General features: G+C 66.4%; 43 protein-coding genes, 1 tRNA gene and 3 pseudogenes. 22 read left to right on the top strand and 25 right to left on the bottom strand.

The window, feature by feature from the left end:
• The 4 genes and pseudogenes from cysN to CD928_RS03755 all read right to left on the bottom strand — a co-directional run.
• Positions 1-1919: sulfate adenylyltransferase subunit CysN (gene cysN / locus CD928_RS03770; protein ID WP_095385004.1), on the bottom strand; the 1919-nt coding region annotated here is incomplete at its 3' end.
• Positions 1919-2476, bottom strand: a pseudogene (cysD, locus tag CD928_RS03765) (sulfate adenylyltransferase subunit CysD); the annotation flags it as partial. The gene cysN and the pseudogene cysD (CD928_RS03765), both read right to left, overlap by 1 nt.
• Positions 2477-2478: 2 nt before the next feature.
• Positions 2479-2988, bottom strand: a pseudogene (cysD, locus tag CD928_RS03760) (sulfate adenylyltransferase subunit CysD); the annotation flags it as partial.
• Positions 2989-3070: 82 nt separating this feature from the next.
• The gene (locus tag CD928_RS03755) at positions 3071-3973 is read right to left on the bottom strand and encodes a LysR family transcriptional regulator (RefSeq protein WP_095385002.1); all 903 of its coding nucleotides are present in this window, start codon (positions 3971-3973) and stop codon (positions 3071-3073) included.
• A 100-nt stretch (positions 3974-4073) separates the two neighbouring features.
• On the opposite strand from CD928_RS03755, the gene CD928_RS03750 reads away from it, so the two are divergent.
• Genes CD928_RS03750 through CD928_RS03740 form a run of 3 tightly spaced genes read left to right on the top strand, consistent with a single transcriptional unit; the run spans position 4074 to position 5865 of the window.
• The gene (locus CD928_RS03750; RefSeq protein ID WP_095384999.1) at positions 4074-5243 is read left to right on the top strand and encodes an isovaleryl-CoA dehydrogenase; all 1170 of its coding nucleotides are present in this window, start codon (positions 4074-4076) and stop codon (positions 5241-5243) included.
• Positions 5240-5590 carry a hypothetical protein gene (locus tag CD928_RS03745; protein ID WP_095384996.1) on the top strand — a complete coding sequence of 117 codons (351 nt, stop codon included), beginning with the start codon at positions 5240-5242 and terminating at the stop codon, positions 5588-5590. The genes CD928_RS03750 and CD928_RS03745 overlap by 4 nt, the downstream gene beginning before the upstream one ends.
• On the top strand, positions 5587-5865 hold the full coding sequence (locus CD928_RS03740; RefSeq protein WP_095384993.1) for a hypothetical protein: 279 nt from the start codon (positions 5587-5589) through the stop codon (positions 5863-5865). Before CD928_RS03745 ends, CD928_RS03740 begins: the two co-directional genes overlap by 4 nt.
• Positions 5866-5886: 21 nt before the next feature.
• Here CD928_RS03740 and CD928_RS03735 read toward each other — a convergent pair whose 3' ends face one another.
• The gene (locus CD928_RS03735) at positions 5887-7974 is read right to left on the bottom strand and encodes a M13 family metallopeptidase (protein WP_095384990.1); all 2088 of its coding nucleotides are present in this window, start codon (positions 7972-7974) and stop codon (positions 5887-5889) included.
• Between the two features lie 148 nt (positions 7975-8122).
• Between CD928_RS03735 and CD928_RS03730 the strand changes: the two genes are divergently transcribed.
• The 7 genes from CD928_RS03730 to CD928_RS03700 are packed head-to-tail and all read left to right on the top strand — an operon-like array spanning position 8123 to position 14110.
• A complete protein-coding gene (locus CD928_RS03730) occupies positions 8123-9721 on the top strand; it encodes a carboxyl transferase domain-containing protein (protein WP_095384987.1) in 1599 nt (532 codons plus the stop codon).
• An 11-nt stretch (positions 9722-9732) separates the two neighbouring features.
• A complete protein-coding gene (locus CD928_RS03725; RefSeq protein WP_095384985.1) occupies positions 9733-10209 on the top strand; it encodes a hypothetical protein in 477 nt (158 codons plus the stop codon).
• Positions 10206-10511 (top strand): antibiotic biosynthesis monooxygenase, encoded by a 306-nt coding sequence (locus CD928_RS03720; RefSeq protein ID WP_095384982.1) that lies wholly within the window; start codon positions 10206-10208, stop codon positions 10509-10511. Before CD928_RS03725 ends, CD928_RS03720 begins: the two co-directional genes overlap by 4 nt.
• Positions 10508-12349: a biotin carboxylase N-terminal domain-containing protein gene (locus tag CD928_RS03715; protein WP_095384979.1), complete on the top strand. Its 1842-nt coding sequence runs from the start codon at positions 10508-10510 to the stop codon at positions 12347-12349. Before CD928_RS03720 ends, CD928_RS03715 begins: the two co-directional genes overlap by 4 nt.
• Complete coding sequence (locus CD928_RS03710) at positions 12346-12804, top strand: GNAT family N-acetyltransferase (protein WP_095384976.1); 459 nt, start codon at positions 12346-12348, stop codon at positions 12802-12804. The genes CD928_RS03715 and CD928_RS03710 overlap by 4 nt, the downstream gene beginning before the upstream one ends.
• 2 nt (positions 12805-12806) lie before the next feature.
• Positions 12807-13259, top strand: a complete 453-nt coding sequence (locus CD928_RS03705; protein ID WP_095384974.1) for a MaoC family dehydratase — start codon at positions 12807-12809, stop codon at positions 13257-13259.
• Positions 13259-14110: a CoA ester lyase gene (locus CD928_RS03700; RefSeq protein WP_095384971.1), complete on the top strand. Its 852-nt coding sequence runs from the start codon at positions 13259-13261 to the stop codon at positions 14108-14110. Before CD928_RS03705 ends, CD928_RS03700 begins: the two co-directional genes overlap by 1 nt.
• A gap of 95 nt (positions 14111-14205) precedes the next feature.
• Here CD928_RS03700 and CD928_RS03695 read toward each other — a convergent pair whose 3' ends face one another.
• The 5 genes from CD928_RS03695 to hisI form a co-directional block, all read right to left on the bottom strand.
• The gene (locus tag CD928_RS03695) at positions 14206-15693 is read right to left on the bottom strand and encodes a phospholipase D-like domain-containing protein (protein WP_095384969.1); all 1488 of its coding nucleotides are present in this window, start codon (positions 15691-15693) and stop codon (positions 14206-14208) included.
• Positions 15694-15739: 46 nt separating this feature from the next.
• Positions 15740-17539: an acyl-CoA dehydrogenase C-terminal domain-containing protein gene (locus CD928_RS03690; RefSeq protein ID WP_095384966.1), complete on the bottom strand. Its 1800-nt coding sequence runs from the start codon at positions 17537-17539 to the stop codon at positions 15740-15742.
• A gap of 55 nt (positions 17540-17594) precedes the next feature.
• Positions 17595-18026, bottom strand: a complete 432-nt coding sequence (locus tag CD928_RS03685; protein ID WP_095384963.1) for a MerR family DNA-binding transcriptional regulator — start codon at positions 18024-18026, stop codon at positions 17595-17597.
• 66 nt (positions 18027-18092) lie between these two features.
• Positions 18093-18632: a hypothetical protein gene (locus tag CD928_RS03680; protein ID WP_095384960.1), complete on the bottom strand. Its 540-nt coding sequence runs from the start codon at positions 18630-18632 to the stop codon at positions 18093-18095.
• Positions 18619-18999: a phosphoribosyl-AMP cyclohydrolase gene (gene hisI / locus CD928_RS03675; protein ID WP_095384957.1), complete on the bottom strand. Its 381-nt coding sequence runs from the start codon at positions 18997-18999 to the stop codon at positions 18619-18621. Before hisI ends, CD928_RS03680 begins: the two co-directional genes overlap by 14 nt.
• A 133-nt stretch (positions 19000-19132) precedes the next feature.
• Here hisI and purF point away from each other — a divergent pair, with 133 nt between their 5' ends.
• The 3 genes from purF (at position 19133) to CD928_RS03660 (ending at position 21780) form a co-directional block, all read left to right on the top strand.
• The gene (gene purF, locus CD928_RS03670) at positions 19133-20590 is read left to right on the top strand and encodes an amidophosphoribosyltransferase (RefSeq protein WP_095384954.1); all 1458 of its coding nucleotides are present in this window, start codon (positions 19133-19135) and stop codon (positions 20588-20590) included.
• Between the two features lie 4 nt (positions 20591-20594).
• Positions 20595-21329 (top strand): SDR family NAD(P)-dependent oxidoreductase, encoded by a 735-nt coding sequence (locus tag CD928_RS03665; protein ID WP_095384951.1) that lies wholly within the window; start codon positions 20595-20597, stop codon positions 21327-21329.
• 64 nt (positions 21330-21393) lie between these two features.
• Entirely contained in the window at positions 21394-21780 is a 387-nt protein-coding gene (locus CD928_RS03660; RefSeq protein ID WP_095384949.1) for a hypothetical protein, read from the top strand.
• 36 nt (positions 21781-21816) lie between these two features.
• On the opposite strand, the gene CD928_RS03655 is transcribed toward CD928_RS03660, so the two are convergent.
• From CD928_RS03655 to CD928_RS03635, 5 genes are all read right to left on the bottom strand, one after another.
• Positions 21817-22989 carry a serine hydrolase gene (locus tag CD928_RS03655; RefSeq protein ID WP_095384946.1) on the bottom strand — a complete coding sequence of 391 codons (1173 nt, stop codon included), beginning with the start codon at positions 22987-22989 and terminating at the stop codon, positions 21817-21819.
• Between the two features lie 18 nt (positions 22990-23007).
• Positions 23008-24288 carry a cyclopropane-fatty-acyl-phospholipid synthase family protein gene (locus tag CD928_RS03650; protein WP_095384943.1) on the bottom strand — a complete coding sequence of 427 codons (1281 nt, stop codon included), beginning with the start codon at positions 24286-24288 and terminating at the stop codon, positions 23008-23010.
• Positions 24289-24358: 70 nt separating this feature from the next.
• Positions 24359-25309 (bottom strand): metal-dependent hydrolase, encoded by a 951-nt coding sequence (locus CD928_RS03645; RefSeq protein ID WP_095384941.1) that lies wholly within the window; start codon positions 25307-25309, stop codon positions 24359-24361.
• 41 nt (positions 25310-25350) lie between these two features.
• Entirely contained in the window at positions 25351-26388 is a 1038-nt protein-coding gene (locus CD928_RS03640; RefSeq protein ID WP_095384938.1) for a 2-oxoacid:ferredoxin oxidoreductase subunit beta, read from the bottom strand.
• The gene (locus tag CD928_RS03635; RefSeq protein WP_095384935.1) at positions 26385-28247 is read right to left on the bottom strand and encodes a 2-oxoacid:acceptor oxidoreductase subunit alpha; all 1863 of its coding nucleotides are present in this window, start codon (positions 28245-28247) and stop codon (positions 26385-26387) included. Before CD928_RS03635 ends, CD928_RS03640 begins: the two co-directional genes overlap by 4 nt.
• 199 nt (positions 28248-28446) lie before the next feature.
• On the opposite strand from CD928_RS03635, the gene CD928_RS03630 reads away from it, so the two are divergent.
• Positions 28447-29388 (top strand): alpha/beta hydrolase, encoded by a 942-nt coding sequence (locus CD928_RS03630; protein WP_095384932.1) that lies wholly within the window; start codon positions 28447-28449, stop codon positions 29386-29388.
• A complete protein-coding gene (locus CD928_RS03625) occupies positions 29385-29861 on the top strand; it encodes an RNA pyrophosphohydrolase (protein WP_095384929.1) in 477 nt (158 codons plus the stop codon). The genes CD928_RS03630 and CD928_RS03625 overlap by 4 nt, the downstream gene beginning before the upstream one ends.
• Here the strand turns inward: CD928_RS03625 and CD928_RS03620 are convergent.
• Positions 29822-30511: a uracil-DNA glycosylase gene (locus tag CD928_RS03620; protein ID WP_095384926.1), complete on the bottom strand. Its 690-nt coding sequence runs from the start codon at positions 30509-30511 to the stop codon at positions 29822-29824. The genes CD928_RS03625 and CD928_RS03620 overlap by 40 nt on opposite strands.
• A gap of 23 nt (positions 30512-30534) precedes the next feature.
• On the opposite strand from CD928_RS03620, the gene folK reads away from it, so the two are divergent.
• Complete coding sequence (folK, locus tag CD928_RS03615) at positions 30535-31071, top strand: 2-amino-4-hydroxy-6-hydroxymethyldihydropteridine diphosphokinase (RefSeq protein ID WP_095384923.1); 537 nt, start codon at positions 30535-30537, stop codon at positions 31069-31071.
• 13 nt (positions 31072-31084) lie between these two features.
• Here folK and CD928_RS03610 read toward each other — a convergent pair whose 3' ends face one another.
• Both CD928_RS03610 and CD928_RS03605 read right to left on the bottom strand, forming a co-directional pair.
• Complete coding sequence (locus CD928_RS03610) at positions 31085-32500, bottom strand: amidase family protein (protein WP_095384920.1); 1416 nt, start codon at positions 32498-32500, stop codon at positions 31085-31087.
• Positions 32497-33834, bottom strand: coding sequence for an MFS transporter (locus tag CD928_RS03605; RefSeq protein WP_176473428.1), 1338 nt, complete (start codon positions 33832-33834; stop codon positions 32497-32499). Before CD928_RS03605 ends, CD928_RS03610 begins: the two co-directional genes overlap by 4 nt.
• Before the next feature lie 183 nt (positions 33835-34017).
• Here CD928_RS03605 and CD928_RS03600 point away from each other — a divergent pair, with 183 nt between their 5' ends.
• From CD928_RS03600 to CD928_RS03590, 3 genes are read left to right on the top strand one after another with little or no spacing between them, the layout of a single operon-like run.
• A complete protein-coding gene (locus CD928_RS03600; protein ID WP_176473427.1) occupies positions 34018-34890 on the top strand; it encodes an alpha/beta hydrolase in 873 nt (290 codons plus the stop codon).
• Between the two features lie 33 nt (positions 34891-34923).
• The gene (locus CD928_RS03595) at positions 34924-37152 is read left to right on the top strand and encodes a TonB-dependent receptor (protein WP_095384912.1); all 2229 of its coding nucleotides are present in this window, start codon (positions 34924-34926) and stop codon (positions 37150-37152) included.
• Between the two features lie 48 nt (positions 37153-37200).
• On the top strand, positions 37201-37821 hold the full coding sequence (locus CD928_RS03590; RefSeq protein ID WP_095384909.1) for a TetR/AcrR family transcriptional regulator: 621 nt from the start codon (positions 37201-37203) through the stop codon (positions 37819-37821).
• A gap of 23 nt (positions 37822-37844) precedes the next feature.
• Here the strand turns inward: CD928_RS03590 and CD928_RS03585 are convergent, their stop codons facing one another.
• The 7 genes from CD928_RS03585 to CD928_RS03555 all read right to left on the bottom strand — a co-directional run bounded on the left by CD928_RS03585 (position 37845) and on the right by CD928_RS03555 (position 48220).
• Entirely contained in the window at positions 37845-39023 is a 1179-nt protein-coding gene (locus tag CD928_RS03585; RefSeq protein WP_095384907.1) for a dipeptidase, read from the bottom strand.
• A complete protein-coding gene (locus CD928_RS03580; RefSeq protein WP_095384904.1) occupies positions 39020-40597 on the bottom strand; it encodes a serine hydrolase in 1578 nt (525 codons plus the stop codon). Before CD928_RS03580 ends, CD928_RS03585 begins: the two co-directional genes overlap by 4 nt.
• Positions 40594-41727 (bottom strand): hypothetical protein, encoded by a 1134-nt coding sequence (locus CD928_RS03575; RefSeq protein ID WP_095384902.1) that lies wholly within the window; start codon positions 41725-41727, stop codon positions 40594-40596. Before CD928_RS03575 ends, CD928_RS03580 begins: the two co-directional genes overlap by 4 nt.
• Positions 41724-42779, bottom strand: coding sequence for a DUF1611 domain-containing protein (locus CD928_RS03570; RefSeq protein WP_095384899.1), 1056 nt, complete (start codon positions 42777-42779; stop codon positions 41724-41726). The genes CD928_RS03575 and CD928_RS03570 overlap by 4 nt, the downstream gene beginning before the upstream one ends.
• A gap of 23 nt (positions 42780-42802) precedes the next feature.
• Entirely contained in the window at positions 42803-45004 is a 2202-nt protein-coding gene (locus CD928_RS03565) for a TonB-dependent receptor (RefSeq protein ID WP_095384896.1), read from the bottom strand.
• Positions 45005-45239: 235 nt separating this feature from the next.
• Positions 45240-46244: a dipeptide epimerase gene (locus CD928_RS03560; RefSeq protein WP_095384893.1), complete on the bottom strand. Its 1005-nt coding sequence runs from the start codon at positions 46242-46244 to the stop codon at positions 45240-45242.
• Positions 46244-48220 carry a serine hydrolase gene (locus tag CD928_RS03555; RefSeq protein WP_095384890.1) on the bottom strand — a complete coding sequence of 659 codons (1977 nt, stop codon included), beginning with the start codon at positions 48218-48220 and terminating at the stop codon, positions 46244-46246. The genes CD928_RS03560 and CD928_RS03555 overlap by 1 nt, the downstream gene beginning before the upstream one ends.
• Positions 48221-48362: 142 nt before the next feature.
• Between CD928_RS03555 and CD928_RS03550 the strand changes: the two genes are divergently transcribed.
• The 3 genes and pseudogenes from CD928_RS03550 to CD928_RS03540 form a co-directional block, all read left to right on the top strand.
• Entirely contained in the window at positions 48363-48986 is a 624-nt protein-coding gene (locus tag CD928_RS03550) for a helix-turn-helix domain-containing protein (RefSeq protein ID WP_095385255.1), read from the top strand.
• Between the two features lie 188 nt (positions 48987-49174).
• Positions 49175-49250: transfer RNA gene (locus CD928_RS03545), tRNA-Lys, on the top strand.
• Between the two features lie 205 nt (positions 49251-49455).
• A pseudogene (locus CD928_RS03540) lies at positions 49456-49604 on the top strand (ATP-binding protein); the annotation flags it as partial.

Here is a 49604-nt window from a genome sequence, read left to right as displayed (position 1 = left end):
AGCCGATTGACGATGAGGTCGGCAGCCTGTTGGGGTGTCATGTTGGTGGTATGGATGTGGATTTCGGGTTTTTGGGGTGTTTCGTAGGGACTATCGATGCCGGTGAAGTTTTTGAGCTGGCCGGCGCGGGCCTTTTTGTAGAGCCCCTTGACGTCGCGGCGCTCGGCTTCTTCGAGCGGGGTGTCGATGAAGATCTCGACGAACTCGCCCTCGGGGAGCATCGCGCGCACCATGTCGCGCTCGGCGCGGAACGGCGAGATGAACGCGGTGATGACGATGAGCCCGGCGTCGGTCATCAGCTTCGCCACCTCGCCGACGCGGCGGATATTCTCGATCCGGTCGGCCTCGGTGAACCCGAGGTCGCGGTTGAGCCCGTGGCGGACATTGTCGCCGTCGAGGAGGAAGCTGTGGCGGTTCATCCGGTGCAGCTTCTTCTCGACGAGGTTGGCGATCGTCGACTTGCCCGAGCCCGAGAGGCCGGTGAACCAGAGCAGGGCGGGCCGCTGGTTCTTGAGGTTCGCGCGCATGTCGCGGTCGATGTCGGTCGCCTGCCAGTGGACGTTCTGCGCGCGGCGGAGGCTGAAGTGCAGCATCCCCGCGGCGACCGTCGCGTTGGTGAGCTTGTCGATGAGGATGAACCCGCCCAACACCTTGTTTGGGCTTGTGCGGTTGCCCGCATAGGCCTCGAAGGTGATCGGCTTGTCGGTGCTGAGCTCGACCACCCCGATGCCGTTGAGCTCGAGCGTCTTCGCCGCGAGATGGTCGAGCGTGTTGACGTTGATCTCGTACTTGGGCGCCTGCACGCTCGCCGACACCGTCTGCGTCGCGAGCTTCAGCCAATAGCCGCGCCCCGGGATCATCGCCTCGTCGGCCATCCACACGAGCGTCGCCTCGAACTGGTCGGCGGTCTCGGGCGGATTGTCCGCCGCCGCGATCACGTCGCCGCGCGAGCAGTCGATCTCGTCGGCGAGGGTCAGCGTCACCGACTGGCCGGCGACGGCTTCGGGCATGTCTCCGTCGAGGGTCACGATGCGGTCGATCGTCGTCGTCTTGCCGCCGGGCAGGATGCGCACCGCGTCGCCGGGCTTGACCGTTCCGCTCGCGATCTGGCCCGCGAAGCCCCTGAAGTCGAGGTTGGGGCGGTTGACCCATTGCACCGGCATCCGGAACGGCTTCGCCTCGTCGGCGGCGCTGCCGACCTCGACGCTCTCGAGATGCTCGATCAGCGCGGGCCCCTTGTACCAGGGGGTGTTCGCGCTCGGCGCGGTGATATTGTCGCCCTTGAACCCCGAGATCGGGATCGGCGTGAAGCTCGTGATGCCGATCTCGCTCGCGAAGGCGCGGTACGCCAGCGTGATGCGGTCGAACACCGCCTTGTCGTAGCCGACGAGGTCCATCTTGTTCACCGCGAGCACGATGTGCTTGATGCCGAGCAGATGCGCGAGGAAGCTGTGGCGGCGCGTCTGGGTGAGCACGCCCTTCCTCGCGTCGATCAGGATCACCGCGAGGTCGGCGGTCGAAGCGCCGGTGACCATGTTGCGCGTATATTGCTCGTGCCCCGGGGTGTCGGCGACGATGAACTTCCTCTTCGCGGTGGTGAAGAAGCGGTAGGCGACGTCGATCGTGATCCCCTGCTCGCGCTCGGCGGCGAGGCCGTCGACGAGCAGCGCGAAGTCGATCTCCTGCCCTTGCGTGCCCACCCGCTTCGAGTCCGCCTCGAGCGCGGCGAGCTGGTCCTCGAAGATCATCTTCGAGTCGTAGAGCAGCCGCCCGATCAGCGTCGACTTGCCGTCGTCGACGCTGCCGCAGGTGATGAAGCGCAGGAGCGACTTCGCCTCATGGCTCGCGAGATAGGCGTCGATGTCCTCGGCGATCAGCGCGTCGGTGACATAGACAGGGGGGCCGGAAGTGTCGGGCATCAGAAGTAGCCCTCCTGCTTCTTCTTCTCCATCGACGCGTCGCCGCCGTCCTTGTCGATCGCCCGCCCCTGCCGYTCCGACGTCGTCGTCAGCAGCATCTCCTGGATGACTTCGGACAAGGTCGTCGCCTCGCTCTCSACCGCCCCCGTCAGCGGGTAGCAGCCCAGGGTGCGGAAGCGGATCGAGCGCTCCACCGGCACCTCGCCCGCGCGCAGCGGGAAGCGMTCGTCGTCGACCATCAGCAGCAGCCCGTCGCGCTCCACCGTCGGGCGCGGCGCGGCGAAGTAGAGCGGCACGATCGGGATCTCTTCGCGCGCGATATATTGCCAGATGTCGAGCTCGGTCCAGTTCGAGATCGGGAAGACCCGGATGCTCTCGCCCCCCCTTTCGGTCCTGGGCGCCTTGCGCGCATTGTAGAGGTTCCACAGCTCGGGACGCTGCTGCTTCGGGTCCCAGCCATGGCTCGCCGTGCGGAACGAGAAGATCCGCTCCTTCGCCCGGCTCTTCTCCTCGTCGCGCCGCGCGCCGCCGAAGGCGACGTCGAAGCCGTGAAGATCNCATTGTAGAGGTTCCACAGCTCGGGACGCTGCTGCTTCGGGTCCCAGCCATGGCTCGCCGTGCGGAACGAGAAGATCCGCTCCTTCGCCCGGCTCTTCTCCTCGTCGCGCCGCGCGCCGCCGAAGGCGACGTCGAAGCCGTGAAGATCGAGCGCCTGCTTCAGCCCTTCCGTCTTCCACATGTCGGTGTGCAAGGGGCCATGGTCGAACGGGTTGATCCCCCGCTCTTCCGCCTCSGGGTTCCGGTAGACGATCAGCTCCATGCCGCTCTCCGCCGCCATCCGGTCGCGAAGCGCGTACATCGCCCGGAACTTCCACGTCGTGTCCACATGCAGCAAAGGAAACGGCGGCGGCGACGGATAAAAGGCCTTCCGCGCCARATGCAGCATCACCGCACTGTCCTTCCCCACCGAATACAGCATCACCGGACGCACCGCGTCCGCCAGCACCTCCCGCAAAATATGAATGCTCTCGGCCTCCAGCCGATCAAGATGCGTCAGCGTATCGATCATGCCCCCGCCCTTGCCGTTCCCAGCGACGGCACGCAAACTGTATGGCCTTTTGGCCATGCAAGCCAGACTTGCCGGGCGATCCTCACGCCGCCGCGTCGACCTTGGCCGCGCGCCATTCGGCGGCGGTGGCACGGATCGCGTCTATCGCCTCCGCCAATTGCGGGGCGACCTCGGCCAGGCCGCCCCACGCCGGATCGACGAGCAACCCCAATTCGCGCCGGAAATCATAGCCGGCGACCTTGAGTGGCACGATTCCGTCGATCGCCAGCGACACCGGCGCGGTGGTGATCCCGATCCCCGCGGCGACCATGCGAAGGCACCGCTGGTCGCTTTCGCTGCGCAGCGCAAACCGCGGGCGCACGCCGTAGCGCGTGAAGAAGCGGCTGGTCGCATCGAGGAATTCGCACGACCGGCGCGCGATCATGGTCTCGGCCGCCAATTCCTCGGGCGCCACCTCGATACGGCCCGCCAGTGGGTGATCCGCGGCGACGAACATGCTGAGCGGCTCTTCGTAGAGCGGGGTCGCATGCGGCCCGCGTTCGCCGCTGCGCAGCGGCAGCAGCGCCATATGGAGCCGTCCGCTGCCCAGCGCCGCGCGCAGTTCGGAATCGCCGCTTTCGATCAGTTCGATCGCAAAACCGGGTCGCAGGATCGTTACGATCGCCTGGAGCAATTCTCCGGGCACCGAGCGGATGATGCCGAGCTTGAGTTCGGTCGAATGCGTCGGCGCATCGTCACCGAATCCGTCGGCCGCCCGGAAGCCGCGTTCTAGGTCGCGCGCGATCGGCAGGAAGCGCCCACCCGCCTGCGTCAACCGAATCTGCCGCCGGTTGCGAATGAACAGCGACGTTCCGACGAGCTTTTCGAGTTCGGCTATGCCGGTCGAGAGCGCGGGTTGGGTCACGCGAATGCGTAGCGCCGCCTGCGTGAAGCTCCCGGCATCGACGACGGCAAGGAATTGCCGGATATGCGCGCGTTTGATCATAAATTTTCTTTATGCCAAACCTTACGCCGTTTCAATTTCCATATGTTGCGCTTTTGATGCAGTATCGCGGCCTGTTCCGCCCCTGACCGAAGGGACCTCCATGCGCGCCACCCCCGATTTCGACTTCGCGCTCGGCGAGACCGCCGAGATGATCCGCGAGACCACCGCCCGCTTCGCCGACGAGAAGATCGCGCCGCTTGCCGACAAGGCCGACCGCGAGGACTGGTTCCCGCGCGACGAGCTGTGGACCGCGATGGGCGAGCTCGGCCTCCACGGCATCACGGTCGAGGAGCAATGGGGCGGGCTCGGGCTCGGCTATCTCGAGCATGTGATCGCGGTCGAGGAAGTGTCGCGGGCTTCGGGGGCGATCGGCCTGTCCTATGGCGCGCATTCGAACCTCTGCGTCAACCAGATCCGCCGCTGGGGCAATGACGAGCAGAAGGCGAGATATCTGCCCAAGCTGATCTCGGGCGAGCATGTCGGCAGCCTCGCCATGTCGGAGGCCGGCGCGGGCAGCGACGTCGTGTCGATGAAGCTGAAGGCCGAGAAGGTTCAGGGCGGCTATGTCCTCAACGGCACCAAATTCTGGATCACCAACGCGAGCCATGCCGACACTTTGGTCGTCTATGCCAAGACCAGCCCCGAGGCGGGATCGCGCGGCATCACCGCCTTCCTGATCGAAAAGGACATGCCGGGGTTCAGCATCGGGCAAAAGATCGACAAGGTCGGGATGCGCGGTTCGCCCACCGCCGAACTCGTCTTCGCCGATTGCGAAGTGAGCGAAGAGCAGATCATGGGGCCCGAGAACGGCGGCGTCGGCGTGCTGATGTCGGGGCTCGATTATGAGCGCGTCGTGCTCGCGGGACTCCAGCTCGGCATCATGCAGGCGTGCCTCGACACGGTCATTCCCTACGTTCGCGAGCGCAAGCAGTTCGGCAAGCCGATCGGCTCGTTCCAGCTGATGCAGGCGAAGGTCGCCGACATGTATGTCGCGCTGCAATCGGCGCGCTCCTATGTCTATAACGTCGCCAAGGCATGCGATGCGGGGCAGACGACGCGCTTCGACGCCGCGGGCGCGATCCTGCTCGCGAGCGAGAGCGCGGTGAAGGTCGCGGGCGAAGCGATCCAGGCTTTAGGCGGCGCGGGCTATACGAAGGACTGGCCGGTCGAACGCTATTGGCGCGACGCCAAGCTGCTCGACATCGGCGCGGGCACGAACGAGATCCGCCGGATGCTGATCGGGCGCGAACTGATCGGCGCCGGCGCGTGATCTGGCTCTGGCTGTCAGCCGCCTTCATGGTGGCGGCAGCGCTGGTGCATTCGCTGCTCGGCTATCGGCGCCTGATCGTGCCGCTGCTGCGGAGCGGCGAAGGCTTGCTGGCCGACGCGCTCGTCCGCCGGATCGTCCGCTTCGCCTGGCACGCGACAGCGGTGTTGATGCTCGTTTCGGCGGCGGCGGTGAGCTGGCCCGGGACGCCAAAGGGGCTGCTGGCCGTCATCGGCGCGGCCTGGCTGGCGACCGGCCTGTTCAACGCCGCCTATACGCGGGGGCGCCACATCGCCTGGCCGGTGCTGAGCGCGGCGGGACTCTTCGCGCTGATCGGGGCGCTCGCATGAGCGAGACGATGCTCGACGCGTTGCAATATTATGGCGCGGGCGCCGCGACGCTCGCGGCGCTGCTTGTCTCGCTCAACCTCGGCGAGCGATGGAACGGCTGGGCGTTCGTGATCTTCGTGACGAGCAGCCTCGCGCTGATCGGCTGGGGCTTTCTGCAGCCCGACAGCGAAGGGATCGGCTGGCAGAACGTCGCGCTGCTCTGCATCAACTGCGTCGGCGTCTACAGCCATTTGATCCGCAAGAAACCGGCGAAGAGCGAAGGCGGGGCAGATTAATTGCCCCGCCTTCCCCTCACATCAGCCCCAGATGCGCACCCGCTTGTCGGGCGCGAGGTAGAGTTTGTCGCCTTCCTTGACGTCGAACGCCTTGTACCACGCATCGAGATTGCGCACCGTCAGCGCGCGGTAGTTGCCCGGCGCATGGCCATCCGTCGCGATGCGCGCGCGAAGCGCTTCGTCGCGCATCTTGGTCGCCCAGGTCTGCGCATAGGCGATGAAGAAGCGCTGGTCGCCGGTAAAGCCGTCGATCACCGGCGCTTCCTTGCCCTTCAGCGAGGCGCGATAGGCGTCGTAGGCGGCCTGGAGCCCCGCGACGTCGGCGATATTCTCGCCCAGCGTCAGCTTGCCGTTCACCGCAAGTTCGGGGAACGGCTTATAGGTGTCGTATTGCGCCGCGAGCGCCGAACCCGCTTCCTCGAACTTCTTGAGATCGGCCGCCGTCCACCAGTTGCGCAGCGCGCCGGTCGAATCGAACGCCGCGCCATTATTGTCGAAGCTGTGGCTGATCTCGTGCCCGATGACGGCGCCGATCGCGCCGTAATTGTAGGCGGGGTCGGCCTGCGGGTTGAAAAAGGGCGGCTGGAGGATCGCGGCGGGGAAGTTCAGCGCGTTCTGGACCGGCAGGTTGACCGCGTTGACCGTCTGCGGGACCATCCACCATTCGCCCTTGTCCATCGGCTTGCCGATCTTGGCGAGCTGGTGCGCATATTCGGCCTGCTCGCCCGCGACCTCGTTGGCATAGGCGGTGTTCGCGCCGACCGAATAGCTGCCATAGTCGCGCCACGTCTCGGGATAGCCGACGCCGACCGCGATCGTCTCGACCTTCTTCAGCGCTTCCTTCTTGGTTTCGGGTGCCATCCAGTCGATCGCCTTCACCCGCGTGGCGAAGGCGGCCTTGATGCCGTCGACCATGTCGCTGACCTCGGCCTTGGCCGAGGCGGGGAAATATTTCTCGGCATAGACGCGGCCGACCGCGTCGCCGAGATAGGTGTCGAGCGCCGCGAGCGCGCGCTTGTCGCGGCTGCGCTGCTGCGGCGTTCCCGACAGCGTCGTGCCGTAGAAGGCGAAATGCGCATTATCGATCGTGCTCGGCAGCACGTCGGCGTGGCTGTTGATCTGGTGGAACGTCAGCCAGTCCTTCCACGCGTCGAGCGGCTGCGAGGCGACCAGCGCCGACAGGCCGGTGATCGCGCCGGGATGATAGGCGGCAACCTTCGTCGCGCCGTCGAGCTTCGCCGCGGCGAAGAAGGCCGGCCAGTCGATGCCCGGTGCCTTCTTCGCGAACTCGTCCCTGTTCCAGACCGTCGCCGACTTGGTGAAGTCCTCGCTCTCCGCGCGCGTCGCGTGCGCCTTCGCGATCTTGAGCTCGAGGTCATAGACGCGCTTCGCCTTCGCATCGGCGTCGGCGATCCCGGCGGCGGTCAAGAGCTTGGCGATATAGGCCTGATAGGCGGTGCGGATGCCCGCCATCTTGGGATCGGACGACAGGTAATATTCGCGCTCGGGCATGCCGAGCCCACCCTGCAGCATATAGGGCAGCACCTCGCCCGGGGTCGCGAGGCCCTGGGTCACGAAGATGCCGAAGAGATTTTCGGTGTTGAAGTCGGTCGCGTTGAGCGGATCGACGTCGGCGCGGATCTGTTCGCCCAGCACCTTCGAGAGCCCCGCCGTGTCGGTGATCGCGGCGAAGCGCGCGAGGTCGGCCTGGACCGGCTTCGTGCCTGCGGCGTCGATCGCCTGCGTATCGATATAGGCCTTGTAGAAATTGGCGATGCGCGCTTCGTCGCTGCCTTCCTCGTGCGTGCCCTTGACGATGGCGTCGACCAGTTCGCGGTTGCGTTTCTCCGTCTCGAGGAAGGCGGTGTAGAAAGCGCCGGTCGACGAACGGTCGGCAGGGATTTCGGTCGTTTTCTGCCAATTGCCGTTCGCATAGGCATAGAAATCGTCGCCCGGCTTCACGCCGGTGTCCATCGCGGCCTTGCTGATGCCGAGTTCGGTGCCGATCGTGTAGGCGGCCGAGCTGTCGTCCTTGCCGCTGGTGCAGGCGACGGGCCCCGCGACGATCGCGGCGGTGGACAGCAAAATGGCGAAAACGGTCTTTTTCATGGGCTGATAACCTCGAGCTTCGGGAAATATGCGAGGGGGATACGCCTGTGACGATCTGGTTTCAATGCCAACCAATTTCGGCCTGCGGCGCTTTTCAATCGACGAGCGACCCATTACCCCCGCAGCCGGCGACAGGAGAGACGAGACAGTGAGCGCACCGGTCCTGCAAACGATGGTCCAGACGGACAGCGAGGCGTTTCGCGCCAACGCCGCGCACAATCGCGCGCTGAGGGACGAGCTGTGGTCGCGCGTCGCCGCGGCGGCGCTGGGCGGCAACGAAAAATCGCGCGAGCGGCACACGAGCCGCGGCAAGCTGCTCCCCCGCGAGCGCGTCGAGCGGCTGCTCGACGCGGGCTCGCCGTTTCTGGAGATCGGCCAGCTTGCGGCGTGCGACATGTATGGCGGCGAGATTCCCGGCGCGGGGATGATCGCCGGGATCGGGCGCGTGTCGGGGCGGCAGGCGATGATCGTCTGCAACGACGCGACGGTGAAGGGCGGCACCTACTACCCGATGACGGTGAAGAAGCATCTCCGTGCGCAGGAGATCGCCGAGGCGAACCGCCTGCCTTGCATCTATCTGGTCGATTCGGGCGGCGCGAACCTGCCGCACCAGGCCGAGGTGTTCCCCGACCGCGATCATTTCGGGCGCATCTTCTTCAATCAGGCGAATATGAGCGCCAAACGCATCCCGCAGATCGCCTGCGTGATGGGAAGCTGCACTGCGGGCGGCGCCTATGTTCCCGCGATGAGCGACGAGACGGTGATCGTCCGCAATCAGGGCACCATCTTCCTCGCCGGCCCGCCGTTGGTGAAGGCGGCGACCGGCGAGGAGATCAGCGCCGAAGATCTTGGCGGCGGCGACCTGCATGCGAAGAAATCGGGCGTCGTCGATCATCTCGCCGAAAATGACGAACATGCGCTGACGATCGTGCGCGATATCGTTTCGACCTTCGGCGTCGAGGACGGCTTCGACGTCGCGATGAAGGACCCGCGCCCGCCCAAATATGACGCCGAGGAGCTTTACGGCATCATTCCGCAGGACGTGCGCGCGCCGTACGATGTGCACGAGGTGATCGCGCGCATCGTCGACGGCAGCGAGTTCCACGAGTTCAAGGCCGCCTATGGCGCGACGCTCGTCTGCGGCTTCGCGCATATCTGGGGCATTCCGGTCGCGATCCTCGCCAACAACGGCGTGCTGTTCAGTGAGAGCGCGGTCAAGGGCGCGCATTTCATCGAGCTGGCACAGCAGCGGCGCATCCCCCTGCTCTTCCTCCAGAATATCAGCGGCTTCATGGTCGGCGGCAAATATGAAGCCGAGGGGATCGCGAAACATGGCGCGAAGCTGGTGACCGCTGTCGCGACCGCGACGGTGCCGAAGATCACCATGCTGATCGGCGGCAGCTTCGGCGCGGGCAATTACGGCATGTGCGGACGCGCTTACTCCCCGCGCTTCCTCTTCACCTGGCCCAATGCGCGGATCAGCGTGATGGGCGGCGAACAGGCGGCGAGCGTGCTCGCGACCGTCCACCGCGACGCTGACAAATGGACTCCGCAAGAGGCCGAAGCCTTCAAGGCGCCGATCCGCCAGAAATATGAGGATGAGGGCAACCCCTATCACGCGACCGCGCGACTGTGGGACGATGGCATCATCGATCCGGCGCAGACGCGCGACGTGCTTGGGCTGGCCTTTGCGGCAACGCTGAACGCGCCGGTCGAGGATCGCGGGTTCGGCGTGTTCAGGATGTGAGGAGACGGACGATGTATCTTAAAATGGCTTTCGCGCTCGCCCTCTGCACCGCCGCGCCCGCGCTTGCGCAGCACGAGGAGCATGGTGCCGACAGCGAATCCCGGGCCGTGCTCGCCACCATCGATCGCATGTTCGACGCCCTCGCCGCGAAGGATCCTGCGGCTATGGCAACGGTCACGATCGCCGAGGGACGCGCGACCGCCGCAACCGTCGGCGCGGACGGCAAGGAAAAACTGCATTTCAGCACCTGGGGCGAATTCGCCCAGCGCCTTCCGGGCATTCCGGGCGCACCGGTCGAAAAGCTCGTCGATCCGCATGTTCATGTCGACGGGCCCATCGCCATGGTCTGGTCGCCTTATATCTTCACGCTCGACGGGAAGCCGTCGCATTGCGGCATCAACCATGTCGACCTGGTCAAGCAGGATGGCGCGTGGCGCGTCCTCAACATCACCTGGACGCAGCGCAAGACCGGATGTCCGGGGCAATGATCGCGCGGCGCTGGCATGGCATCGTTCCGAAGGCGAAGGCCGATCCCTATCGAAAACTGATGCTCGACATCGCCATTCCCGACTATCGATCGGTGCCCGGCAATCGCGGCGCCTGGTGCCTGCACCGCGAAGAGGGCGAGGTCATGCATTTCGAGATGCTGACCTTCTGGGACGATCTTGCCGTCATCGAGGCCTTCGCCGGAACGCCGGTCGACAAGGCGAAATATTATGATTTCGACGCGGATTTCCTGATCGAGATGGAACCGCATGTTCTTCATTTCGAGGTCAGCGAGACGCCATGATCACCTCCCTTCTCATCGCCAATCGCGGCGAGATCGCCTGTCGCATCATCCGCACCGCGCGCGAGATGGGCATTCGTACCGTCGCGGTCTATTCGGATGCCGACGCGCAGGCGCTGCATGTGCGGCAGGCCGACGAGGCGGTGCATATCGGGCCGTCGGCGGCGCGCGAATCCTATCTGGTGGCCGAGAAGATCATCGCCGCCGCCAAGGCGACCGGCGCCGAGGCGATCCATCCGGGTTATGGCTTCCTCTCCGAAAATGCCGAGTTCGCGCAGGCCGTGACCGATGCCGGGCTCGTGTGGGTCGGACCCAAGCCTTCGTCGATTACCGCGATGGGGCTGAAGGACGCCGCGAAGAAGCTGATGGCCGATGCCGGGGTGCCGGTGACGCCGGGCTATATGGGCGCCAATCAGGACCCCGCCTTTCTCGCCGAACAAGCGGCCGAGATCGGCTATCCGGTGCTCATCAAGGCAGTCGCGGGCGGCGGCGGCAAGGGGATGCGCAAGGTCGACGCGGCAGCCGATTTCGCCGACGCGCTCGCCTCGTGTCAGCGCGAGGCGGCGGCCTCGTTCGGCAACGATCATGTGCTGATCGAGAAATATATCCTGACCCCGCGCCATATCGAGGTGCAGGTGTTCGGCGACACGCACGGCAACGTCGTTCACCTCTTCGAGCGCGACTGCTCGCTCCAGCGCCGCCACCAGAAGGTGATCGAGGAAGCCCCCGCCCCCGGCATGGACGAAGCGACGCGCGCCGAACTTTGCGCCGCCGCGGTGCGCGCGGCGAAGGCGGTCGATTATGTCGGCGCGGGGACGATCGAGTTCATCGCCGACGCCAGCGAGGGCCTGCGCGCCGACCGCATCTGGTTCATGGAAATGAACACGCGGTTGCAGGTCGAGCATCCGGTGACCGAGGAAATCACCGGGGTCGATCTGGTCGAATGGCAGTTGCGGGTGGCGTCGGGCGAACCGCTGCCGCTGCGCCAAGACGAATTGACGATCGACGGCTGGGCGATGGAAGCGCGGCTTTATGCCGAAGACCCGGCGAAAGGTTTCCTGCCTTCGATCGGTACGCTGGAACTCTTCCAACTCGCCGAGCATGACGGAGGCCGCATCGACACCGGCGTCACCGAAGGCGCCAAGGTCTCGCCCTTCTATGACCCGATGATCGCCAAGGTCATCGCCTACGGCGAGGATCGCGAGGAAGCGCGGCTGGCCCTGTCCGACATGCTGGAGGATAGCGCCGTCTGGCCGGTGAAGACCAACTCGGCATTTCTGATCCAGGCGCTCGACCATCCCGATTTCGTCGCCGGGACGGTCGACACCGGATTGATCGGCCGCGACGGCGAAGCGATGACCGCCGAGCCCGTGCCGTCGGCACAGGCGCTGACCAATGCCGCGATGGCGATGGTGCCGCGCGCGTTGCAAGCAGGCTTTCGCCTCAACGCCCCCGATGCCCGTTCGGCGCCCTTCCTGCTCGACGGGAAGCGCGTCGATGTCGCGCTCCACGGCCCCGGGACCGAAGAACCGGCCCCTGCCATGCTCGTCGCGGAAGCCGGCTCGGTCTGGCAATTGTCGCCTTGGCGCGCCGCAGGCGGCCCGGGGGGCGTGGCGGGCGACGGCGCGATCCTCTCGCCGATGCCCGGCAAGATCATTGCCGTCGATGTCGCGGCGGGCGACGCGGTGACCAAGGGGCAGAAATTGCTGACGCTCGAGGCGATGAAGATGGAGCACAGCCTGACTGCGCCGTTCGATGGCGTGGTCGCCGAACTCAACGCGACCGCGGGCGCGCAGGTGCAGGTCGAAGCGCTGCTCGCAAAGATCGAGGCGGCGGAATGAGCGATCTGATCCTTCGCGATGCAACGATTGCGGACCTGCCCGCGATCCTCGCGATGCTTGCCGAGGAGACCATTCCGCCGGGGCGCGAGGCGGGTCCCGACGATCCGCGCTATATGGCAGCCTATGAGGCGATCGAGATCGACCCCAACCAGCGCCTGATCGCGGCCGAACTGAACGGCCGCGTCGTCGGAACGATGCAGCTCAGCTTCCTTCCGGGCCTCTCCTTCAAGGGCAGCTGGCGCGGGCTGATCGAGGCGGTGCGTATCGTCCGCGACCTGCGCGGCCAGCGGCTCGGCGAGCGGATGATCCTGTGGGCGGTCGAGCAGTGCCGCGTGCGCGACTGCAAGCTGGTCCAGCTCACATCGTCGGCGAGCCGCACCGACGCGCACCGCTTTTACGCCCGGCTCGGCTTCGTCCAGAGTCATGTCGGCATGAAACTGCATCTGAGGGACTGACCATGGCAGGCAAATTTTTCGACGAATGGCAGGTCGGGGACAGCATCGTCCACGACATCCGGCGCACGGTGACCGAGACCGACAATCTGCTGTTCACGACGATGACGCACAATCCGCAGCCGCTGCATCTCGACATCGAGGCGGCGAAGGCGTCGGAGTTCGGTCAGATCCTCGTCAACGGCACCTTCACCTTCAGCCTGATGGTCGGGCTGTCGGTCGGCGACACGACGCTCGGCACGCTTGTCGCGAACCTCGGCTACGACAAGCTGGTGATGCCGAAGCCGGTGTTTCTCGGCGACACGTTGCGCGCGACCAGCGAGGTCATCGGCCTCAAGGAATCGAAATCACGGCCGAATGCGGGTATCGTGACCTTCCTGCACCGCTGCATCAACCAGCGCGACGAGATCGTCTGCCAATGCGAACGATCGGCGCTGATCAAGAAGAAAGACGCCTGATGCGCCTCCGCTCCCTCCTTTTCGTCCCAGGCGACCGGCCCGAACGCTTTGCCAAGGCGGCGGCATCGGGGGCCGACGCGATCATCCTCGACCTCGAGGATTCGGTGTCGCCCGCGAACAAGGAGGCGGCGCGCACGGCGGTCGCCGACTATCTCGCGGGCACGCGCGAGGTGGTGACGCTGGTGCGCGTCAATCCGCTCGACGGGCATATGACGGCCGCCGATATCGCCGCGATCGCCGCCGCTCGTCCCGATGCGATCATGCTGCCCAAGGCCGAGGGCGCGCCGAGCATCGCGCAGATCGACACGATATTGCGCAGCGAATCGGCGCCCGACGCCTCGCTGCCCGCGATCCTGCCGATCGCCACGGAAACGCCGTCGGCGATCTTCACGCTCGGCAGCTATCGCGAAGCGAGGGACCGGCTTGTCGGGCTGACCTGGGGCGCCGAGGACCTGCCCGCCGCGATCGGCGCCGCGACGAGCCGCGAGGCCGACGGCGGCTATACCGAACCCTATCGGGTCGCGCGCGCGCTGACGCTGTTCGCGGCCCACGCCGCGGGCGTCGCCGCGATCGACACGGTGTTTCCGGCGATCAAGGACGAGGCGGGCCTTGCCACCTATGCCGCGCGTGCGCGGCGCGACGGTTTCACCGGCATGATGGCGATCCATCCGTCACAGGTTGCGCCGATCAACGCCGCCTTCACCCCCTCGGCGGACGAGGTGTCGCGCGCGCAGGCGATCGTTGACGCCTTCGCCGCCCATCCGGGCGCCGGGGTGTTGCAGGTCGACGGCAAGATGGTCGACGCGCCGCACCTCAAGCAGGCACGGCATTTGCTGTCGCTGGCGGATTAGGCAGCGCCCGTTTCCGTCATTGCGAGCGAAGCGAAGCAATCCAGAGCGGCTTGTCACATTCTGGATTGCTTCGCTTCGCTCGCAATGACGGGTAGCTATTTGAACGGCCGCCGTCGCTTCATCCACGCCTTGCCGCGGTGCCAGCTTTTCTTCAGGCCGCGCTCGGTCAGGCTTTCGAACATCGCGTCGGGGCTCGTCGGGTCGAGCAGTTCATTCTCGGCGATAAAGTCGTCGAAGGGACCCGGCGCGACGAGATCGAGCAGTTCGAGTGATCGCCCGTCGCCGCGGAGCGCTTCGATCGTTTCGATCAGCGACTCCGTGCGCTCGAAGAGGCGCGCGACCTCGGCGGGTTCCACCCCCAGATGCTCGGCGATCAGCGATTCGCGCAGCCGGGTGATCGTCGGCTCGATCCCGCGGTTCGCCGATAGCGCCGCGTCGATCGTCACGTCGCATTCGCTGTCGAGGCCCATCGAGCGATTGTTCATGTTCGACGACCCGACGCGGATCAGCCGGTCATCGACGATCGCGGTCTTGGCGTGGACATAGATGGGGTCGCCCCCCGCCGTGCGGGGGTAATAGACCTTCAGCCGGTCGCCATGCTTCGCCTTGGCGATCTCGCGCACCAGCTTCACCCGCGCGGCATCCATCGCCATCTGTTCGAGCCATCCATCGGCGGTCTTCGGCATCACCATGACGAATTCGGGCGGATCGTCTTCGCTCAGCCGCTCGGCGATGGCGGCGGCGATCTTGCCGCAAGTGAAATATTGATTCTCGAAATAGACGAAGCGCCTGGCACCCATAATGAGGTCGAGATAGAGTTGCTCGATCTCGCGGATTTCGGGATAGCCGTCATATTCGGCGCGAGTGCGCGAGATCGCGACGTCGACGTCGCGAAAATCGGGGTCGAGGTCGTCGGGCCAGCTCTCGCCCACCCCGCTCAGATCGCGGAGCGGCTTGCTCGTCGCGCGCTGCCAGCGCTCGTTGCCGAGGTCGGCGAGCGCCTCGCCGACGGGTCCCGCGAGGATCATCGTCGAATCGTGCCACGGCATATAGGGTTTGCCGCCCGGCGTTCGGCGGTGCGGATCGTCGTCCTGATGCTCGCGCGTGTCCCAGCGGCTCGAACCGACGTCGATCCCGCCGCACACCGCGAGATGATCGTCGAAGACCGCGACTTTCTGATGATGGCTGCATCCCGCCGGATGCGCGCTGTCGAGCCGGAAGCTGATCGAGCGCGTGACCTTCCACCGCGCGACCATCGCGACGATGCTCGGCATCGCGAACTGCTTCAGTCCGCCGAAATTCCAGCGCAATATGTCGATGTCGCGCTCGGGGCAGTTCTTCGCGAGGCGCAGCATATAATGGCCGAGCGCCTCGCCGCTGCCGTCGGCGTCGGGGGTCAGCGCGATGCGCGGGTCGAAATCCCACCCGATCAGCAGGATGCGCTCCTTCGCATCGGCCATCAGCCGTGCGAGCAGGGCGTAATAGTCGGCGGCGTCGACGATCATCCGCGCCTTATTCGCGCGCTCGATCCGCCAGCAATTGCGCCCCGCCTCGACGATGGGGGTAAGGTCGGCCTCGCTCATTGCCGACGCCACGCATGGCGACGGCGAAGGTTGCGCGGCCGGCCTATCAGGCCGCGAAAAATTGTTCCGGGGTCAGCGCCATCATCGCTTCGCTGCCCGCTTCGATCTTCCGCCGCAGCGCGCCCGCGTCGGGCATGAAGCGTTCGCCGAAATGGCGCGCGGTGACCAGTTTCGCTTCGAGGAAGCCCTTGTCGCCGCGGCCTTCGCCCAGCGCCTTCTGCGCCGCCTCGGCCATGCGCAGCCACATCAGGCCCAGCGCGACAATGCCCATGATGTGCATGTAATGATGCGCGCCGGCGCCGACATTGTTCGGATTGGTCATGCCGTTCGCCATGAACCACATTGTCGCGGCCTTGAGTTCGCCGTTCGCCTTTTCGAGCCGGCCTGCGAAATCGGCGAGCGGACCGTCCTTCGCCGCGGCGCATTCGGCGTCGACGACCGCGAAGAAGGCCTGCACCGCGCGGCCGCCGTTCTGCGCGAGCTTGCGGCCGACGAGATCCATCGCCTGGACGCCGTTCGCGCCCTCGTAGATCATCGTGATGCGGGCATCGCGGACATATTGGCTCATGCCCTGTTCCTCGATGTAGCCGTGACCACCGAACACCTGCTGCGCGTTGGTCGCGACCTCATAGCCCTTGTCGGTGCCATAGCCCTTGATCACCGGAGTGAGCAGGCTGACGAGGTCGTCGGCCTGCTGCCGCTCCTCCTCGCTCTCCGCCGCGTGCGACAGATCGACCTGCAGCGCCCCCCACAGGCAGAGCGCGCGCAGCCCCTCGACCACCGCCTTGCCGTCCATCAGCATGCGGCGCACGTCAGGGTGGACGAACAGCGGGTCGGCCTTTTCCTGCGGATCCTGCGGGCCGGTGAGCGCGCGCCCCTGGCGGCGGTCCTGCGCGTACTGGACCGCGTTCTGGAACGCGATGTCGGCCTGGCCGAGCCCCTGGATGCCGACCCCGAGCCGCGCGGCGTTCATCATCACGAACATCGCCGCGAGCCCCTTGTTCTCCTCGCCGACCATCCAGCCCTTCGCGCCGTCGTAATTCATCACGCAGGTCGCGTTGGCATGGATGCCCATCTTGTGCTCGATCGAGCCGCACGAGAGGCTGTTGCGTTCACCCAGCGAGCCGTCCTCGTTCACGAGGAACTTGGGCACGATGAACAGCGAGATGCCCTTGACGCTGTCGGGTGCGTCGGGGGTCTTCGCCAGCACGAGGTGGATGATGTTGTCGGTGAGGTCATGCTCGCCCGACGAGATGAAGATCTTGGTGCCCGTGACGTCATAGCTGCCGTCGCCGTTCGGCACCGCGCGGGTACGGATCAGGCCGAGGTCGGTGCCGCAATGCGGCTCGGTCAGGTTCATCGTGCCGCCCCATTCGCCCGAGATCATCCTGGGCGCATAGGTGGCCTTCTGCTCGTCCGATCCCTTGACCAGAATCGCGGCGACCGCCGCCTGGGTCAGCCCGGGGTACATGGAAAAGGCCTGGTTGGCGGCCATGCGATATTCCTCGACCGGGAAGCCGACGACGTGCGGCAGCCCCTGCCCGCCGAACGCCTCGGGCTGGGTCAGCAGCGTCCAGCCGGCGTCGCAATAGGCCTTATAGGCTTCCTTGAATCCTTTCGGCGTCGTCACCGAGCCGTCGTCGTGCCGCGTGCAGCCTTCCTGGTCGCCCGAATAGTTGATCGGGAAAAGCACCTCCTCGCAGAATTTCCCCGCCTCGCTCAGTACCGCCTCGACCATGTCGGGCGTGGCGTTGGCGAACCCTGGCAGGTTGGCGTAGCGTTCGATGCCGAGCATGTCGTTGATCAGGAACAGCGTATCCTGCACGGGAGCGCGATAGACGGGCATGGGGTATCCTTCTGAGAATCGGGTGTCAGCAATCGGTCCTTGCCTGGGGAGCGGCTCAGCCGGCCTTCTGGCCGGCGTCGACCTTCTTCACCGTATCGATGAACCGTGACAGCTCATCTACAGCGCTGTCAATATCGTCGCGCTGGCGGCGCAGGAGCGCGATGCGTTCCTGGCATTTCTCTATCGTCACCTGGCGCTGCAGCTTGCGGCCGTCGCCGACGTCGTAGAGGTCGATCATCTCGCGAATGTCGGCGAGGCTGAAGCCGGTGCGCTTGGCACGCAATATCCAGGCGAGCCGAGCGCGATCGCGCTTCGAATAGATGCGCGACAGCCCCTTGCGCGACGGGCTGATCAGCCCCTCGTCCTCATAGAAGCGCAGCGCACGCGCGGTCACGCCGAATTCGGTCGACAAATCGGTGATGCTGAACTGTTCGCGCCCCAGATGATCGGGCGTGTCGATATGGGCGTGGCCGTATTCTTCGGTCATGATGACAGGATTAGTTTCCGTTGACGTGAACGTCAAGGCTCGCGGAATCGAGGGGAGGCCCGCGGTTCAATCGGCGCAGGGCCGGGTGTTATTGCCCTCTTCGTCGCGCATCTGCAAGCGTTTCGCGTCGGCGACCGACCAACTCGCGCGCGGCAGCCGCAGCCCCGCGAGCGAGGCGCGGCCCGGACACAGGCTGTCGCACTGTGACGGCAGGCTTCCCGGCAGCCGCAGCTCATCTTCTTCCTCGCGCAAGACGACGCTGCAATCCTCGACGCCGGCGAAAGTGAAGCGCCAGCCGTCGCCTTCGCGCGCGACCGAGCCACTTGCTCGACATGAAAAGCCCGTGCCGAACGCCGCGCTGACGGCAAAGCGCCACCGCCCCGCACCGTCGGGCACCACGCACAACGCATCGCGCCCCAGCTCGTGCGCGCGCTCGAACACGCCGGTCGGCTCGGCCGCATCGGGTCGCACGACGCCGCGTTCGCGCGCCGCGAGTTCGAGCGGATTGTCCGCGTCGATCGACCGGGCTTCCTGTTCCGGCGGCGGCCGGTCGCAACCCGTTAGGAGCAGCGCGCCCGCCAGGAGCGGCAGGCTAGCCCTGCGCATCGTTTTCGAGGAAGGTCAGGCTCCCGTCGCGCTCGACCCGGCGATAGAAGCAGGAACGGCGCCCGGTGTGGCACGCCGGCCCCGCGGGCCGCACAACCAGCAGCAGCGCATCCTGGTCGCAATCGACGCGCATCTCGACCAGCGACAGCCCGTTCCCGGACGTTTCGCCCTTGCGCCACAGCGCGCTGCGCGATCGCGACCAGAAATGCGCCTGTCCCGTTTCCTGCGTCAGCCGGATCGCCTCGGCGTTCATATGCGCGACCATCAGCAGCGCGCGCGTGTCGACGTCGACGACGATCGCGGTCACCAGCCCGGCGGCATCGAAGCGGGGAAGGAAACGGTCGGTGGTGTCGCGCGGGTCGGCCATGACACGGCCTTTAGGACAGGCCGGCGGCGCCTGAAAAGGCCCCTTTCCGAAAAGAGTCCAAACAAGGGGGCGACATTTGCCTTCGGCGCTCCTATATGCGCGCCAGTTGCCGCCCCCAACGCCCCGGATCATCATGCTGACGACCCATCCTTTCGACGACGACAAGCTCCGCGAGGAGTGCGGCGTCTTTGGCATCCATGGCGCCGACAGCGCCGCCGCGGTCGTCGCGCTCGGCCTCCACGCGCTGCAGCATCGCGGACAGGAAGCCGCGGGCATCACCGGCTTCGACGGCAAGGAATTCCACACCCACCGCGCGATGGGCCATGTCGCGGGCAATTTCGACCGCGACGACATCATGCGCCAGCTCGCCGGCGCCTCGGCGATCGGCCATGTCCGCTATTCGACGACGGGCGAAACCGCGCTGCGCAACGTCCAGCCGCTGTTCGCCGACCTTGCCACCGGCGGTTTCGCGGTTGCGCACAACGGCAATATCTCGAACGCCGTGGCGCTGCGGAAGATCCTTGTCCGCCGCGGCTCGATCTTCCAGTCGACCAGCGATACCGAGGTGATCATCCACCTCGTCGCGACGTCGAGTTATCGTACCCTGCTCGATCGTTTCATCGATGCGCTGAAGCAGGTCGAAGGCGCCTATTCGCTGATCGTGCTGACCGCGGAAGGCATGATCGGCTGCCGCGATCCGCTCGGCATTCGTCCGCTCGTCATCGGCAAGCTCAACGACGCCTTCATCCTCGCGTCCGAAACGGTGGCGCTCGACGTCGTCGGCGCCGAATTCGTGCGGTCGGTCGAGCCGGGCGAGCTGGTCATCATCCGCGACGGCGAACTGACGTCGCACCATCCCTTTGCCGAGCGTTCCGCGCGCCCGTGCATCTTCGAATATGTCTATTTCTCGCGTCCCGATTCGATCGTCGACGGCACCAGCGTCTATTCGGTGCGCAAGGCGATCGGCGCCGAGCTGGCACGCGAAAATCCCGTCGATGCCGATCTCGTCATCCCCGTCCCCGATTCGGGCACGCCCGCGGCGATCGGCTATGCGCAGGAATCGGGCATTCCCTTCGAACTCGGGATCATCCGCTCGCACTATGTCGGGCGCACCTTCATCCAGCCCGGCGACAAGGTCCGCCACCTGGGCGTCAAGCTGAAGCACAACGCCAACCGCGCGCTGATCGCGGGCAAGCGGATCGTGCTGATCGACGATTCGATCGTGCGCGGCACGACCAGCCTGAAGATCGTGCAGATGATGCGCGACGCGGGCGCGGCCGAGGTGCATATGCGTATCGCGAGCCCGCCGACCCAGCACAGCTGCTTCTATGGCGTCGACACGCCCGAGCGCGCCAAGCTGCTCGCGGCGCAGATGACGATCGGTCAGATGGCGAATTTCATCAACGCCGACAGCCTCGCCTTTCTGACCATCGACGGCCTCTACCGCGCGCTCGGCGAAGCGAAGCGCAACGACGATATTCCGCAATATTGCGACGCCTGCTTCACGGGCGCCTATCCGACCACGCTGACCGATTTCGACGAGCATGCGCTGGAAGACCAATTTTCGCTGCTTGCCGAACGGGTTGTCTGACACAATGAGCAAAGTGACTGAAGAGCTGGCGGGCCAGGTCGCGCTCGTTACCGGCGCGAGCCGCGGGATCGGCGAAGCGATCGCCGAGGCGCTGGCGGCGCGCGGCGCGCATGTCGTGATCACCGCGCGCACCGCGGGCGGACTCGAAGAGCTCGAAGACCGTATCCACGCCGCCGGCGGCAGCGCGACGATCGCTCCGCTCGACCTGACCGACGGCGACAGCATCGCCCGGCTGGCGAGCGCGATGGCCGAACGCTGGCAGCATCTCGACATGCTCGTCCTCAATGCGGCGATGCTCGGCACGCTGACTCCGGTCGGGGCGATCGACGGCAAGGAATTCAACAAGCTGCTGACGCTGAACCTCGTCGCGCAGCAGGCACTGATCGCCAATTTCGACCCGCTGCTTCGGCGCGCCGCGCACGGTCGCCTGCTCGCGCTGTCGACCGGCGTTGCGCGCGAACCCCGCGCCTATTGGGGTGCCTATGCGGCGTCGAAGGCGGCGCTCGAGGTGCTGGTGACCAGCTATGGCGCCGAGATGCGCAATATCTCCAACGTCCGCACCGCGATCCTCGACCCCGGCGGCACCCGCACCCAGATGCGCGCCCGCGCCTATCCGGGCGAGGATCCGCAGAGCATTAAGGAGCCCGCAGCGGTCGGCGAATTCGTCGCGAAGCTGATGGTCGACGGCTTCGACAGCACCGATTTCCATGCGCTGCCGAAAGTTATGGTCGAGGCTTAACGCGATCTTTGCTTTCCCATGTGTAGAAGAGCGGCCGGTTTCGCATTCTGCAAAAGGCACTCGCATGGCCAGCACCTTTATCCGCTCGCTCGTCGCAACCGTGGTCGGGATCGTCGTCGCCTTCGCGCTGATCCTGCTCGCGCAATATGCGGGCGGCGAATTGTCGCCCGAAGCCTATGACCCCGTGACCGGCGAGATACTGATCCCCGCGGGCGCGACGGTCGCGCTGATCGTCGGCTGGTTCGCGGGCGCCTTCGCCGGCGGATGGGTCGCGATGCGCGTCTCGGGCCGCGCCGGACCCGGCTGGGTCGTCGCGGGCGCGGTGATCGGCGCCGGCCTCTATCGCGCGGTGACCTTGGCCGACGCCTGGTGGGTGATGGCGCTCGGCGTCCTCGTCCCGCTCGCCGCCGCCTGGGCGGCGCAGCGCACCACGAGCCTCGCCGCGAACTGAGAGCGTCGCCCCTGCGAAGGCAAAGGCGACGTTTCCCTATTTAGCCTCGCGGTCCACCGCCGCCTGCACCGCCTTGTAAAAAGCCTCGCGCGCCGCGCCGACGCCCTCGGGGTCGGTCGCGGTCGGCCAGTTGCCGTTCGACGCGATCACCAGCTTGCGCGCCGGGTCGATGAAGATGCCCTGGCCGAAGATGCCCTGCGCGGCGAAGCTGCCGTCGTCGTTGGTCCACCATTGATAGCCATAGCCGCGGCCCGGAATGTCGATGCCGGCCTGCTTGGTCGTCGCGGCGGGAAGCCAGTCGTCGGGCAGCATCTTCTGGCCGCCCGCGACGCCGCCGCCGAGGATGAACTCGCCGAAGCGGGCATAGTCGCGCAGGCTGGCGGACATGCAGCAGCCGCTGATCTCGTGCCCCGTCGGCCCGAGCATCCACACCGCGTCCTGCTCCATGCCGAAGGGTTTCCAGACCTTCTCCGACAGATAGTCGGATAGCGTCTTGCCCGTCGCGCTCGACACCAGCACGCCGATCAGATTGGTTTCGCCGGTCTTGTAAACCCACTTCGAGCCCGCGGGCGCTTCGCGCGGCAAGGTCTTCATATAACTGACGGTTATATCTTCCCCCGCGACGGGCTTTTGCAGGTTGAACTGCGCGACGTCGGACTTGGGATCGGTATAATCCTCGTTCCATTTGACGCCCGAGGTCATCGTCAGCAACTGGCGGACGCTGACGTCATCATAAGCCGACCCTTTGAGCCCCGGAATATAGACAGTCACCTTGTCGTCGAGGCTCTTGATATAACCGTCCTTCACCGCCGCGCCGACGAGGGTCGAGGTGAAGCTCTTCGCGACCGAAAAGCTGGTCCAGCGACCCGCGGCGCCATAGCCGAGCGCATATTTCTCGAGCCGGATCTTGCCGTCCTGGACGATGATCAGCCCCGCGTTGCGCTGCTTTGCCATATAGGCGTCGACATCGACGCCGACGTCGAGCGGTTTGCCGGCAGGCAGTGGATGCACCACCCCGCCGGCCTTGATCGTGTGGACGACGACCTTGGGCACCGTTTCCATCGTGCGGAAGGCAGCGTCGCGTTGATCCTGGCTCCAGAACAGCACATTCAGATCCTTTGGCAAATTGTCGGCGGTCTGGGTCGAGGCGGGCGCCCCGCACCCCGCGGTCGCGGCGCACAGCAGCGCCGCCGCCCATAATCTTCGCATGATCTTCCCCTCCCCTGTTCAGGCCGTCTTTTCGAGCGTCACCTGCGCGACGTCGATGCCGCCGCCGCGAAAGCCGCCTTCGCAATATTGCAGATAATAGCGCCACAGCCGCACGAACCGCTCGTCGAACCCCGCGGGCAGATGGCCCGCCGTGACGACCGCGTCGAACCGCTCGCGCCATTGGCGCAGCGTTTCGGCATAGTCGCCGCCAAAGCGCCGCACGTCGCGCCACGCCAGCCCGCGTTCCTCGGCCAGCGCGCGAAAGCGGCTTTCGGAGATCAGGCATCCGCCGGGGAAGATATAGGCCTGGATGAAATCGCTGCCCGCCGCATAGGCATCGAACAGGGCGTCGCTGATCAGGATATACTGGATCGCCGCCTTGCCGCCGGGGCGTAGCAGCCGGGCGATCGCGTCGAGATAGGCGGGCCAATAGGCCTGCCCGACCGCCTCGACCATCTCGACGCTTGCGATGGCGTCGAAGGGACCCTGCGCGTCGCGATAATCGCAGAGCTCGACCTTCGAGCGACCGATGAGGTCAACCGCCGCGACGCGCGCCGCAGCGACCGCCGCCTGCGCGGGCGACAGGGTGATGCCCGTGTAGAGCGCGTCGTGCCGCTCGACCGCCCGCTCGGCGAGCGCGCCCCAGCCGCAGCCGATCTCGAGCAGCCGGCTGCCCGAATGCAGGTCGAGCCGGTCGAGAATCGCGTCGATCTTGGCATTCTGGGCCTGATCGAGCGTCATACCGGGGCTGGTGAACAGCGCGCTCGAATAATTCATCTTCGAATCGAGCCACAAGCGATAGAAATCATTGCCCAAATCATAATGGGCGTGGATGTTCCGCTTGGCGCCGCGGCGGCTGTTGCGGTTGAAGGCATGGACCGCTTTATTGACCCAGCGCCACGGCCCGCGCGCGCGGCCGACATTGCCGAGCGCCTCGCCGTTGCGCATGAACAGGTCGAACAGCGGAACCGGGTCGGGCGACGACCATTCGCCATGCTCCCAGGCGCGATACCAGCCGACCGACCCCGACAGCGCGAGTCGTACGAGCGCGGCCCAGCTGTGCAGGTGGACGATCGCGGTCGGCCCCTTGCCGCGCCCGCCCAGGATCCGCACGCTGCCGTCGGGCAGATACCCCTCCAGCGTGCCATGATCGAGGCCCCGATCGATGCGGTCGAGCATGCGGTGGAACAGGCCCGACGGCGCGCGCGCCATCAGCCACGCCAGCCCGCCGCCCGAGCGAAACACCCGGTCGGCGCGCAGCAATTCCTTGCCGCGCCGGGGACTGACATGCGTGTTCATGGCATCTTTGTGCCGCAAATGCAGCGGCCTGACAATCGCCTGTCGCGTGGCGTCATGACGCCGTTTCCGCCTATTCGGCGTGGCTGGCGGTGTCGGGCGCCCTGACGCGAACCATGAAGCGGTCGCGCGCCAAAGGCTGCATGAAGCGCTGGTCGCGCAACACGATCGCGTCGCCGTCGCGTGTCGCCACCGGCATGCGCGCCCAGAAGAGGAAGGCGCGCGCCGCCGGATCGGCCTTCGCCCACAGGCGGAGGCGCAGGTCGTCCATGCCGGTCGGCACGCCCGGCTCGACGGTGCTGCCCGAACCGAGCGCATAGGCGCCGCTGCCATAGCGTCCGCCTTCGCGCCAGAAGACGTCGCGCCGCCAGAAGGCGAGCGGCGGCGGGCTGGCGACGACGAGCGCATCGCCCTGCCCCTGCCGGCGCAGCAAATCGGCGACCTGCGCCTCGGCGCGGCCGGTGATCAGCCCATTGGCAAAAATATAGGCGCAAACGGCGATGAAGCCGATCCACGCGGGCCGCGTCCATCGCGGCGCCCCCGTGCGCTCGCGGCGCAGCGACAGCCAGGCCGACAGGCCGAGCACGATCCATATCCACGGATCGATGATGAACAGCGTGTCGCCGTAGAACCAGCGATGGCTGAAAGGCTCGAGCAGGCGGATGCCGTAATTGTTGAGCCAGTCGAACACAGGATGGCTGAGGCAGCCGAGATAGGCGAGCGCGAGCAGCCAACCCTTGTGAAGCGCCGGACGCGTCACGGGCCGCGTGCCCCGCCGCGCCTGCCAGCGGTCGAAGGCGATCATCGCCGCCCAGAGGATCAGCGGCAGGAGCAGCAACGCGATCGGCCCGTGAGTGATGCCGCGCCGCATCGCGAGCGACTCGATGCCATAGACGGCGCAGCCCGCGTCGATATCGGGCAGGTTCGCGGCGATGATCAGCGTCGGCATCGCCAACGCGGTCTTCCGCTTGAGCCCCATTTGCCCAAGCACCGCGCCGACCAGGCTGTGCGTCAGATTGTCCATTGCCGCCTATAGAGCCGACGCGAACCGCCGCCGCAAGCGGGTCAGAGCTCGGGCCCGCCTTCCTTGACCGTCCAGGTCTGCCCCTTCTTGAGCAGCCCCTGCAGATCGGCGGTCTTGCCCTCGCGTGCCGCAGCATTCTGGCGGACGACGTCGGCTTCGAAAGTCGGGCGCGGGTCGTCGTAGAGGACGCCGAGCGCCATCGGGAATTCGCCGAAGCGCATCTCGACGAGCATGTGTGCGACGCTGCGGTTGGTGACGTCATGGACGATCACGCCCGCGGCCTTCCAGTCGCCATCGACGACATCGACGACCTTCAGCGTCAGCGCCTCATTGTCGAGCGCGATGCCCTTCGTTCCCTTCGCGAACAGCATCGGTTCGCCGTTCGCCAGCCAGAGCTGGCGATCCTCGGCGCCCTTGGGCGCGGCGAAATCCTGGAACACGTCCTTGTTGTAGACGATGCAGTTCTGGAAGATCTCGATGAACGCCGCACCCTTGTGCGCGTGCGCCGCCTTCAGCACGTTCGGCAGTTCCTTCGACACGTCGAAGCCGCGCGCGACAAAGCGCGCGCCGGCGCCGAGCGCGAAGGCGCAGGGCTGCGCCGGGCGGTCGACCGAGCCATAGGGGGTCGAGGGGCTGTTGGTGCCGACGCGGCTGGTCGGCGAATATTGCCCCTTGGTCAGGCCGTAGATCTCGTTGTTGAACAGCATGATCTGGCAATCGAGATTGCGGCGGATCAGGTGCATCGTGTGGTTACCGCCGATCGACAGCCCGTCGCCGTCGCCGGTGACGATCCAGATGTCGAGATCCGGATTGGCGAGCTTCAGCCCCGTCGCGAAGGCCGGCGCGCGGCCGTGGATCGTGTGGAAGCCATAGGTTTCCATATAATAGGGAAAACGCGAAGAGCAGCCGATGCCGCTGATGAACACGGTCTTTTCGGGCGGCGTCCCCGTTTCGGGCATGGTGCGCTGCACCGCCTTCAGGATCGCATAGTCGCCGCAGCCGGGGCACCAGCGCACTTCCTGGTCGCTTTCCCAGTCCTTGAGCGTGGTCGTCTTCGCGATGGTGGTCATCTCGTTCACTGCAGCGCCTCCTCGATGGCGGCCTCGATTTCGGCGATACGGAAGGGCTGGCCCGATACCTTGTTGAGCGGCCGCGCATCGACCAGATACTGGTCGCGCAGCACCGTCTTCAACTGCCCCGTGTTCATTTCGGGCACGATCACCTTGTCATAGCTTTTGAGCAGTTCGCCGAGGTTGGCGGGCAGCGGCCAGACGTGACGGATGTGGATATGGCTGACGTCATGGCCCTCGGCGCGCTTGCGGCGCACCGCCTGGTGGATCGGGCCGAAGGTCGAGCCCCAGCCGACCACCGCGAGCTTGCCGCCCTCGGCGCCGAGTTCGACGATCTGATCGGGGATACGGATGCCGTCGACCTTCGCCTTGCGGATGTCGGTCATCGCCTGGTGGTTTTCGGGATTATAGTTGAGGTGGCCGGTATCGACCTCCTTCTCGATCCCGCCGATGCGATGCAGCAGGCCGGGCGTGCCGGGTTTGACCCACGGCCGCTTGAGCTTCTCGTCGCGGCTGTAGGGTTTGAAGCCGCCCTCTGGAACCTCGGTCAGGAACTCGACCGGAAAAGCCTCGTAAGCCGTGAGGTCGGGCACCGCCCACGGCTCGGCCGCGTTGGCGATATAACCGTCGGTGAGCAGCATCACCGGCGTCATATATTGCACCGCGATGCGGCACGCCTCGATCGCGCATTCGAACGCGTCGCCCGGTGAACGCGCCGCGATCACCGGCATCGGCGCGTCGCCGTTGCGGCCGTAGACCGCCTGATAGAGGTCCGACTGCTCGGTCTTGGTCGGCAGGCCCGTCGAGGGACCGCCGCGCTGCGAATTGACGATGACGAGCGGCAGCTCGGTCATGATCGCGAGGCCCATCGCCTCGCCCTTCAGCGCGATGCCGGGCCCCGACGAGCTGGTCACGCCGAGCGAGCCGCCATAGCTCGCCCCGATCGCGGCGCAGATCGCGGCGATCTCGTCCTCGGCCTGGAAGGTCGTGACGTCATATTCCTTGAGCCGCGACAGATGGTGGAGGATCGCCGACGCCGGCGTGATCGGATAGCCGCCGAAGAACATCGGCAGCTTTGCAAGCTGCGCGCCCGCGACGAGGCCGAGCGCGACCGCCTCGGCGCCGGTCAGCGTGCGATAGAGGCCCGGCGCGACCGGCGCGGGAGCGACGTGGTGCTGCTTGAGCGGGCCCGACAGCTCGGCGGTCTCGCCATAGGCGTGGCCCGCGTTGAGCGCGGCGATATTGGCGTCGGCAAGCTCGGGCGCTTTCGCGAACTTCGCCTTGAGCCAGTCGATCAGCGGCGCGCGGTCGCGGTCGAACATCCAGAGCGCGAGCCCCAGCGTCCACATGTTCTTGCAGCGCAGCGCTTCCTTGTTGCCGAGGCCGAAGGGCTTCACCGCGTCCATCGTCAGCTGGCTGATGTTGAGCTTCAGAAGCTGCCACTTCGCGAGGCTGCCGTCCTCGAGCGGGTTCGACTCATATTTCGCCTTGGCGAGGTTGCGGTCATTGAACTCGCCCTCGTCGGCGATGATCAGCCCGCCGGGCTTCAGCGACGGGACATTGGTCTTCAGCGCCGCGGGGTTCATCGCGACGAGCACGTCGGGCGCGTCGCCCGCGGTCGTGATCTCGCTCGACCCAAAATTGATCTGGAAGGCCGAAACGCCGAACAGCGTCCCCTGCGGCGCCCGGATTTCGGCAGGAAAGTCCGGGAAGGTCGCGAGGTCGTTGCCCGCGAGCGCGGTCGAAAGGGTGAACTGGCCGCCCGTCAACTGCATCCCGTCGCCGGAGTCGCCGGCAAACCGCACCACCACTGCATCGGAAAGGGGGGACTGGCGTTCGTTCGCCCGGTCCTCAACCGCTGTCGCCATTATGTCTTCTGCCTTCACCAAATTTGCGAACCTGCGACATGGGCCTAGGCCCCTCGACCGCAAGCCGCAATTCAGAAAAAATTGTGCGCCGCAAAGTCCGAACTCCCGGTGAGTTTCATTTCGCGATTGAAGTTTGACCGGCGATGCCGAATAGCTGGCATCCGAAAATGACGCTCGAAAAAGAGAGGGACCCGACAGGATGACCGACGGCACCACCCATTATACGCGCCCCGACGTGGCGGGTTTTCTCGCCTTCCTCAACGCACAGGACGGGCCGAAAATGGAAGAGCTCCCGCCCGAGGCGGCGCGGGCGATGATGCGCGCGATGGGCGAGCTTGCCGACGTGCCGCGCGGCGACATCGCGAAGGTCGAGGACCGCACGATCCCGGGCCCAGCGGGCGACATTCCGATCCGCATCTACGACAGCCATCCGGGGCGTCAGGCGGGGCCGGTGATGGTTTTCTATCACGGCGGCGGTTGGGTGATCGGCGATCTCGAAACGCACGATCCCTATTGCGCCGAAGCCGCGCGCCAGCTCGACATGCCGGTGGTCGCGGTCGATTATCGCCTGGCGCCCGAGCACCCCTTCCCTGCCGCGCCCGAGGATTGCGAGGCGGCGACGCGCTGGATCGCCGACAATATCCCCTGTACCGGCCTCGTCCTCTCGGGCGACAGCGCCGGCGGCAACCTGACCATCGCGACCGCGCTGACGCTGCGCGACAAGCCGGCGTCGAAGCCCGTGATCGCGATCCACCCCATCTATCCCGCGGTGACCACGCATCACGACTGGCAGAGCTATCGCGACTTCAAGGACGGGCATCTGCTGACCGAAGGTGGGATGAAATGGTTCGGCGACCAATATGCCGCGGCCCCCGACGATTATCGCGCCGCGCCGATCGATTTCCCCGCCGAAGGGCTGCCGCCCACCCTGCTCGTCACCGCCGGCCTCGACCCGCTGCGCGACCAGGGCCGCGCCTATGCCGCGAAACTGATCGAGGCGGGAGTGCCGACCACCTATCGCGAGGCGAAGGGCAATATCCACGGCTATATCTGCCTCGCCAAGGCGATCCCCAGCGCGGCCGAGGACATCAGGGGCAATCTGGCCGTGCTCAAGGCGATCGTCGCCGAAGCGACCGCATGACCGATCATAGCCACCTCCCCTACCGCCCCTGTGCCGGGGTGATGCTCGCCAACCGCGACGGACGCATCTTCGTCGGTCAGCGGCTCGATACGACGAGCGAGGCGTGGCAGATGCCGCAGGGCGGCATTGATCCCGGCGAGGAAGCCGAAGAAGCGGCGATCCGCGAGCTCGGCGAGGAAACCGGCGTCCACGGCGGGCTGGTCGAGATCATCGCGCGCAGCCGGCAGGAATATTTCTACGACCTGCCCGACCATCTCGTCGGCAAGATGTGGGGCGGGCGATATCGCGGCCAGCGCCAGCACTGGTTTCTGATGCGTTTCATGGGCGAGGATGGCGACGTCAATATCCATACCGAGCACCAGGAATTTCGCGCCTGGCGCTGGGCGGAGCTGGACGAGATCGAAAAGCTGATCGTCCCCTTCAAGCGCGCGCTCTATCGCGCGCTGGTCGAGGAATTCGGCCCGCTCGTCTGATCCTTGAGCGCGAGCGCGGTGCGGAACACGTCGGCGAACATGTCGGACGTCAGCCGCCCGGTGTTCGTGTTGTAACGCGAGCAATGATAGCTATCGATGAGATGGCGCCCATCGGGAAGGCGATGCACCGCGCCGTGCGCGAAGCGAAAGGCCGCAAGGCGCGCGCCAACCGCGCGCAGCGCCGCATCGTGCGCGATCCGCCCCAGCGCGATGATCACCCGCACCTTCGGCAGCGCCGCGAGCTGCGCCTCGAAAAAGGGCCTGCAGGCGGCGATCTCGTTCGGGAGCGGTTTGTTCTGCGGGGGCAGGCATTTGACGCTGTTTACGATGATCGCGCCGTCGAGCGTCAGCCCGTCGTCGGTCCGCGCGTCGTACCGCCCCCTGCTCAGCCCGAAGGCGGCGAGCGTCGCGAACAGCAGGTCGCCCGCATAATCGCCCGTGAACGGCCGCCCCGTCCGGTTGGCGCCATGCTTGCCCGGCGCGAGCCCGGCGAAGGCGAGCCACGCGTCGGGATCGCCGAAGGCGGGAACCGGCGCGTTCCACCAGCCCGGATGCTCGGCGCGGCAAGCCTCACGCAGTGCGACGAGCCGCGGGCAGCGCGGGCACTCGCGCGGCGGCTCGGTGCCGGGAAGCGGGCTGGCAATCTCCATGCCGCTGCGATAGGCGCAACGCCATGACCGGCGCAACGCCCCCCGACCGCGACCCGCTCGCCCTCTATGCCATCGGGCTCGGATCGAACCGCCGCCACGCGCGCTTCGGCGATCCGCGCCAGGTGCTGATGGCGGCACTCGCGGCGCTCGAGGCCGACGATATCGAGCCGGTCGACGCCAGCCCGATCGTCGCGACCGCACCGCTCGGCCCGTCGCGGCGGCGCTTTGCCAATGCCGCGGTGCTGGTCGCCTCTTCGCTCAGCCCGCCCGAGATGCTCGCGCGCCTGAAGGCCATCGAGGCCGCGTTCGGCCGCCGCACCGGCCAGCGGTGGAGCGCCCGCACGCTCGACCTCGACATTTTGCTCTGGTCGGGCGGCGCATGGAGCGACGGCGATCTGACGATCCCGCACCCGGCGATGACGGCGCGTGCCTTCGTCCTCGACCCGCTTGCGACGGTCGCCCCCGGCTGGCGCCACCCGATCGCGGCGCGCAGCATCCGCCAACTCGCCGCGCGGCTTCGCCGGCCAAGGCCGGCGAATAGCGCCGACGCACTATATTAGCGCGGCCCGCTCATCACTCTCCGACCCAGATCGGCGGGATATGGTGCTGCCATTCGATCGCGGCTTCGAGCTGACAGGCGAGCGCCAGCAGCAAGGCCTCCCCACCCGGACGCGTTGCGAATTGCATGCCGACGGGAAGCCCGTTGTCGCTGAATCCCATCGGCAGGCTGATCGCGGGCGTGCCGGCGAAATTGTCGATCCAGCAATAGCCCGCATAATCGATCAGCGGGTCCTTTTGATCGGCCCATGAAATATCGGGTCCGAACACGCCGATGCGCGGAATTTCGGTGCTGAGCGTGGGCGTCATCCAGATATCGATCTCTTCCAGCCGGCCGAGATAGGCGGCGACCACTCCCTCCATCGCCGTCCACGCCGCCGCGAACTCCGCGTCGCCGACCGCCTCGCCCGCCGCGACCAGCGTCGCCGATCGGTGCTCGAGGTCTTCGGTCTTGATCTCGATCCCGATCGCCTGCGACAGCATGCCGAGGCGGCGGCTGAACATGCCCTCGGTGATCGTGCCGAGCAGTTCCATCGCGGCCGGCCCCTCGAACGGAAGCTCGGCATCCGCGACCGTGTGGCCGAGGCGGTCGAGCAGCGCGATCGCTTCGCCGAAGACGCGCCGGACGCTGGCATCGGGCAGCGCGCCGGTCCGCATCACCCGGCTATAGGCATGGATGCGCAGGCGGTGATCGACCGGCGCGGTCACCAGCGGAATGGGCGGCAGGCAGCCCGGGTCATGCGTCTGCGTCGCCTCGAGCCACGCCGCGGTGTCGCGCACCGTGCGGCTGACGCAGCCGTTCACCGTCAGGTCGGCGATCGATCGGAACGCCTCTTCGCCGGCATTGCGGCCGCGCGACGGCTTCAGGCCGACGAGGCCGCAGGGCGCGGCGCCGTGACGGATCGATCCGAGTCCGTCGCTCGCATGGGCGACGGGGACGACCCCGGCGGCAACCGCCGCCGCTCCGCCGCCCGACGAGCCGCCCGGCGAATAATCGAGGTTCCACGGATTGCGCGTGGGGCCGAGCAAGGGCGATTCGGTGACCGCGTTGAGCCCCAGCTCGGGCATCGCCGAGCGCGCGATCGAGATTGCGCCGGCGCCCGCGATCGCCCGCGCATAGGGCGCATCGTCGGGGGGAATGAAATCGCGCAGCGCGGCCGACCCGAAACTCGCCGGTATGCCCTTTTCGGGAAGCATGTCCTTGATCAGCGTCGGAATGCCGGCGAGCGAACCGGAGCGGGGCTCGCCCGCCTGCGTACGTGCGCGCTCGAATGTCGGCCAGGCGATGAAGTTGAGCTGCGGGTTGACCGCTTCGGCGCGCTCGATGGCCCGGTCGACCAGCGCGCGCGCGGTGACGCGTCCCGACGCAAGCGCCTCGCGCATATCCATCATGTCCGAGGAGACGGGTCCGGTCGATAGTTTCGTCGTCATGGCAATTCCTTCGAGAGTCCGGGCCGGATCGCCCGCAGGGTAGCGGCATAGGGCTTGGGTGCGAATGCCATCAGCACCGCCGAGACGACGAGCGACGGCAGGCTGACGACGGTGATGGCGTAGAGCATGCCGCGCGACCCCTCGATCAGACCCGATATCCAGCCGATCGCGAGCGGCGACACGGCCAGCGCGAGCGCGTTGACGATGCCGAGCAGCGCCAGGACGCGCGAACGCAGGTGCGGCGGTGCGAGATTCTGGAGCACGCCGGGCATCAGCGAGGAGGCGGCGATGCCGAGCGCGCCCTGCACCCCCGCGATGGCATAGGCCTGCGGCGCCGAGGTCGCGAGCGGCAGCAAGGCGGCTGGCAGCGGGGTCAGCGCGACGAAGATCGCGGCGGCGCTGATGGGGTCGAGGTCGGCATCCCTGCGGCGTAGCCTGAGGATCAGCGGCGCGAGCAGCACGCCGACCACCGTCGCGATCATGATCGCGGTGCCGAGCCCGACGCCGACCGTCGCGGGATCGATCCCGAAAGCGCGCGGCAGCGCCAGCGGAAACCACATCAGCCCCGAGGTCATCGCGACCGCCATCGCGAAAATCGACCCGAAGATGCAGACCAGCGTGCGCCAATGCGCGGTCGCATAGGGAATGAAGTCGCGGGAGCCCGCTTCATCGGCCTCGGCCGGCGTTCCCACGCCGACCCGATGGCCGAGCGGCATCGTCAGGACGAGCAGGAAGAAGATCGGGCCCGGAAGCGCGATCAGCATCATCGCGAGGCGCCAACTGTCGATACCGGCGAGCCAGCCGGCGAACATACCGTGCGATCCGGCCAGCCATTGCAGTATCGCGCCCCCTAGCGCCATGCCGAGCCCGGCGCCGAGCAGCGAACCGCCGTAGAAGATGAAATTCGCGGTGTTGCGCTGCTTCTCGGGAAAGAGGTCGGGGATCAGGGCAAAGACGATCGGCGCGAGGCCGGCTTCGCCGATCGCGATCCCGATCGTCGCGGCGAACAGGCCCCCGAAGCTGTCCTGAAAAGCGAAGAGCGCGGTCGCAAGCGACCAGCAGGCGACCCCGAGCGCGAGCAGGAGGCGGCGCCCGAACCGGTCGGCGAGCCAACCCATCGGATAGCTCGCGACGCTGGCGAAGACGGCCATGCCGAGCCCCTGCAACATGCCGAGCTGCAAATCGGTAAAGCCGAGCGACGTCTGGAGCGACGGCGCGATCAGGCTGAGCATCTGGCGGACGACGAAGGCGAAGAGCGTCGTCATCAGCAGGACGGCGAGCCCGTACCATGCCCATCGCGTGCCGTTCGGCGCCTGTCTGGCGTCCGTCGCCACTATAGGAAAATCCCCACTTACGGACCTGTCTGCGCCGACGCCCATACACGCTCTCCCTCCGGGCCGATCTCGCGGCCTATGGCGTCACTATTAAAACAGGTTGACTTTATTGTAAATAGAGTAGAAGCATCGGCGCGACAGCGGGAGCGGCGCGATCGACCGATTCCCGCCGGGAGAAGATCGATGGCATTTTCGGTTCGTGCGGCGCTCGAGCAATTCGCTCTTCCCCATCCCTCGGGCGAAGGCCAGCTGACGATCAGCGTCGCGGTGCCGACCAGCCCCATGCCCGACACGGGCGTTCCCATACTCTATGTCGTCGACGGCGACCTGTTGTTCGGAATGGCGGCGGAAATCGCGCGCGCCATGTCGAGCGTCGCCGCCTTTCCCGCCCATTATGTCGTCGGCATCGGTTATGACGCCGCCTATTCCGATGTTCTGAAGCTCCGCACCGCGGACCTCGCGCCGCCGATCGGGGCCGAGGCCCTCGAAAGCCTCGGCGGGCTCGCCGCGGCGATCGGCGGCGCGCGGAGCGGCGGCGCCGATGCCTTCCTCACCTTCCTGACCGACCGGCTGCGCCCCGAGGTCACCGCGCGCTATCCGCAGACGGCGGATGGTCCGCACATATTGTTCGGCCATTCGCTCGGCGGCCTGTTCGCCGCGCGCGCGCTGCTTACCCGACCCGACAGCTTCTCCGCTTTCATCGCGAGCAGCCCGTCGCTCTGGTGGGACGGTTTCTCGATCCTGAGCCAGCTGCCCCCGTTCCGGGAGCGGCTCGCCGCCCTGCCCCGCCAGCCGCGTGTCTTCGTCGACGTCGGCGCCAGGGAGCAGGAGCTGCCGACGAGCGTGCCCGACGGCATCGAGGTGACGCTGGAGGAAGCGCAGGCGCAAATCCGCGCCGCGCGCATGGTCGATGCCGCCTGCGAATTCGCGACTGCGCTGCGCGAAGCCGGCGTCGCCGAGCTGCGGCATGTCGCCTTCGCAGAGGACGACCATGTCTCGGCGGCGCCCGCAGCCATCCTGCACGGCATGCGCTTCGCGCTCGGTCGCGAGCGCTGAACCGAAAACGAAAATCTGACGAGGGGACTGAGAATGCGATATCTGACCAAGGCCCTGAGCGGCTCCGCACTGGCTCTCGCACTCGCATCGCCGACCATCGCGTGGGCGCAGGACGGCGACGCGAATGCGGGCGACGAGATCATCGTGACAGCCCAGAAGCGATCGCAGACCCTGATCGATGTGCCGCAGTCGGTATCGGTCGTGTCGGGCGCCACGCTCGAGCAGCAGGGCGCGACCAGCTTCGCCGATTATCTGAAGAATGTCCCGAGCCTGCAACTCGTTCAGGGTACGCCCGGCCAAGGGCGGCTCGTGCTGCGCGGCATCAACACCGGCGGCGTCGCGTCGACCGTCGCCGTCTATGTCGACGAGACGCCGTTCGGATCGAGCACCGCGCTCGCCAACGCGGCCGAGCTCGCGGGCGATTTCGATTCGTTCGACGTCGCGCGGATCGAGGTGCTGCGCGGCCCGCAGGGGACGCTCTATGGCGCGAGTTCGCTGGGCGGCCTCCTGAAATTCGTCACCAACGAGCCCTCGACCGCCGGCTTCGAGGCGAAGGCGCTCGCCGGAGCCGAGTTCACCGACGGCGGCAACGCGTCCTGGCGCGGCGCGGCGATGGTCAACGTGCCGCTCGGCGAGACGCTCGCGTTCCGCGCCTCGGGATCCTACCGCAAGCAGGGCGGCTATATCGATTCGATCGGGACCGCCGCGTCGAACGTCCGCAGCAACATCAATGATTTCGAAAATTACGGCGGCCGCGCCTCGCTGCTCTGGACGCCCGACGTCAATCTCAGCGTCCGGCTGAGCGCGCTGTTCCAGAACCTCTATGTCGACGCGCCGGGTATCGTCGAGGCCGATCCCGCGACGCTCGAACCGCTTTATGGCGGGCTGACCCAGTCCGAATATCTGCCGACCTTCAGCGATGTGAAATACCGGCTCTACAATGGCACGGTCACTTATGATTTCGGCGGTGCGACGCTGACGTCGGCGACCAGCTATGGCGAGCAGCTCCAGTCGTTCCGTGCCGATTACACCGCTAATCTGTCGGCGGCGCTCGGCGGGCCCTATGTCTATTTCGACCAGCTGACCGAAAGCCGCAAATGGACGCAGGAACTGAGGCTCGCGTCGAACGGCGGCGATTTTCTGGAATGGTTGGTCGGCGGCTATTACACGCACGAAAAGGCCCGGATCTTCCAGAATCTGAAGACCGCCGTGCCCGGAACTCCCGGAGTGCTGACGCCGATCGACCTGCCCTTTGAACTGGCGGTGTTCCATCTCGATTCGCGTTATGAGGAGGTTGCGGGCTTCGCCAACGCCACGCTCCACCTCGCCCCCTGGTTCGACATCGACCTGGGCGGCCGCTACAGCCACAACAGCCAGAGCGCCGACCAGGTCACCGACGGCGCGCTGCTCGGCGCGGCGGTCATCAGGGACGTGCGCTCGTCGGACAATGTCTTCACCTGGTCGGTCGCGCCCAAGATCAAGTTCGGTACCCAGACGTCGCTCTATGCCCGCGTCGCCAAGGGCTATCGGCCCGGCGGCCCGAACGTCATTCCGATCAATTCGCCTCCGGGCACACCGACGACGTTCGAGCCCGACACCGTTACCAGCTACGAAATCGGGTTCAAGGGCGACACCGCCGACCGCAGCGCCTCGATCGAGGCGTCGCTCTATCATATCGACTGGAGCGACATCCAGTTGGCGGCCGTCGTCAACGGGTTCGGCGTCAACGTCAACGGAACGAGCGCCAAGGTCGACGGGGCCGAAATCGCAGCCACGCTGCGGCCGACCAGAGGCCTCACCACCTCGATCAGCTTCACCGTCAACGATGCGAAGCTCAGCGGCGATACCGACCCGGTGGCGGTGGGTGCCGTCAAGGGGGATCGCCTGCCCTTCACCCCCAAATATGCCGTCAATCTCAACGCCGATTATCGGTGGGACCTGGGTCCGAACATCGCCGCATCGATCGGCGGCTCGATGCGGTCGCTTTCACGCCAGAGCGGCAGTTTCGATCCCGCCTATCTCGCGGCCTTCGGTCACTTCGCGCGCGTGGATGCCTATGAGGTCATCGATCTTCGCGCCGGCCTCGACTTCGGGCGCTATTCGCTGAGCGCCTATGCCAATAATGTGACGAACAGCGGCGGGATAACCTCGACGCAGGCCTTGCTCGGGGTCGCGGGATTGCCGCGGAACGTCAATGGAGCCCTGGGGACGGGCGTGGTCCGGCCGCGAACGATCGGCGTCAACGCCACCGTGGTATTTTGAGGCGGCTCGCGTATCAGCAACGCACGCGCTATCGCAGATGATCGAGGCATGACGACCACAGCAACCCGACCCCGACGCAGCCAGGCCGACCGCAGCGCCGCGACCCGCGCCAAGGTGCTGGCGGCGGCGCGCGACGTGCTCTGCTCGCAGGGCTATTCGGGCGCGACGATGCTCGCGATCCGTGATGCGGCGGGGATGAGCCTCGGCGCCATCCAGCACCAGTTCCCGACCAAAGCCAAGCTGATGGCGGCGGTCGCGGCCGAATTCGCGGCTTATCGCACCCGCATATACACCGAAGCCATTCGAGCGGGCGCGACACCCCGGGAGTCGATGGAAAATCTGATCGACGCCAATTATCAAATGATCAGCCGCCCCGAAATGGCCGCGGTCCTGGAGATCCATCTTGCCCGCCGCAACGACCCCGATCTCGACCAGGAGGTCGGGCCGAGCGCGCGGCGCTTCGATCGCAGGGTTCGCTTGTGGGGCTATCTCATCCTGCGCGCAGCCGGCATCGACAATGACGAGGCGTATCAGACGCTCCAGTTGCTCAACAATGCGGTCACGCGCGGCCTGACGGTCGAATATATCCGCAGTCCGAACCGGGCGCTGATCGAACGATCCATCGCGATATGGAAACGGCAGATGCTCGAACTGGTCTTCGGCAACTGAAAAGGCCCTCGGGCGGCGCCCGACTATTTTCCTTGCGCCGCGAGGACGCGCAGGATGTTGCCGCTCCACATCTTCTCGATATCGGCGTCGGAATAGCCCGCCTGCTTCAGCCGCTCGGTGACCTTGGGCAGCGCCGTGATATCCTCGATACCCTTGAGGCCGCCACCGCCGTCCCAGTCGGCGCCGAAGCAGATATGATCGACGCCCCCGACCTCGATCGCGCGCAGCACCATCTTCATATAATCCTCGAAATCGGCCGCCCACATCGCCTCGGTCTTGTCGAGCTCGCGCCACTGGCGGGTGAGGKCGGCCTGCGCTTCGGGGCTCAATTCACCGATGCGCTCATAGTCGGCGAACAGCTTCGCGCGCGCCGGCGACATGGTCATTTCCGATATATAGATGGTCGAGATGCACATCGCGCCGCCCTTCGCCGCGAGCGCCTTCAGCCGCCCTTCGTCGAGGTTGCGCGGATGCTCGTGCGCCGAACGCAGGCTCGAGTGCGAAAGCAGGATCGGATATTTCGACAGCGCGAGAAGCTGATCGAAGGTCGCGTCGGACGAATGGCTCGCATCGATGACGATGCCGAGCCGGTTCATCTCGGCTACCCACTTTTTGCCGAGCGGGCTGAGGCCGTTCCAGCGCGGCTTGTCGGTCGCGCTGTCGGCGAACTGGTTGTTCGCCCCGTGCACCGGCCCCGCGAGCCGCACGCCCTTGTCGTAGAATTCCTGCAGGAGCGACAGATCCTCGCCCAGCGGATAGCTGTTCTCGATCGACTTGAAGGCGATCAGCTTGCCTTCCTTGTTCAGCCGCCGCGCATCGTCGGCGGCGCGCGCGGCGCCGATCACGCCGTTGTTGGCGGCGATCACCCGGTCGATCGCGTCCGACCTCTTGCGGGCATGGGCGAGCGCCGCCGCATAGCCTTCGTCGGTGAGCGGCCCCTGATCGGTGTAGATGGCGAAGAAGCCGCCATCGAGATTGCCGTCCTTCATCCGCGGGATGTCGAGTTGCGACAGGTCGGTCGCCAGATCGTGCCGATCGGCGAAATTCCATCCCTGCCGCTCGAAATGGAGCGGCGTATCGAGGTGGGTGTCGAGCACGAGCATCCGGCTGTGCGGCGACGCCTCGGGTGACTTCGGCTTGTCGCCGCCGCTCGAGCAGGCGGCGAGCGCGGTCGCGGTGAGTAGGATGGCGATGCGTTTCACTTCTTGTCCTCCACGGGCTTCAGGTCGAGGTCGTGATAGTCCCAGCTGAAATCGGCGATCTGGCTGACCGCCTTCATCGTCACTCCCGTCACCTTGCCCTCGGCATCGAGCGCGAAGGTGACATAGGCGGGCTCGATCGCCGGATCGTCGAACTCGGTGACGAAGCTGTCATATTGCCAATGCTTGAGCCGACCCGCCATCCGCGGCGTCGAGGTGAAATCGATCGTCAGCCCCTTCGCGCCCGACCCGATCACCACGTCGCCGTACCAGGGATCGCGGTAGCGCCCCGCATAGCCCGCGGGCGGCAGCGACGGCCCCGATTTGGCGGGCGACGCCTTCGCCTGCTTCAGATATTCGACCCCGCCCGCGAGCCGCGCCTGATACCAATCCTCCCACTTGGTGGTCCAGCCATAGTCGGGCTGGTCCAGATAATGGTCGAGCAGGTCATAGGTCAGGCCGAGGATCATGCCGCTGTCCTCGCTGTTCATCATGATCGCGAAGCCGACATTCCGGTCGGGGATCATCACCACGCGCGTGATCGATCCGAAGACACCGCCGCTATGCTGGATGATGCGGTGGCCCCGATAATCCTGCACCTGCCAGCCGAGCGCATAGGCCTGCTGCGTCGGCTGCGCGGGCTTCAGCGCGTCGGGCAGCGGGGTGATCGGCATCGGGGTGACGGGCGTCCACATCTCGGCCGCCTGTTTTTCGCTGAACAGCCGGCCGCCGCCCGGAAGCGCGCCGTGCGCGAGCTGGATCTTGAGCCACGCCGCCATGTCCTCGGCGCTGAGCGCGAGCCCGCCCGCGGGCGCGCCGTTGCGGCCGAGTTCGTCGCGCTCGTCGAGCACCTGCTGCGGCCCAATTCCGCGCAGCACGCCCGACAGGCGCGCGTGCGGCCACGAGCGGTTGGCGACGGCGAAGCGGTCCTCGCTGTCGCTCGTCGCATTCTTCATGCCGCCCGCGCGCAGCACGCGCTCGCGGATGAAGTCCTCCCAGCGCTGCCCCGTGACCTCTTCGATGAGCTGCCCCGCGACGGCGTAGAGGATATTGTCATAGGCATAGGCCGATCGGAAACTCGTCCGGGGCTTCAGGAAAGCCACGCGCTCGGCGGTCTGCTTGCGGGTCAGATGCGTGCGCGGCACGAACATCAGATCGCCCTGCCCCAGCCCCAATCCGCTGCGGTGGACGAGCAGGTCGCGGATCGTGATCTCGCGCGTCACCCATGGGTCGTACATGCGGAACCAGGGCATATGCTTGATGACCGGATCGTCCCACGCGATCCGGCCCTCGTCGACGAGCACCGCCAGCGCCGCGGCGGTCATCGCCTTGCCGGTCGACCCGGTCTGGAAGATGGTCTCGCCGTCGACCGGCGCGCTCTCGCCGAGCTTGCGCACGCCCCAGCCGCGCGCGAGCGTGGTCTTGCCGCCCTCGACGATCGCGATCGACACGCCGGGCGCGCCGACCTTTTGCCGCAGCGCCTCGACGCTTTCACCGATGTCGGCGGGCGGATCGGCGAAGGCGGGGGTAGCGGCGGACAGCAGCAGCGACAGGGCGAGCAGACGAAGCACTTTCATGGCAAGGCCTCCATAGCGGGAGCGGATGACGGGCGCAGCAGGCGCCAGGTGCCGAGCGTGAGCAGCGGCACGACGAAAACGGCCAGGAACAGCCAGGCGAGGAAGCGATATCCGCTCGCGATCAGGTCGACGAGGCCGATCTCGCCCGCGACGAACATGCAGCCGGTGAGGATCGCCGCGCCGATCAGCGCCCGCGCCCCGGTCCCGAGCGCGGGGCGCCCCCGGCTCTCGACCGCGCCCGAGATGCGTTCGTTGATCGCATGCACCGCGCCCGCGCCACTTTCGAGCAGCGCCGCGAGGATCATCACCTGGAACAGGATGTGAAAGCCCGGCACATTCATCTGCCGGAGCAGGAAATCGGACGGCAGCGTCTCGGCGCCGATCGCGGGATAGAAGGCCATCATCGCGACGAAGAAGAGCACCGCGGGCAGCATCGACAGCGGCCCCGCGATCAGCCCGGCGACCACCGCGTCTCGCTGGCTGGTCAGGTGCCGCAGCACCGGCAGGATCACCACCGCGCCGACGATATTGTAGCTCGCATAGGTGATGCCCCCCGCCATCCAGTCGCCCGAAGGCGGCGGCGCGGCGGCGAACCCCTGCCCGATCGGCCCGCCGAAGCGCGCGAGCGCGAGGATCAGGAACAGCGCATAGATGGTGTAAAGCAGGATCGAGACATATTTGAACATCTGCTCGACGACGCCGGTACCGCGCGCGGTCACCGCGACGATCAGGACCGCGAGCAGCAGCGCGCCCGCCCATTCGGGCCAGCCGAAGGTCGCGGCGCCGATCGCCGCCGCCGCCGCGCCGAACACCGCGAGGATCAGGATGACGAAGATGATATACGCTGCCTCGAACGCGATCCAGCCGGGGCCGAGCAGCCCCTTGAAGAAGGCGCGATAGTCATAGGCGCCGAGCTGGCGCGCGAGCGCGAAGGTCAGCGCCGCGACGACGCTCCAGATGCCGGTCGCGAGCAGCATCGCGGCGAGCCCGCCCCACGGACCCGAGGGGACGAAATATTCGGCGAGTTCGCGCCCGGTGGCGTAACCGCCGCCGATGATCACGGCCTTCAGCGCGAAGCCGGGGAGCAGGAAGCGCTGGAACCAGCTGTGGCTCGCCGCGCCCGCCTTCATGCGAGAATGGCGTCCACGAGCGCGCCGAAGCCCGCCCCGCCGCGGATCGGATCGGCGACCGGCAGACCCAGCCGCGCGCGCTCCGCCGCCATCAGCGCCTCGGCGCCATCGGCGTCGAAGCTCGACGTGTTGAGGCTGACGCCGCCGCAGCGGATTGCGGGGTTCGTCCGGCTGCCGAGACGGATCGTCAGGTCGATCACCTCCTCGATGCTCGGCAGCGCGAAACTCTCCATCCCCAGGATGACCTTGCGCGCCGGGTCGTGGCAGACGACGAAGACGTCGGGCTGGCTGCCGTGGAGCAGGCCGAGCGACACCGCGGCATAGGCGGGGTTGAAGAGCGACCCCTGCCCCTCGATCAGGTCCCAATGGTCTGCCGCCGCGTCGGGGCTCAGCATTTCCGCCGCCCCCGCCTCGAAGTCCGAGATCACCGCGTCCATCGGCATGCCGCCGCCCGCGATCATGATGCCGGTCTGGCCGGTCGCGCGGAAATCGGCGGCGATGCCGCGTTCGAGGAAAGCGCGATGCAGCGCGAGCGCGGTATATTTCTTCCCCAGCGCGCAGTCGGTGCCGACCGTCAGCAATCTCTTGCCGCTGCGCTTGCGGCCGTTGCCGACCGGAATGGACGGTGGCGGGGTGCGGACGTCGATCAGCCGCCGCCCGGTGCGCCGCGCCGCCTCGGCCAGCGCGGGCACGCCCGCAAGGCGGGCGTGGAGCCCGCTGACGATGTCGAGCCCGGCCTCCATCGCCTCGACGAGCGCCGCGACCCAGCTTTCGCCGATCACGCCGCCCTGATTGGCGACCCCGATCACCAGCGACCGCGCGCCCGCCGCCCGCGCCTCGGCAGGCGCCATCGGCGGCAGGCCGGTGGTGACGGTGCAGCCCGCCACCGACCATTCGCCGACGCAGCGGTCGGCCGCCCAGTCGGCCAGCCCGAAGGCGGTCTTGGCATAGCCGGCCTCGACCGTGTCGCCGAGAAAGAGGAGATAAGGCTGCGGCAGGGCGGGAACCCCCTCCCGACCGGCGTCCGCACGCCGTTGCAGCACAGTAGCCATGATTCAGTCTCTCCTCTCGGCCGTCAGAAGCCGGCGGTCAGTGTCACGCCAAAGGTCCGCGGCCGGATCACCGCCGTTCCCGCGGCGCCCAACGGCACATTGGCCGGCGCCTCGAGCGATGTCTTGCCTTCGCTGTCGGCCAGATTCTTCGCGTAAAGCTCGAGCGAATATTTGCCGAAATCGACCCCGGCGCGCAAATCGACGACCTCGTAGGCGGGCAGATAGCGCTGCCGGCCGTTGGCCGTGCGGAAAGCGAGGTCGAAGCCCGCGGGCTGTTTCGACAGGCTGCGCACCGACGCCCCGACATAGGCCGTGGCATCGCCGCCCAGCTCCCACTCGTAATCGGCATTGGCGCCGATGCTGTATTTGGGCGTGTAGGGCAGGCGATCGCCGGCGAGCCCGCCGACGAGAGGCGGCGTGTCGTCCTTCAGCCTGGCGTTGGTATAGGCGCCGTTGAGCGAGACGGTGAGCCCGCCGGCCGGGCGCAGCGTCGTCGTGAATTCCAGTCCGTCGCTCTTCGCCTTGCCGCCGTTGAAATTGACGCCGAAATCATTGACTTGGCCAAAGACCTGGATGTCCTTCCAGTCGATATGGAAAGCGGCGATGTCGATCGAGAAGCTGCGGTCGACCGTTTCGGCCTTGACGCCAAGCTCGTAGCTGATGAGCGAGTCCGAGCCATAGGTGGCGAGTTCGGGCGGTGCTCCCGGTGCGAGCACGTTCGGGCCGCCGGGGCGGAAGCCCTTGGCGACGCGGGCATAGATGGTCGCCTGGTCGCTGACCTCGAACTGCGGCGCGACCGAGAAGGTGAAGACATTCTCGGACGAACGCGCCTCCGGCAGTTTGTTGAACCCGCCCGCGAGCACGCCGTCCGACACCTGATCGGCGACCTGCTTGTTGCCGCTGTAACGGCCGCCGAAGGTCAGGTCGAAGCGCTCGCCGAGATGAAGCGTCGCGTTGGCGAAGCCTGCCAGCTCGCGGTAGCGCGAATGGATCGTCGCGACACCGAGCAGCGGCAGTCCATCGATCGGGGTCAGCGTCCCCGGTTCCACCGCGTTGAAATCCTGGTCGATGATCCCCTTCTCACGCGTGTAGTAGGCACCGAGAAGCCATTCGAAATGCTCGTCCTCGGGCGACTGGAGCCGTATTTCCTGCGAGAAGCGCCGTACGCGGGTGAGTTGCCCCTGATAGAAGTCGTTGGGCGTGCCGAAGACCCCCTCGACCAGCGCGCCATATTGGGTCGTCAGGTCGCCACGAAACGATTGCGACAGGCTGCTGTAGCTCGTCGCCGACACCAGGCTCGCAAAGCCGAGATCGGCATCGACGACGGCGCTGTAGACGCGGTAGCGGACGTCGGTGAATTCGGGAACGAACTGCGACTGCGACAGGCGGCCGTAGAGCGTCCGCCCGGTCGACGGGTCGCTATCGACGCTGTTCGATGCGTGCGTCTTCAGATTCTGGAGATAGGCGCTGAGCTGGACCGAGAAGGTTTCGCTCGGCTTGAACAGCACCGACGCGCGGCCGCCGTAGCTTTTCGAGCTGTTGATGTCGGTTTCGACATCGGATCCCGCGGTGCCGATCGAGTCGATGAAACCGCCGAAGTCGCGGTAGAAGCCCGAGGCGCGGAAGGCGACCGCATCGCCGAGCGGCATATTGACGACGGCGCTGCCCAGATAGGATTCGTCGCCGCCCTTGACGGTCTCGATGCTGCCGCGAGCGCGCGCTTCGAACCCGCTGGTATCGGGCTTGCGCGTCACATATTTGAGCACGCCGCCCATCGAGCTTGCGCCATAGATGGTGCCCTGCGGGCCGCGCAGCACCTCGATCCGCTCGATATCGAAGGTATCGAAATCGCCCGCGAGGATCGCGCCGTTGACGAGCCCGCTGCTCGATCCGAAGGTCGTTTCGTCCTGATAGACCGCGACGGTCGAGGCAACGCCGCCGGTATTGACGCCGCGTAGCACCAGGCGTCCGAAACCGGCGGTGGTCTGGTTGAGCTGAAGCCCGGGAACGAGCTTCAGATAATCGGAGAAATTCGTCGCCTGGACATTTTCGAGCGCGTCGCCCGACACGACGCTCACCGATTGCGGCACGTCGATCAACCGCTGTTCGCGCTTCTGCGCGGTGACGACGATGTCCTGCTCGTCGCCGGTCGCTTCGTCGGCATGGGCCGGCATCACGATGGCCAGTGCCGCCACGCTGCCCGCGGCCAATAATCTCTTCTTCATCGTCCTACCCCCAAGACTTGGCCGGGCGGCAGCGGAATTCGCCCCGGCGCGGCCGTGATGATTTCATTATGGGATCGTCGATGCAGGCCATGCGCCACCGACCGCACCCGCGATGGCCGCGCGGCGCGTCACCGGGAATGACCATGTCATCCCATCCTCCCGTCTCTTATTTTGGTTTCGGAACTATTTGTCCTAATCAGAAAATTGTCAACCCATTTAGGACATATCTTTGCGTTTAACCCCAAATTTCGGGCGGGCAATGGATCGTCCCGCCGCGATATTCGACGCCGGGGTCGCGATCGCGCGCGAGGAAGGTCGGCCCGTCGAGATCGACGATGTCGCAAAGCTGTCCGACGAGATAGGAGGGCGCCATCGACAGGCTGGTGCCCATCATGTTCCCGACCATGACGTCGAGCCCGAGCGTCTTCGCCTGCCGCGCGATCGCGAGTCCCTCGGTCAGCCCGCCACACTTGTCGAGCTTGATGTTGACGACGTCGAAGCGCCCGACGAGCGACGCCGTGTCGGCGAGAGACAGCGCGCTTTCGTCGGCGACGAAGGGCAGCGGCCGCTTCAATCCATCGAGATCGGCCTCGCGACCGCGCTTCAGCGGCTGTTCGAGCTGCGCAACGTGCGCATCGACGAGCACCGGCAGCAGCTGGGCGAGCGTCGCGACGTCATAGCCCTGGTTCGCGTCGACGCCGATCCAGGCGTTGGGGCGCGCGGTGCGGATCGCGACGACGCGCGCGATATCGTCGCGAAGGTCGCCGGTCAGCTTCACCTTCACCGGCGCCTCCGGATCGATCGCGAGCGCGGCCTTCGCCATATTCCCCGCGCTGTCGGCGCCGAGCGTCAGCGTCGAGCGCAGCGGCTGCGGCGCGCTCAGTCCGGCCAGTTGCCAGACCGGCCGCCCCTGCCGCTTCGCTTCGAGATCCCAGAAGGCGCAGTCGAGCGCGTTGCGCGCGCCGCCCGGGGGCAGCAAGGTCTGGAGATCCTCGCGCGTCGCCCCCTGCTCGATCGCGCCGCGCGCCCGCGCCGCTTCGGCGATCATATGGTCGATGTCGTCGCCAAGATAATAGACCCCGGCCCCCTCGCCGCGCCCGACATGCTCGCCGTCGGACAGCTCGGCGACGAGCAGCGCCGTCTCGGTGAAGACATGGCCGGAGATGCGGAAGGGCTGGTGATAGGGAAAACGCTCGACCCGAAGGTCGAGCGTCAATCCGCGAAGGCCCTGCGTCGCCATCAATAGACCATCCCGAAACCATAGAGATGGAAGGCGAGCGTCACCCAGACGAGGACCAGCCCCGCAAGCACGAGCAGCACCGCGCCGAGCTTCATCGTCCATTTGCGCTTGCCCTGGATGCTGAGCCACAGGTGCCACGCGGCGGTCGCGAGCAAGCCGAAGGCGGCGAGCGGCGTCAGGATGCGCAGCAGCTGGATCAGCCAGTCGAGCGGCCCGCCGATGCTGCCGATATCGGCCGAGAAGGCCGCGATCAGACCGAACCAGCCCGCGACCGCGGCGAGCGCCAGCCACGCGAAAACGCGCGACAGGCGGTAAGCGCGGAGCGGCTTGCCCTCCAGCGCGAAGCTCGCGCCGAAGCTGCGCCGCACCAGCGCGCGCACCGGCCAGGCGAGCGCGGCGAGCAGCGCGATGCCGAGCGCCGCGATCAACGCGGGCATCAGCCACGCCGCATTGGTGCCGGCGGGCGCGGGCTCGAAGACCATGAAGGGCGATCCGGCGTCGAGGCTCCAGCGCACGACCTTGCCGTCCTTGACCTCGGCGGCGAGGCGTTCGCCGGTGCCGGTGTCGCGCCAGACGAAGGGTTCGACCTCCACCCAGTCGCGCGCGCCGGCGCTGAGGCCGTCGAGCCCCGGCACGCTGATCTTGCCGTCTTCGGTCAGCGTCACGGCGGGCTGGCCGAGCAGGCCGAACAGGCTCATGAAGTTGGTGAACGACCCGCGGCTGGTCACATAATGGCCGACCATCATCGCGGCATGCTGCTTCGCGGTCTTCGCATCGACCCGGCCGGGTGCCGGGGTGCCGGGCAGGTAGCGGTCGGCGAATTTGTGGAACAGCGCGCTGCGCACCGCGCCCGCGCCGCCTTCCTTGCCCGGACTGTTCATCGAGATGAAGACGCCGACATCGGCGTCGGGGAACAGCCACAGATAGGAATGGAACCAGACGGTGTCGCCGCCGTGCGCGATCGCGCGATGCCCGTTGACCCATTGCTCGTAGAAGCCGAGCGCCATGCTGTTGAGCGGGCCGACGCCGGGCGCCTTGTAATCGTGCATCATCTTCGCGGTCTCGGGCTTCAGCAGCCCCGCCCCGTCCTGGAGGTGCGCCATCATGAACTTGCCCATGTCGGCACCGCTCGCCGACAGGCTGCCCGCGGGTGCCGGGATCACCATTTCGAACGGCCGCGCCTTTTGGGTGATATCGGGATAGCCGCCCGCCATATCGGGAACGAGCGCCTTCGGAAGCGGCTGGCGGAAGGTGGCATGCGCCATGCCGAGCGGCTTGAAGATATGATTGTCGATATAGCTATCGAAATCCTCGCCGCTGACGCGCTCGACGATATAGCCGGCGAGCGCGGTCGCATAGTTCGAATAAGCGGGCGTCGTTCCGGGCGCGAACACGCGCTCGGGCAGCGCGAGCGGCATCTGCTTCTTGAGCGTCATCGCCGCCTTGGGATCGTTGCTGATCAGGTAGCGGACCGATTCCTCGAAACCCGCGGTGTGTGTCATGATGTTGCGCAGGGTGATCGGCTTGCCCTCGAACGGCGGAATCTTGAAGTCGAGATAGGCGTTCACATCCTTGTCGAGGTCGAGCTTGCCGGCCTCGACTTGTTGCATCACCGCGGTCCAGGTGAAGAGCTTCGACACCGATCCCGGCCGGAACAGCGTGGTTTCGGGCGACACCGGCTTGTGCGTCGCAACGTCCGCATAGCCATAGCCCTTTTCGAGCACGACCCCGTCGCCGCGCACGACGACGACGACCGCTCCCGGAATCCGCGCGCGCTCGAGGGCGTATGGCAGGAAGCCGTCGAGAAAGGCCTCGAGATCGGTCGCATCGAGCGTCGCCGCTTGCGCGGGTTTCGCCGCGGGCAGCGGCGGCGCCTCGACCTTCTTGGCGGTCGGCGCGGGGACTGGCCCCTGCGCCGCGAGCGGAACCGCCGCGATCGCGGCGAGTCCGATCAGGGCTTTATGGAGTAAACGCATCCTCTTCCCCTCTTTTTCAAGCGGGCCTGCTGACCCTTGCGGCAAGCCGCGCGACCCCTTACCAAGGGACCGGCACCTCTTGACCCGATGGGGACATAATGATCCTGATTAGAAAATTGTCAAACATGGAATGGAAGACCTGATGGCGGACCATCCCAGCCCGCCGACGCTCGGCGCGGTGATGCGCGGCATCCGTTCGCGAAATGGCTGGACGCTCAAGGAGATGAGCGCGAAGTCGGGGATCCCGGTGTCGACGCTGTCGAAGGTCGAGCACGACCGGCTGACGCTCAGCTACGACAAGCTCCAGCAGCTCAGCCAGCGACTCCAGATTCGCATGTCCGACCTGTTCGCCGAAGATGAGGAAGAGAGCGCGCCGCGCGTCACCGGCCGCCGCAGTATCGGGACGATCGACCGGGCGGCGCGCGTGACGACCGACAATTACGACTATCATTACCTCTGCACCGACCTTCGGCAAAAGCGGATGATCCCGATCGTCACCCGCATCCGCGCGCACAGCGCGCGCGAGTTCGGCGAACTCGTCCGCCACCAGGGCGAGGAATTCATCTACGTCCTCGAAGGGCGGATCGAAGTGCACAGCGAATTCTACGACCCCGTCACGCTCGAGGTCGGCCAGGGCATCTATATCGATTCGTCGATGGGCCACGCCTATGTCGTGGCCGAGGGTTGCGACGAGGCGCTCGTGCTCGGGGTCTGCTCGAGCGCCGACGAAGGGCTGATGGATTCCCTGCTGAGCCTTCACGGCTGACGCATCCGCCGTGCGGCTGCCCGGCGACGGATATCGCCATCGGGGAAAGCGCCGATGCCGGGCCAGATCGGTGCCCATAAAATGTCCATGGCAACCATTGCCATCCAGACACCAGCATGATAGCGGGCCGCTCGCTTTGCAGCAAAAGGGCTTGTCCTTCGCTGTCGGCGACGCCGCGAAACGGCCGCGGGCCCTTAGCTCAGTCGGTAGAGCAACTGACTTTTAATCAGTAGGTCGCTGGTTCGAACCCAGCAGGGCTCACCACCTTTTCAATGACTTACGAGTGATTGTGAGCGTGCATAACGCCCCCAAAGGCTGTTGGGGCACCAGTGGGGCATCAGAGCCTTTTAATCTGAAAGTCGCGGGTTCACCGAGCATCTATGTTTTCAGATTCACGCGGCCACGTTAACGGCTCAAATTTGATAAGGATGTCGGTAGTCGCGTTCGATCACCACTCCCAGTTCCCTGAATGGTGACACGCCTCGAAGAGGAGACCCGGATCGGCAAGGGCGGGACCCTGGCGGCGCAGCTGTCGCGGCTCGACCTGATCGTGCTCGACGAGCTCGGTTATCTGCCGTTCGCCCGCTCCGGAGGGCAGTTGCTGTTCCACCTCATCAG

The organism is Sphingopyxis sp. GW247-27LB, assembly GCF_002277025.1.
GTDB lineage: Bacteria > Pseudomonadota > Alphaproteobacteria > Sphingomonadales > Sphingomonadaceae > Sphingopyxis.
This window is presented reverse-complemented; position numbering and strand designations above follow the sequence as displayed.

What these genes read in the sequence shown, in the direction of transcription:
- CD928_RS03755 (WP_095385002.1), bottom strand. Translation starts at nt 3,973, where the DNA reads ATGATCAAACGCGCGCATATCCGGCAATTCCTTGCCGTCGTCGATGCC.
- CD928_RS03750 (WP_095384999.1), top strand. Translation starts at nt 4,074, where the DNA reads ATGCGCGCCACCCCCGATTTCGACTTCGCGCTCGGCGAGACCGCCGAG.
- CD928_RS03740 (WP_095384993.1), top strand. Translation starts at nt 5,587, where the DNA reads ATGAGCGAGACGATGCTCGACGCGTTGCAATATTATGGCGCGGGCGCC.
- CD928_RS03735 (WP_095384990.1), bottom strand. Translation starts at nt 7,974, where the DNA reads ATGAAAAAGACCGTTTTCGCCATTTTGCTGTCCACCGCCGCGATCGTC.
- CD928_RS03725 (WP_095384985.1), top strand. Translation starts at nt 9,733, where the DNA reads ATGTATCTTAAAATGGCTTTCGCGCTCGCCCTCTGCACCGCCGCGCCC.
- CD928_RS03720 (WP_095384982.1), top strand. Translation starts at nt 10,206, where the DNA reads ATGATCGCGCGGCGCTGGCATGGCATCGTTCCGAAGGCGAAGGCCGAT.
- CD928_RS03715 (WP_095384979.1), top strand. Translation starts at nt 10,508, where the DNA reads ATGATCACCTCCCTTCTCATCGCCAATCGCGGCGAGATCGCCTGTCGC.
- CD928_RS03710 (WP_095384976.1), top strand. Translation starts at nt 12,346, where the DNA reads ATGAGCGATCTGATCCTTCGCGATGCAACGATTGCGGACCTGCCCGCG.
- CD928_RS03705 (WP_095384974.1), top strand. Translation starts at nt 12,807, where the DNA reads ATGGCAGGCAAATTTTTCGACGAATGGCAGGTCGGGGACAGCATCGTC.
- CD928_RS03700 (WP_095384971.1), top strand. Translation starts at nt 13,259, where the DNA reads ATGCGCCTCCGCTCCCTCCTTTTCGTCCCAGGCGACCGGCCCGAACGC.
- CD928_RS03695 (WP_095384969.1), bottom strand. Translation starts at nt 15,693, where the DNA reads ATGAGCGAGGCCGACCTTACCCCCATCGTCGAGGCGGGGCGCAATTGC.
- CD928_RS03690 (WP_095384966.1), bottom strand. Translation starts at nt 17,539, where the DNA reads ATGCCCGTCTATCGCGCTCCCGTGCAGGATACGCTGTTCCTGATCAAC.
- CD928_RS03685 (WP_095384963.1), bottom strand. Translation starts at nt 18,026, where the DNA reads ATGACCGAAGAATACGGCCACGCCCATATCGACACGCCCGATCATCTG.
- CD928_RS03680 (WP_095384960.1), bottom strand. Translation starts at nt 18,632, where the DNA reads ATGCGCAGGGCTAGCCTGCCGCTCCTGGCGGGCGCGCTGCTCCTAACG.
- hisI (WP_095384957.1), bottom strand. Translation starts at nt 18,999, where the DNA reads ATGGCCGACCCGCGCGACACCACCGACCGTTTCCTTCCCCGCTTCGAT.
- purF (WP_095384954.1), top strand. Translation starts at nt 19,133, where the DNA reads ATGCTGACGACCCATCCTTTCGACGACGACAAGCTCCGCGAGGAGTGC.
- CD928_RS03665 (WP_095384951.1), top strand. Translation starts at nt 20,595, where the DNA reads ATGAGCAAAGTGACTGAAGAGCTGGCGGGCCAGGTCGCGCTCGTTACC.
- CD928_RS03660 (WP_095384949.1), top strand. Translation starts at nt 21,394, where the DNA reads ATGGCCAGCACCTTTATCCGCTCGCTCGTCGCAACCGTGGTCGGGATC.
- CD928_RS03655 (WP_095384946.1), bottom strand. Translation starts at nt 22,989, where the DNA reads ATGCGAAGATTATGGGCGGCGGCGCTGCTGTGCGCCGCGACCGCGGGG.
- CD928_RS03650 (WP_095384943.1), bottom strand. Translation starts at nt 24,288, where the DNA reads ATGAACACGCATGTCAGTCCCCGGCGCGGCAAGGAATTGCTGCGCGCC.
- CD928_RS03645 (WP_095384941.1), bottom strand. Translation starts at nt 25,309, where the DNA reads ATGGACAATCTGACGCACAGCCTGGTCGGCGCGGTGCTTGGGCAAATG.
- CD928_RS03635 (WP_095384935.1), bottom strand. Translation starts at nt 28,247, where the DNA reads ATGGCGACAGCGGTTGAGGACCGGGCGAACGAACGCCAGTCCCCCCTT.
- CD928_RS03630 (WP_095384932.1), top strand. Translation starts at nt 28,447, where the DNA reads ATGACCGACGGCACCACCCATTATACGCGCCCCGACGTGGCGGGTTTT.
- CD928_RS03625 (WP_095384929.1), top strand. Translation starts at nt 29,385, where the DNA reads ATGACCGATCATAGCCACCTCCCCTACCGCCCCTGTGCCGGGGTGATG.
- CD928_RS03620 (WP_095384926.1), bottom strand. Translation starts at nt 30,511, where the DNA reads ATGGAGATTGCCAGCCCGCTTCCCGGCACCGAGCCGCCGCGCGAGTGC.
- folK (WP_095384923.1), top strand. Translation starts at nt 30,535, where the DNA reads ATGACCGGCGCAACGCCCCCCGACCGCGACCCGCTCGCCCTCTATGCC.
- CD928_RS03610 (WP_095384920.1), bottom strand. Translation starts at nt 32,500, where the DNA reads ATGACGACGAAACTATCGACCGGACCCGTCTCCTCGGACATGATGGAT.
- CD928_RS03600 (WP_176473427.1), top strand. Translation starts at nt 34,018, where the DNA reads ATGGCATTTTCGGTTCGTGCGGCGCTCGAGCAATTCGCTCTTCCCCAT.
- CD928_RS03595 (WP_095384912.1), top strand. Translation starts at nt 34,924, where the DNA reads ATGCGATATCTGACCAAGGCCCTGAGCGGCTCCGCACTGGCTCTCGCA.
- CD928_RS03590 (WP_095384909.1), top strand. Translation starts at nt 37,201, where the DNA reads ATGACGACCACAGCAACCCGACCCCGACGCAGCCAGGCCGACCGCAGC.
- CD928_RS03580 (WP_095384904.1), bottom strand. Translation starts at nt 40,597, where the DNA reads ATGAAAGTGCTTCGTCTGCTCGCCCTGTCGCTGCTGCTGTCCGCCGCT.
- CD928_RS03575 (WP_095384902.1), bottom strand. Translation starts at nt 41,727, where the DNA reads ATGAAGGCGGGCGCGGCGAGCCACAGCTGGTTCCAGCGCTTCCTGCTC.
- CD928_RS03570 (WP_095384899.1), bottom strand. Translation starts at nt 42,779, where the DNA reads ATGGCTACTGTGCTGCAACGGCGTGCGGACGCCGGTCGGGAGGGGGTT.
- CD928_RS03565 (WP_095384896.1), bottom strand. Translation starts at nt 45,004, where the DNA reads ATGAAGAAGAGATTATTGGCCGCGGGCAGCGTGGCGGCACTGGCCATC.
- CD928_RS03560 (WP_095384893.1), bottom strand. Translation starts at nt 46,244, where the DNA reads ATGGCGACGCAGGGCCTTCGCGGATTGACGCTCGACCTTCGGGTCGAG.
- CD928_RS03555 (WP_095384890.1), bottom strand. Translation starts at nt 48,220, where the DNA reads ATGCGTTTACTCCATAAAGCCCTGATCGGACTCGCCGCGATCGCGGCG.
- CD928_RS03550 (WP_095385255.1), top strand. Translation starts at nt 48,363, where the DNA reads ATGGCGGACCATCCCAGCCCGCCGACGCTCGGCGCGGTGATGCGCGGC.